This window comes from Bacillus sp. RCC_6_1 (assembly GCF_041360755.1).
In the GTDB taxonomy this organism is placed as follows: Bacteria; Bacillota; Bacilli; order Bacillales; family Bacillaceae_G; genus Bacillus_A; species Bacillus_A cereus.
Genome location: NZ_JBFUPV010000006.1, coordinates 1 through 57671, shown reverse-complemented (window position 1 = coordinate 57671; position 57671 = coordinate 1). Strand labels below are relative to the sequence as shown.

Sequence of the window (57671 nt, the reverse complement as noted above, 5' to 3'; positions counted from 1 at the left end):
AGTAGGCGTAAGGTTAAATGAAATTCAAAATGATCGTTTTGAAATTGAGGATATTACTTGTCCACACCCGAAAGACGGCAATTGTCTAGAGTATGAATTGACATTAGTTTTCAATGACAGTGAGATAAAATATAGAAATGATCCATATGTAATAGATGATTTGAGAAAGGTAGTCACTATTCTTAAAGAAGAACTATATAATAAGGAATTTAACATATATTTAAGGAACAAGGATGGAACAAGTTATTCACTCTGGCTATCATCCGAAAAAATTAAGGAAAGTAATAACATAGAAGAGTTAGTAAAATAATGATATAAAGAAGAAATTTAAAGTACTTTTTATGTTTGTTATTTCTGTATTCAAAAGGAAAACCGCTTATGCTTCATTTTTGAAGCATAAGCGGTTTTGTTTAAAATACTTAAAAAGAAAAATTTTTTGGTAAAGTACCACTTTTTATTACTGTTCTTAGTCCATGTTTTATAATCCAAGGATTAATAGGATGCTGTTTATCACGTAATTGCTGTAACCACTGAAAAACGAGTTCTTTATCTTCTTTCGTAATATCGTTCATATGATTGGCTACAGATTTTTGAACATATTTAGAAGGGTCATTCATTAATGGTTCAAGAAGCTGTAAATTGTACTTAAAATCATCTTTTAGAGCTTCTATTTTTTTAGCCCAAGGAAGCCTTGGTCTTGTACCTTCAGAAACTAATCTTCTAATGTGGTTGTTTTCGTCATAAATCCACTGTTGTAATATATTTAGTGTGTCTTCATGGTATGTTTCAAGAAAAGGCCGAATGGCATATTCAGCAGTATTTCTTTTCGTTATTTCATACATGGCGTTGAATGAGGTTTCAAAGTCGTTAAGTCCATATTTTTCAACGTATTTTGCAAGAGGCATGTACATATATCCGTTTGTAAATGTGCCTACTTCTGTTGTATTTTCTGGGCCTAATGTTTTTAGTAATATATGTATTGCTTCATTAAAATCTTTTTGTAATGCATTATGTAATTCATCTGCTATTACTTCAATACGCTGCTTTAACTCTAAATTTTCAACTTTACATGTTACGGAAGATACAAAGTTTCTTTTAGAGAAAGTAGGATCGTGTTTACAAATAGAATCAGCCATTTTTTCTGCTAATTCTTCGTTAAATAAAAATTTTAACGGAACATATTTACCCATTTTTTCACCTCAGTGGTCAAATGAAAACAATTTTTATTTTTTAATCGACAATCCATAAACTAAAGTCTCACTCGGAGTCGTAATACTAAAACCTGTCGTCTTATAATCAAGTTTCACCGTATCACCAGTGTAGTCTTTCGTGAATGAATCCATTTGTACGATAAGATCTGCATCTTCATATACAACATCATCTGCGTTATATGTATCCCAAATTAAATCGACATCAACGAAAATACTACAAGAGTTTGTCATTGTCCCTCTAATGCGAATGATCTTTTTGTCTTTACGTTCTAATCTATGTATAGCTGCTTTTGCTTCATCAGTAATGCGAATGTTCATTGTATCCCAACCTTTAATTATATTTCTTCTATTATGGCAAAAACAGGAGTAATAGGGAAGCAAAGAGGTTTGCAATAAAAAACGAGCAAACAAATTTGTTTGCTCGTTTCACTTTATTTTAGTTCACATTTATCAAGTGGAATCACTTTTGTTTTTTTCGTAAATTTATATCCTAACCATAGTACTAAGAAGAGTGGTAAACCGATGTAAGAAACGAGTACGCCGTTCCAATCGATTGATTCACCCATAAATGCGCCGTAGTTTTGTCCTAAAATTACGATGATACAAAGTGTAAATGCGAAGATTGGACCGAATGGGAACCATTTTGCTCTATATGGTAAGTCTTTTAAATCTTTGCCTTGTACGGTATATGCTTTACGGAAACGGTAATGACTAATTGCTATTCCAACCCATGCGATAAAGCCAGACATTCCAGATGCGTTTAATAACCAAATGTATACAACACCGTCACCGAATAAAGAAGCAATGAAAGCGATACTACCGACAATTGACGTTACGATTAATGCGTTTACAGGTACACCGCGGCTATCTAATTTGCCTAAGAATTTTGGTGCTTTTCCTTGGCGAGCTAAATCCCAAAGCATACGAGTTGATGCGTACATACCAGAGTTACCAGCAGATAGTACTGCCGTTAAAATAACAGCGTTCATAACAGAGGCAGCAAAGGCAACGCCCGCTTTTTCAAAAATAAGTGTAAATGGACTTACTGTTACATCACTTGCAGCAAGGCTTTCAGTCGTATAAGGAATTAATAAACCGATAACGAGAATCGCAAGGATATAGAATAAAAGAATACGCCAAAAGATAGAACGAATTGCTTTCGGAATATTACGCTCTGGATCAGATGTTTCACCAGCAGCAACTCCTAACAATTCAGTACCTTGGAAGGAGAAACCAGCTGCCATAAACACACCGATAATTGCCATGATGCCGCCGTTAAATGGAGCATCTGCAACAGTGAAGTTTTTGAAGCCAACAGTTTCGCCGCCCATAATTCCGAAAATCATCATGAAGCCGACAATTAAAAAGATAATAATAGTAACTACTTTAATAAGTGCGAACCAATATTCAGATTCACCAAACCCTTTAACAGATAAGTAGTTTAAAAGGAAAATAATAGCTAAACATAATCCACTCCAAATAAGAGAAGGGGTATCTGGGAACCAAAATTTCATAATTAATGTTACGGCTGCAAGTTCAGCAGCGATTGTAATGGCCCAGTTATACCAATAGTTCCATCCAAGTGCAAAGCCAAGTGATGGATCAACAAATTTTGTTGCATACGTACTAAAAGATCCAGTAACAGGCATGTAAGCTGCGAGTTCAGCTAAGCTTGTCATTAAGAAGTAAACCATAATTCCAATTGCGGCGTATGCAATTAATGCGCCGCCAGGACCAGCTGAATGGATGACACCACCGCTGGCAAGAAATAGTCCGGTACCAATTGTACCGCCGAGAGAAATCATCGTAAGGTGACGCGATTTTAATCCGCGTTTTAATTCACCTTGTCCTTGTGTAGTTTGCGTTTTAGAGGTAGATTGATTTGTTGCGCTATTCATGTTCAACACTCCTTTTCTTGTAGGTTAGGAAGGAGCGGGGGAGAAAAATACAAAAAACCGCCAAAGGAATTTGGCGGAACGTTTCACAAATAACCACCCCATCATACCCTTCCGTTAAGATAGCACCCCACGTTTACACGGTAATTTTGTAAACGTGACAGTTCTGTTCCTTTCGGAGACAGCCCCAGCTCATATTTCCAGAGAAGAAATATAAACTTCGGCAACTTTTCCTTTCAAACGGAGTCGGTGACATTCTCTGTGTCTCGTCCGTTTTACTATTAAAAGTCGCAACCTCTACCTCATCGGATTGATGAGGATTTATATATTGCTAAGATTTTTAATATATGGCAATTGTAATGACTTTCTGAATATATTGCAAGATATTTTGTTAGGAAAAGTCAAAAAATATCGGTTATTGTATAGGAAACGCTTGCAAAACTCCACCCGAACCTACTATTATGTAGCAATAAGCAAAGAAAAAATTGTTATACAAATGTTTCGCAAAAAATATTGAAAAACCCTCTAAATAAAAAGAAAATTCAGAAAAATATAATTCGACATTCATAATAAAGTCATATTATTTGTTATAATTAGAGTAACGTTTAAGCAAAAAGGGGAAATCAAAATGAAATTAGAAACAAAAAGGCTCTATATAGTGCCGTGTACAGAAGAGAGGATTCAAGTCGCTAACGAGCAAGGATATAATAGCGGTCCGCATATTGTAGGGCATGTAGAGAATGTAAAACAAGATGCGGCTTTATTACCATGGGGAGCGTGGTATGTTTTTCGGAAAGAAGATGATAGCGTTTTAGGTGATATTGGGTTTAAAGGGAAACCAAACGAGAATCAAACAGTAGAAATAGGCTATGGATTTATTGAGAAATATTGGAATCAGGGCTATGCAACAGAAGCTGTAAGAGAACTAATCGATTGGGCTTTCAAAACAGGAGAGGTAGAAACAATAATTGCGGAGACACTCCTAGATAACTATAGTTCGATGCGTGTTTTAGAAAAGTTACATATGAAAAGAGTAAATGCTACAGAAACGATGATTAATTGGAAAATAGAAAAATAAAAAATACCGCTCTAAATTGAGCGGTATTTTTTATAGTTATGGTAGCATTTGCTTCTGATCATTCGGATACTCAGCCGTTGATGCGTGAGGGCGATTGGAATGATTTCGAACAGCAATGAAAATAGAAATAATAACGACAAGACCAACTGCAACGTAAGAAAGTGAAATAACAGTTGGATCCACTTTAAATGTAGTAAGCAGTGTACGTATATTTGTAAATATAATAAGACCACCAACTAATACGCCAAGTAAATGGGGTGGAACGATGCGGACTAACCATGCAGCAATTGGAGCTGCGACAATACCGCCGAGCATTAAGGCAAATACCCAAACCCAGCTTACTTGTTCCCAGCCAAGTGAGATGAAGAAGCCAATTGTTGCAGCGAGTGAAACAGGAAATTCACTCGTATCTACAGATCCAATAACTTTTCTAGCTTCATTTCCTCTTGCTAGAAGAACGGGTGTCGTAATCGGCCCCCAACCACCGCCACCAGTTGAATCAACGAATCCAGCGAATAAACCAAGCGGCACAAGTTGTTTGGCAGACATACGCTTATTTGAAGTGACAATTTGTTTTTGAATGATGAATCGTAATAAAATATAAACTCCTAAAGTAAATAAAAATACGGAAATGTACGGTTTGATTACATCTCCAGGCAAATTACTTAAAAAACATGCTCCAATAAATGCGCCGATTGCCCCAGGTAATGTAAGCCTGGAAACTGTATATTTATCAACGTTTCCAAATTTGATATGAGATGCGCCAGAAGCTGCAGTTGTAACGACTTCAGCTAAATGAACCGATGCGGAAGCTACAGCCGGTGCAATACCAAACATTAATAATAGTGAAGTAGACGTTACCCCATACGCCATTCCGAGTGCCCCATCGATCAATTGAGCGAAAAATCCAATAATAGCAAAGACAATTAATTTCTGCATAAATAATCCCCCTGTAATAATAAATGAAAAAGACACTTTTCCCGTATGAGAAAAGTGCCTTTGGTTTTTCCAATCAGCAATAATTAAATTTGTTTCATTATAATACATATTAATCGTATAAATCAACTAGGTTTTAAAGTTTTTGAATTGAATGAAAGAAAAATAAAATATACAATAAAAGGATGGAGAGAAAGGGGAGAAAGACATGTTACGATTTGATCATCTCGTTCACACAGTTCATGGTACACCGGAGGAAGCGGCAAAACAAATGCAGGAACTGGGATTTCATACTGTATTAGGCGGAGAGCATACGAATTGGGGTACTTGGAATAGTTTAAGTTATTTTGATTTATCATATATAGAATTTTTAGCAGTTCAACATGAAGAAAAAGCGAAAGAAGCAGAAAATCCATTAGTACAAGAAACAGTGGTGAAACTACAAAATGGAGAAGGAATGCTACAAATCGCGATCCGAACAGATGCAATTGAGGAGCTAGCAGTTAACTTTAATAAGTACGGCTTACATACGATAGGGCCATTTGAAGGGAAACGTATGAGAAAAGATGGCCGACTTTTAGAATGGAAAATGTTATTCGTTAAGCAAGAAGAGAACGGACCGAAATTACCTTTCTTTATACAGTGGAATGAAACGGACGAAGAAAGAAGAAACGATTTACGTAACAGTGGGACGATTACTGAACATAAAAACAAAGTGCAACAAATTGAAACGATTCATTACGCAGTAAAAAATGTTCGAGAAACAGTACGGAAATGGAAAGAAGTAATGGAGCTATCTACAAGCTCAGTTGTGAAAAATGAAAAATGGAATGCCGAGTGTCAAAGTGTAGTATTTGGAGATATTCATGTGCAGTTTTGTGAACCGATTGGAGAAGGGCTAGTACTAGAACATTTGAATAAGAATGGTGAATATCCATTTGCAGTAGAGTTTAAAGGTGGAAATAAACGAGAGCATGAAGTGTTAGGGAGTTTGTACATATATTGATAGAGGTGAACGTTGTGGAAGAAATACTTAGAGAGATAGAGAGAATACTAGAATGGCCTCGTATTGCAACGTGTACAGCTATTTCAAAAGGTTTTTCACATGAAGAGAAGTATAAAATTGAATTAAAGAATCAAGAAACCTATTTTGTAAAAGTATGTGATGCTGTTCATTTTGAACGTAAACAAGAAGAATATACGTATATGAAACAATTAGAGTCATTACATATTCCAACACCCAAGTTAATTCATTTCATAATAATTGAGAAATTAAATAAATGTGTTCAAGTATTTGAATGGACCCGAGGTATAAATGGTGAAGAAGGTTTAACGAAGTTATCGGTGGAAGAACAGTATAAGGCAGGAAGAAAAGCGGGGGAAGTATTAAAGAGGATTCACTCAATTGAAAGAGAAAGTGCAAGTAATAAATGGGAAACATCTAGATGGAATAAATACGAAAGATACATAGAGGCACTAACAGATTACGAGGTGAATTTTCTGGATTTGAAGCCAGTATTAACCTTTGTAGAAAATCATAAAGATTTATTGGGAAATCGTCCAATAAGATTTTTACATGATGACTTCCATCCAGCAAATAGCATGATTCATAATAAGGAATTTATCGTTATCGATTTTGGTGGATATGATTTTGGTGATCCAATACACGATTTTTATAACGTAGCGATTTTTACTATAAGAATAAGCAAACCATTTGCGATTGGACAAGTTCACGGTTATTGCGGAGGAGAACCTGATCTACATTTTTGGAAACTGTACTCATTATATGCAGCAATGATATTCCCGGCTGATATCGTATGGACAAACCGAAGCACACCATATTTATTAGATGATATGAAGGAAAGATTAAATGGAATTTTAGAAGATCATAATCATTTTTCATCTTATATTCCAAAATGGTATCAATCAAGCGAATTTAATAAATAAAGGAGTAATTTATATGGATAAAATAGCAGTAATTTCAGATATTCACGGTAATATTCAAGCATTAGAATCCGTGTTGAATGATATTAAATTAAGAGGAATCGAGCGCATTATTTGCCTTGGAGATTTAGTAGGAAAAGGACCTCATTCCAGTGAAGCAATTGAAATCATTCGTAAAGAATGTGAAGTAGTCGTAATGGGAAACTGGGATGATTTTATTACAAAGCCGACTGAATTTGAAGCATTGAAATGGCATCAAAAACAATTATCGGAAGAACAAAATGACTATTTAAGAAACTTACCATTTTCAATCGAGTTTTATATGAGTGGGAAATTCATTCGTATGTTTCACGCTTCACCGAGAAGTTTATATGAAAGAATTCAACCACACGCTTCAAGAGAAGAACGTATTAGTATGTTCGAAAATAGTGATCTGACGGAAAATATAGAAGGGGAAAGAAAACCAGATGTCGTTTGTTACGGTGACGTTCACCAAGCGTTCGTTCAAAATTTCAGAGGGAAAACGTTATGTAATGCCGGTAGCGTAGGAAACCCGCTTGAAATAACGCAAGCTTCCTATTTAATATTTGAAGGGACTTACAATGAAAAAGAAGCAGCGAGCTTTTCTATTCAACTTGTACGAGTACCGTATGATATTGAATTAGCTATCAGACTAGCAGAAGAACTCGAAATGCCAGAAATTGAAGAATACAAACAAGAATTACGGACTGCTTTATATCGAGGGTTTAAGGGAAAGTAAGCTAATAATATATCAACGATTTTTCAAATATATCTATCATAACTTAAAATATATCAATGATTTTTTCGAGATATCAGCGATTCGAGAAAGGATATCAATTTACTGACAAATAGTGACATGAATTATTATCTATAATTATATTATGTCAACTAATTATAAAGGGAGATATCATGAACCGAAAACAACGAATCAAAGAAATTGCAGATCATATTGTAAAGCTAAACTTAACCCATCCAATAAGAGTTGGAGTAAGCGGTATTACAGCCTCAGGAAAAACAACATTTGCAAACGAACTAGCGGAAGAAATAAAAAAACGAGGATTACCAGTAACACGCGCCAGCATTGATGATTTTCATAATCCAAGAGTGATTCGCTATGCAAAAGGAAAAGAATCTGCAAGAGGGTATTATGAAGATGCACACGATTATACAGCTTTCAAAGAAAGATTATTAATGCCTTTAGGACCTAACGGAAATTTACAGTATGAAACGATTTCTCATAACTTAATAACGGATATGCCTGTACATAATGAGCCGCTATTGGCCACGCAAAATATGATATTAATAGTAGATGGAACGTTTCTATTGAAAAAAGACGTTGCGCATTTATTTGATTACAAAATCTTTGTAGATACAAATTTTGAGATTGCGAGAAAACGTGGTGCTAAGCGGGAAACTGAAGCTTTTGGAAGTTATGAAGAAGCAGAGAAGATGTTTTTAAACAGGTATCACGCGGCTTGTAAAATGTATATAGATGAGCATAATCCGAAAGAACTTGCAGATGTTTTATTTGAAAATAGTAAATTTGATGATCCAGTAGTTCTATTTAAAAGACATTAATACAGTTTATATAGGGGGAATGAACATTTGTTTAGATGGTTTCAAAAAAATAATAAAGTGAATGAAGAGAAGGATGGACAATATTTAGAAATCAAAAATGAACAGATAAATGAACAGTTAAAACAAAAAATAATGGAACTAGAGAGTATAAGTGAAGACATTTGCAGTAAGTATCAAAAAATATATGAAGAACGTTTTGCGCAAAATGGTAAATTAAATTTGAAGCTGTCAATTAAAAGAGATATAGACGGTGATGAATTAGAAGAACTAACATCTAAGAATTGTTTAGAGTATGAATATAGATTAGAAATTAATTTTGAATATGATGCTTCAAAATCATGGGAAGTCTGTACTATTTCGCTTTGGTATTATTACCAAGGATATCGAAAAAGTAGTAGCATAGGAACACTTTATAGCGGAACGATTAATGAATTAGAAGAAGAAGTTAAAGCAACATTGGAAGAACTGTTACATAGTGAAGATAATTAATGATTCCATTTTATATTGCGTTAAGAATGGGTTTAATTTTATGATACTAATAGGGAATAATTTAGGAAGAGAAATTTAAAGGGGATAAAAAAATGACAGAAGTACTAGAACTAAAAGAAGAACTACTACAAATTAAAAATAATAATTATGCTGTACCAGAAGACGTAGATGCATATCCATATGCGCAGTGGATGCTAGATTATATCGGATCACCTGATGCTGAATTACGTGATGATTTAATTTATAGTACGCTTCACACATGGATTACAAATGATGTATTTAGACAAAAAGAGTTAAGAGGATTAATGTTACAAGCAATTAGTCCTGATTATTTATTTTATAAAATTGGTGAAAAGGGAACAGACTCTGTATTTAAACGTGCATTCTCCGTATTAATTCCACCACTTATTTTATCTGTTCATGAAAGAGAACCGTTGTTATCCGAAGAACAACTGTACAGTGTAGCAGAACAAGTGCTGGAATATGTATATTTAGAAGAAGATGTAAGAGGTTACGTAGAAGGAAAAGGCTGGGCACACTCTACTGCACATGCAGCAGATGCGCTTGATGCGTTAGCACGTACAATACAAAATCGTGAATTTTCGTATGCGATTCTTGCAGCTGTTCGTCAAAAGGTTCGATTAAGTGATTACGTATATGTACACTTTGAAGATGAGAGATTAGTAAAGCCAATTATGTCTTTACGTAACCAAAATCTTTTAACTGAAGAAGAGTGGAGCAACTGGTTACATAGTATAGCAACTGTTGAAGACATCCGACATCCGCAGCATGCTATTTTAGTACAAAATATTAGAACTTTCCTAAGAAGTTTTTATTTCAGAGCTTTAGAGACAGAAGGTAGTACAGCCTTTACAGATGATATATTGGAGACTTTGAAGGGGTTGCGTAGGTATTAAAAATTCGTTTTTCTAACAGAAAATTACATAAAACCAACACCTCCCAACCATACTAATAAAATGTTTTGGAGGTGAGTTTAATGGACAAAAAAGACTTTGAAAAAGTATATAATGATTATTTACATCAAGGGGAAGAGCAAGCTCAATTTGAAATAGCTCAGGAAGTTACTTCAGGAGCAGAACAAATTGTTGCTGTTCGTAAAAATGATGAAGGTGATTTGATTGCTTTTAAAACAAGTAGCGGGAGAGAGTTAGATTATATGACTGCTCTTAGTGAAGCAAAATCAGGGAAGTTAGCTCATGTGGACGTATTTCATAAGTATGGCAGAGATATTATACGTAGTGAACCTGATGGAATAAAAGAAAATAACTTAGATAATTTACCTTCATTTTAAAGGGGAAACCTCAAGAAGAGAATGTTCATTACGATATTCTCTTCTTTGTTTTGCGAAGTTTTCCTTGCAAATAGACGATTCATTTTTAAAGTGCGATCATACTTTTAAAGAGCTCTCTAAATTTCTCTTTATCTTCTGCTGTAAATGGTTTCGGTCCCTTTGTACGTTTACCACTTTTTCGAACCATTGCACTTAAATATCGTGTTTGTAACAATTGTTCAATGTTATCATTCGTATACTTATAGCCTTTATGGTGTAGAACGATACAGCCTTTTGCTAAAGCGAGCGAAGCAAGACCGTAATCTTGTGTTACGATTAAATCTTCTTTTTTTGCTAACTGCATAATTCGGTAATCTGCAGCATCTGCTCCGGAATCAACATATATTGTTTCCACACCTTTTGGTTGTTGAGCATTAGAGTAATGAGAAAAGCTAGTAACGAGGGTTACAGGGATTTCTGCATTCGTAGCTTCAAAAATAATTACATCTTTTACAGGACAAGCATCTGCATCAACGTAAATTTTCATTTTTATCACTCCTATAACTAGGTTCGTGTTGATGATAATGGTAGATTTAGGTTTTGTCAAACAAGTAATATCTTCCACAATTTAATACATATGTATTTGTATAAAATGAACGAATATTTCGAACTAAATAACGAATATACTATAGATTTTAATAAGTGGTTATATGTAGTGATTTGAAAATTTCTTAATACGAAAGTATTAGGAAGTTTTATTTGAATTTCATTCTGCGGATTGATTTTTAATAGTGTTTATTTGGATAAAATAGCAATAGAATATATATAAATAAAATGTATTTTAAATTAGAGAATCATTTCATGTTACTGCTCTATGCAATGGTTTCAAAAGATAAGTAAGTCTGAAATTAATCAGGAGGGCCGAATGAGGAGTTTCGATTTATCACAAACAACTATTAATATATCAAAAAATGATCTTATTCATAAAACGAATGATGATAAGTATTGGGTGTATGAAGTGATTTTTCAATCGCATAAAGGCATACCACCTCATAGCCATCCATTTGGAGAAGATTGTGCGGTTGTGTTGTCAGGTCATTTGGATTATTATATTTCAAATAAAATAATGATTCGTGCATCAAAAGGAGAGATAGTGTTTGGGTGGAAGAACCATATACATGGCTATAAAAATAATGAAACAGAACCATTGCATCTATTAATTTTTGTTGCGCCGAATAAAATTGGGCTAGAATATTTATCTGATGATGATCCGAAAATTGTGCACGTACCGGAAGAAAAGCGAATAATGAAGCTTTTCGAATATCAAGTAGTACATTCTCCTTTTTCTTCTTTTGAAAGAATAAAAATAGATGGTGAATATTCAGAAGCATATAATGAGAATGGACTTATGGCGTTTATTGATATCGAAAATAAACAAATGTATATATTTGAGGGTGAGAATGTGGAGATAAAAACTTCAAATCCCATAATATTTATTAAGTATACAGCTAGATTGTGAGAATGGAGAGTTGCTTTTCTCTATTTATAATAAATATGTAGTTAAGAATATTAAAGAGGAATATTTTACAGAAAATAGGGGATGAGTTTTATTATTTAACTTGTAGATAACGAAATAGAAATGACCATTTATTGAGGAGAGCGATATTTATATGCAGTTATATTTTTATAATGAAAACTTCAGAAATATAATAAATCAATATACATTGTCAGAAGAGCAGCTTTGTTATACAGGTTTACCTAAAAAGCTTGTAAAACTATCGAGTGAGGATTCAAATCGGCATTAAATTTTAGCTATGAAAGATAATGAGCTTGTAACGTTTTTTGTTTTACATAAAAATGACGGGGTTAAACCATATACAAATAATGAAAAATCTATTTTAATAAGAGCATTTTCAACAGATTTTCACCATCAAGGGAAAGGATATGCAAAACAAGCTTTAAAGATATTACCTGACTTTGTCCGAAATAACTTCTTAGGTATAAATAAAATTATTTTAGCAGTAAACGTTAAAAATGTAGCTGCACAATCTTTATATAAAAAATGTGGTTTTTGTGATAATGGGGTTAGAAGGATGGGGCGGAAAGGTGAATTAATCATAATGAGTTACAATTTATAAGAATCATTCTTAGAAGTCGGGAAGAAAGATAAAGAAAAACGAAAAATTTCGAAAAGAAAGCCCCTGTATCAATCATCAGGAGCTTTCTTATAATTTAATTTTGGAATTAAGCTTCTTTTCATTATTTTTTGCTTATTTATTATCTGGAGTTAATGAATAAAGAAGTTTTAAATGTATTAAAAAGTTATTTTATTTCCCACAAACCAAAATAGCCTCCCGCAAACGAGAAATACCTTCCTCAATTTGATCAATATCCACTTTTCCATAAGATAAACGAATATAACCATCTTTCGCACCGAAAATACTACCGGGCATAAAGGCGATTTCTTGTTTTAAACTTTGCATAATAAGTTGCTTTTCATTTATTGGTTCTTTTAATTTTCCCCATATGTATATACCACCAGTCGGGTTTGAAAAAGAGATTTTATCATGAAGTTGCTCGTTTAGGGCGCGAACGATAACGTCTCTTTTTTCTGCTAATTGTTTTCGTAACGGTACGATATGAGAATGAAATGGTACAGTTTCGAAAAATTGTTGCATAAGCCACTGCGGGAATATGCTCATACCTAATTCCATTTGGTGCCTTGCGTCGGATAACCTTTCTACTACGGATTGCGGAGCGACGAGCCAGCCGACTCGTAATCCTGGGGCAATCATTTTTGATAAAGAATGTACATAAATGACTGTTCCATTTTCATCAATCGATTTTAAAGTAGGGCAAGGTTGTTTCTTTTCTAGCGTAAGTAAACTGGACGGATCATCTTCAACGATCGCAATTCGTAAGTCTGCACAAAGTGATAATAGTTTTTTTCTACGGTTTGGATGAAGCATCGTTCCCGTAGGATTTTGGAAGTTTGGATTTAAAAAGATCATTTTAATACGGTGTTTTCTATATAACTCCTGTACATCATCTGGGTTAATCCCATGTTCATCGACAGGTAATGGGAAAATACGAATACCTGCTGATTGGAATAGAGGCAGGGAATAACAGTGTGAAGGACTTTCGAAAGCAACAGCATCACCTGGATTTAATAAACATTGCACGATAAGGTGAAGTGCTTGCTGGGCGCCGGATGTAATCATAATGGATTGTTCAGTCGCCTCAACTTTTAAATATTCTTTCATATATTTTACGACCGCTTGTCTTAGCGGGAGATAGCCTTGCGGATGATCATAACTTAATGAATGCGTTAACGGTTGTTCTCGTAAAATTGTTTGTAGTTGATCGTGTGGGTAGAGATTACAACCGAGTTCTCCGTTTGCGAAATCAATAATATTTTCATTTTGTTGTACTTCTGCCCGAATATGGCGAAGTAACGGTAAGTTTGGTAAGAACGTACCGCCTTCTACGAAATTTCTCCAGTTAGGCGTTAATGTTGGAGAAACACCCCACATATGTGTACTTACACGTGTACCTTTACCAGTCGTACTTTCTACAATTCCCATAGCACGTAGTTCGTTATAAGCAGTCGTTACTGTACTTCGGTTTACATTTAACTGTGTAGCTAATTTTCGTTCGGAAGGCAGGAAGCTTCCTGGAGGAAGTTCTCCGTATGTAATACGTTTTTCAATAAAGTCAACAACTTGCTGATAAATAGGGATTTTACTGTCACTATCTAGCTTCCATTCCATACAAACGCCTCCGCATCTCTTATATACATTCAGTATAACAAATTGGCTGGGTAAAAAAACAGCCAATTGGACGGTGTTATATCCAGCCAATTTTACTATGCTAAATATGGAAGGGGAGATTCGGATGAAACGATGGCAAATGGAATGGCTCCTAGTATCTGTTGCATTAGTATGGGGAGCAAATTATACAATAGGAAAGTATGGCGTGGCATATATGTCATCCATTCAATTTAATAGTTTACGATTTTTAGTAGCATCACCGGTATTATTACTTATTACTTTTATGATGGAACGCTCATTACGTATTGAAAGAAAAGATTGGTTACGATTAGTAGCAGTCGGCATCGTTGGAACGACAATGTATCAAACGATGTTTATGCTATCTGTGAAATATACTTCAGCAACGAACGCTTCATTATTAATTGCAATGTCACCTATTTTTACAGGGATATTAGCAGTATTGCACAAACAAGAACGTTTTTCGATGAAAGTACAAATTGGTTCAATAGTGGCCTTTGTTGGTGCAGCATTCGTTTTATTAACAGGACATACAGGAGGAGCTACTTACGAGTATGCGTGGCTCGGAAATATAATTGGATTAGTCGCAGCAATTGCGTGGGGATGGTATCCAATATTAGCGCAACCTCTTATTACAAAATACTCCGCAATGAGAGTTACATCATGGTCTACTTTAATTGGAATTGTACCTCTCGTTATATACTGTTTACTCAATGTAAACACACTAACGTGGCCAGTAGATATGCCAAGCTGGGGATCACTAGCATATTCAATCGTCTTTGCGACCATATTCGGACTTGCAATGTGGTATGTCGGTATTAGTAAAATAGGCTCAACGAAAGTAATGGTTTATATGTATCTTGTGCCATTGTTTGCAGTGATCTTTGCGGCAGTAACCATTGGAGAGCAAATTAATTTGATGCAACTAGTTGGCGGGCTTATTATCTTCATCGGTTTATATGTTGTAAAAAAAGGTGGAATCAAAAAGCCAGCTCTCAATTTGAAAAAAGTAAGTTAACAGTAAAAATGATCTCTTTCATATAGAAGGAGATCATTTTTGTATCTGTAATAAAAGCGCTTGTTCAACGGCCCATTTTTGATGATCGTGTATGAGAAGCTTTATAGCATGCAATGGAGACATCCACCTTAGAACATGATCCTCCTCACAGTTTTCAGTTTGTTTCTGCACCATGTTCGCAATATAAAAAAATCCATTGTTTAAATAATATGTATCTTCCTTTTCAGCATAAAAATATCGCATTGCATTACCGATATACTGCTCAATTTCAATTGCCCATCCTAATTCTTCTAGTAGTTCACGGTGCAAACATTCTTCTTTTGTTTCATTACCTTCCATACCGCCACCAGGTAAAAAGTAACGGTCTCCTTTTTGGATAACAGCAATCTTTGAAGAAGATGATTGAAAAATAATCGCATAACAACTAGGCCTTAATGTATAATGAACGTTAATTTTTTTAGAGCCAAATGTGAGTTTTGAAATCATAAAACACGACCTTTCTCTATAAAATACATAAAAGGAATATTAAGGTAAACGTAGAATTGTATAAGTATAATCTTAACAGATTGGAGTGATAACAACATGATAAATCGAAAATGTTCAAGATGTAAAGAAATAACAGGTACGATGCACGGTGGTAAAAAAATTAAGGAAGAATTTCTATGTGAAGACTGTTTGCAAAAAGGAATTGAGAGCGGGGAAATCGAATTATCACAAGTGGAACAAGAAAAAACCTCGTATCTTTCTATAAAGATATTAAAAATAACGAGTGTTATTTATTTAATAGTATCAATTATAACTGCTTTTTCTGCTGGAGCATTTATACAAGATCCAGGGCTTGGTGGAATATCTTTTTCAATAACAGGTACAGTTGGTGTTATGATAATTGGATCCATATTCCAGTCTGTTCTTGTATTTTGCGGGATATGGGTATTCATCCTATTAGTAGAAACAGTCATTAAAATTTATGAAAAAATGAAGTGAGTGAGAGGGAGAAACATATGCGAGTAAGAAATATCCAAGGGGAAGATTATGTAAAGATTCATTCAGTTTTAAATGAATGGTGGGGCGGGAGAGACATGGTTGCCATGTTGCCAAAACTGTTTTTTGTTCACTTTCAAGAAACGAGTTTTATCATTGAAGAAGAGGGCGAAACGTTAGGTTTCTTATGCGGATTTTTTTCACAAACATATAAAGATGAAGCATACGTTCATTTTATCGGTGTAAATCCGAAGTATAGAAGAAGAGGAATCGCATCGACATTGTATTCTTATTTCTTTGATGTCGCTCGTGCAAATAATCGTAAAGTTGTAAAAGCAATTACGTCACCAACTAATAAAAAGTCGATACAGTTTCATCAAGAAATCGGTTTTCGAATTGAGGCTGGGGATGATGAGGTAGAGGGTGTATCGGTACATACAAATTATGATGGGAATGGCGGGAGTAGAGTTTTATTTTTGAAAAATGTGTAGATAAAAGGGGAATGATTGCATGGATATGCAGCAACGGAGAATGTTAGTAGCAGGAATCGTTTTAGCAGTAGTGTTAGGGGTAGGCTATTTTTCGACAAACGTATTACAAACTTTCTCAATCGTATGTTTAGCAGTAGCGATTGTATTTGGGGTTATAGGGAGCATACAAAAGAAACGTCAAAACAAGAATTAAAAATTTGAAAATTTTATGATCCCTTAAAATTTCTCGTTTTAGGGTATTTGTTTTTCGTAGCTTAATGGCGATTGGATTGTATCACAAATTCTATTAAATTAAGTTTATATCAAAACACCATTCTTGCCCTGTTGTTGCAGACATAATGATATCTTTTTTTATTTTGTTAATTTGATAGAAGTGAGTGGGATGTCAAAAGCAATTTCTGTAAAATAATTTCATCAAAAGAAGGGGATTTATATGCATTTTGAAAGAGATAGATATTTTTTGGAGATGGCATTGGAAGAAGCAGAAAAGGCATTAAAAGAAAACACATATCCAGTAGGAGCAGTTATTGTTGATGGAAATAATAATGTCATTGTAAGAGGAAGAAATAGAGTGCATCCACAAAAAGACATAACAGCTCACGCAGAGATAGACGCTATTCGCAATGCAGGGGAAGCAATGTTTGATGCAAAAATAAAAAATGAGAAGTTTACTATTTATAGCACGTTGGAACCGTGTCCAATGTGTACAGGTGGTATTTTATTCGCAAAAATACAGAGAGTAGTCTGGTTACTAAATGATGACTTAGGTTTTGGTGGATATAAAAAGATAAAAAATGCTTTAGTTTTCGAAGGGAAATTTAATAAAATCGACATAGTGGAAGAACCATTTGAAGACTTAAAAACAAGACAAAAAGAACTTATGAGACAATGGGAGCTAAATCCCAATAATATTATTAATTTGCGTAGGGCTATAAAAAAATAGTTGTTTCTTTCAATTAAATCGGGATACTGCCACATTACCATCAATTTAAAAAATATAGTGAAATTATATCGATTTAACAATAGAATATGGAAGAATCTATTACGAATAGAAAGCCGTCCTAAAAGTATTCTAGGATGGTTCTTTTTGTTGTGAGGAGATAAAGAGTATGGAGAATAAACAGAGTAGAAATGAGTATGTAAGACGCATACATAAGGTTCAAGATTATATAGAATCAAACATAGACAGTTCATTATCCATTGAAGAGCTAGCTGATATAGCAGGATTTTCGAAGTATCATTTTCATCGGATTTTTAAAGGAATAGTTGATGAGCCATTATCTCGGTATGTGAATCGTTTGAAACTAGAAAGGGCAACACATCTACTTACATATCGCGCAGACATGACGATTACAGATATTGCGTATCACTTCGGATTCACAGATTCAGCAGTTTTTTCCCGAACATTTAAAAGTCATTACGGTGTAAGTCCGTCTCAATATCGAAACGATAATAGCAAGAATTGCAAAGACGTAAGGGGAATTCCTCAATACAATGAATGTAAGAAGGTTCGAGGAAATGTTGAAATTGTAACAGCGGACGATATAAACGTCGCATACATAAGACATACAGGTACATATGAAGAGTTAGCTATAGCTTTTCCAGAAATGATAGAAAAATTATTTCGTTACGCGGCGAAGAAAAACTATCATGTATTTGAGGATACGAAAGTATTAACCATTTACCACGATCATCATGAATTTACTGAGGACCATCATTTAAGAACAAGTCTATGTGTAACAATTTCAGATGAATCCACAGTAGAAACGAACGACGTTGGAATAATGGTAATACCTTCTGGAAAATATGCAGTAGGACATTTTGAAATATTCCAAGATGAATATAAAGGAGCATGGGATTTCTTATACGGTGAATGGCTGCCAAATAGCGGATATAAACCGAGAGACTCGTATCCTTTTGAAGTATATAGAAATAATCCAAAGCAGCATCCAAAGCATAAACATATAGTTGATATATATGTACCTATCGAACCTTTTTAATCATAGGTTAAAGGGGAAAGAATAATGAAAACTGCTGAAAAGTTAGATCAGATTATAAAAGAAGAATATGAAAATATGAATGGTATGTTAGTAGTGCGGAAAGGTAATGTTATTTTTGAAAAATATTATAACGATTACGGACAAAATGATACATTTCATGTAGCGTCAGTTACAAAAACGATAATCTCTGCGCTAATTGGAATATGTATAGATAAGGGCTATATAAAAAGTGTTGATCAAAAAGTAATAGAGTTTTTCCCTGAATATAAAGTAAAGTCATCTGAAGTAACAGTGCGACACCTACTTACAATGACAGCTCCATACCCTTTTGTAGACTGGCAGGAACCGTTAGAAGAATTATGTACACAACCAGACTGGGTACAGTATACACTTCATAGAATGGGGAACGGTGGAGAGATTGGAGCTTTTAAATATTCATCTGCAGGAGCGCATGTAGTATCAGCAATGATTACGAATGCAACAGGGAAAAGTGCACGTGAATTTGCGAATGAGTACTTATTTCAACCACTCGGCATGAGCGAAATTCCAAACTACAATATGAAAGCATTTGGATTCGATGACTTATTCGGAAAAGATGTGAAAGGATGGGTTCACGATCCAAACGGCATTTCGACGGGCGGCTGGGGACTAACGTTAACGGTTAGGGATATAGCTAAGTTTGGACAGCTGTATTTGAATGAAGGTATTCATAATGGAAAACAAATACTATCAAAATCATGGATAAAAGAATCAACAGAAATGAACCAAAATCAATATGGTTACTTATGGTGGTTACGAGAAGAAAATGGAATCTTTTCATACTGTGCTATGGGTGATGGTGGGAATATGATTTGTTGTATTCCAGAGAAGGAATTGGTGGTGGTGATGGCTTCTGAAGTTGTGCCAGAAACAAAGGATAGATGGAGATTAATCAAAGAGTATATACTTTTAAAAGAGTAATGGTGAACTTGTAGAAAAATTTAAACGCTCCCCGTAACTTTCCTCAATAAAAAATCGTTAAACATTAGGAAGGGTTATTAATCACGAATGGGGGAGAACCATGAAAATTCTAATTCTAGGCGGTACACGATTTTTAGGAAGAGCATTTGTAGATGAGGCTTTACAGAGAGGGCATGAAATTACGTTATTTAACCGAGGAACAAACAAAGAAATTTTTTCTAATGTGGAGCAGTTAACCGGTGACAGAAATAACGATGTATCAAGTTTAAAAAATCGAACGTGGGATGTTGTCATAGACACATGTGGATTTTCTCCACATCATATTAGGAATGTTGGAGAAGTGCTTAAAGATAATATTGAACACTATATATTCATCTCAAGCCTTTCCGTATATAAAGATTGGATTCCGCATGACATAAAAGAAGACTATATATTACAACCTGAACCGACGGAAGAGCAAATAAAGGCTGTAGAGAATGGTGAAATATCTCCTTATGAGCATTATGGTGCGCTGAAAGTATTATGCGAAAAAGAAGCAGAGAAGTATTGGCCGGGGCGTGTTTTACACGTAAGAGCAGGACTTCTTTCAGGAATGTTCGATTATACAGATCGACTTCCATACTGGATTCAGCGTGTAGCAAAAGGAGGTAACGTGTTAGTTCCAGGAAGAAAAAATCGTCCAGTGCAGATAGTTGATATAAAAGATGTCGCGAGATTTGGACTCAACATGGCAGAAAATAATAAAGCAGGTACATTCAATATAACAGGTCCGAATGATGAATTGACGATGGAAGAGCTATTAAATACGTGTAAAAAAGTTACGAATAGCGATGCTGAATTTGTTTGGGTAGACGAATCGTTTATGAGTGAACACAATGTGCAGCCTTGGACAGAAATGCCTTTGTGGATTCCAGAAACTTTCCCATTAGATGGTGGGACGAAGCCGTGGAGAGGCGGGTTTTCTATTTGTATCGAAAGTGCGGTTAATGAAGGGCTTACTTTTAGAAGAATAGACGAGACAGTTACAGATGTGTATGAGTGGATGGAGAGTACGGAAGAATGGGAATTAAAAGCAGGTATTTCAGGCGAGAGGGAGAAGGAATTGTTAGAAAGATGGTATCAATAAATTTAGCGGAGTTCTTTGAATATGCTTGATTGCACATAAGGAGGAAAAGGTGATGTGGAAAGACACCATTCACAGTATCTCATCAAATTTAAGCTTGAAAAACCCAGCTACGAAGGATGAACTTACTGATATACAAAAATGTTTACATGTGGAGTTACCGAATGATTTATATCAATTATTACAGGAAACAAACGGTATAGAAGGTGAATACGGTGACTTTATATGGTCTGCTTCAAAAATTAAAACTGAAAATATGAGTATGAGAAATATAGTTGATTTTAAGGATTTATACATGCCTTTTGACTGTTTATTATTTTTTGCTGATGGGGGAAATGGTGATTTGTTTGGCTATTCCATTTTGAATGGAAAAGTACAAAGAGATGATATATATGTATGGAACCATGAAAATGATAGTAGAACGTGGGTTGCTCCTTCTTTAAAGACTTTTATGGAGTGGTGGGAGAGTGGAAAGATGATAATTTAAATATAGTATCAAAAAAAGTGCCTTGTTACTAAAGAAACAAGGCACTTTTTCACGAATAATTAATCTACCACTCAATCGGTTCTTCTCCGTACATCTCCCATAGCTTAGGAAACATCTTTTTTAAACCTTCTTCATCGTCTTCATTCCAGTCAAATTCAAAATCTACATCGTCGAATTCTTCATTAGATAAGACATGGTAAAGTGTAAAGTAAGTATCATCTTCGTCACCAGTTTTTTCTGCATATACAGTGAAACCGAAATATAAAGAAAGTTCTTCTATTTCTGGGACGTCATACTCACTCAAATTTTCTAATACAGGAATTAATCGTTCTGGATCTTCAATACAAGCTTCGTATGTCTCTTTTCCTTGATATAATAACCATCCGCGGAAGTAATCGAAAGTATCATCTGAACAACCACCCATAATAATATAGGCTGCTGCCCATAAACGGGAGGTATAGGAATCTTTCAAAAGACGATGCATATGCGTATCAAAAGCTACAATTTCATGTACTGTACGTTTAGCAAGGTGGGAAGTAAGCCATTCTATTTGTTCTTCTTGGTCTTCACCTTTCGTTTTTGCACGATTAAGTAGTTCCCAAAATTCTTCTTCTGTTATCGTTTTTTCTTTTATGTAATCTTCCCCAGGCAACGGGTCTGTATATCCCTTTTTACGTTTGGAAGCAATTAGTTTGTTAGCTTCTTTCATACATTCTTCTTCTGTTTCAAACTCTTTCGCTTTCACACTGCCAGCTGTGCCGATTTTTCCGTAAAACACAACATAGTCTTTTTCTTTCACAACGATTTTCCAAAACTTATTTGATTTCTCAGTTTGCTGGATTAATAACGTTTCCATCCGTACCCCCATAATGTTTTCTAGTGTGCAATATGATTGTAACATATGTATATACACTTGTAACGATGAAAAGTAATGGTTCAGAAAATTAGGAAATGATTGAATGAAATGAATAAATTTAGTAACCTTATTTGTACAGCAATTACATAATTGTTTTGTAATAATTCAATATTTGTATAAGGGGGGCGTTAAGGTTGGATCTTACGTTTAAAGTAGAGGAAACATGTTTTAATTACCGCGTCGGAGCAATTTGTAAATTGGATAATAAAATACTTATTCTTCAAAACAAAGGGGAACATTATTGGTATGTACCAGGCGGAAGAGTGAAAATGCTAGAAAATAGTGAGGATGCGTTACAACGAGAACTTGCAGAAGAACTAGGTGTTCCTATTAAAGGGAAGAGATTAATATGGTCAGTAGAAAATTTCTTTACACTTTCTGAGCGAAAGTTTCATGAAATTAGTTTTTATTATGAAGTAGAGCTACATGAGTTACCTGCGAGTGGAGCGGATCAATATATTTTGGAAGAAGAGGGTAGAACGTATTTGTTTAGATGGGTGCCAGTAGAAGAACTGCATACATATAACTTACAGCCTGCATTTATAAAAGAGAAAGTAAAGGATGTATCAGTTCACACAGAACATATCGTATTACAAAAGTAAACGTATTCGGAGGAGAAAACGGTGAAGGGGACTAAAAAAGAGGTACATATAAATGACAAAGTAATTCGTTACACACATATCGAAAAAGGTTCTAGTACGGTTTGTTTTATGTTTTCAGGTTCAGGATACAATTATGATAAGCCATTATTTTATTACGCAACGATGTTAATGCTTGAACATAAAATAGATGTTGTACATATTCATTATTCTTATGATGGACAATTAATGAATAAACCAATGGAAGAAGTAACGAAAGTAATGATGGATGATATTAATCCTGTAATAAATGAAGTATTAAAAGATGAGCAATACAACGAGACTATGTTTTTAGGGAAGTCACTCGGAACAATTCCGATTGCAAATGATTTAATGAAGAGAGAAGAATTCGCGCAGTCAAAAATGATACTACTTACACCTTTACTGACGTTTGATACAATTTTTGATTCTATCTTACATAGTCGACACGAAGGGTTTTTAGTTATTGGGGATAAAGATCACCAATACAATGCAGATCAAATTGATCAGTTATATAAAACGAATTTACAGATTGAAGTTGTCAAAAATGCAAATCATTCTGTAAATGTTGGGGGATATGAAACGGAAAATTCAATTGAGGCTATAGCGAAAATAATAGGAAAACTTAAAGAAGTTGTTAGGACAAACTAACCTATTAATACATGCAAAAGAGGTGCGAATTGCACCTCTTTTACTTTAATAAGCCTTCAAAACATGAAGTAAATAATCCTTACGATTCAGCGGATTATAATCAACACGTTTTCGAGTAGGGAAGGGAGCCATAAGTTTTGTGAAACCAGCTGGCTTCGTTGTAAATATGCCTTCTCCTTCTGTAAATGAATGTAGTATTCGTTTGAAACTCTCTGTTTTCGCAACAGGTAATGATCCTGTTAACTGATAAGAATTGTTATTGAATATAGGCTCTGCAAAAGTTGCTGGAACGGCAGCGAGCTTATACATTGCGGTACTAATTGCTTGCTCCGGTACAGTTAATTCAAACGCATTAACTGGTTCATATACATATGTTGCAGCTTGTTTTAAAGCATCCATTAAAACGAGCGGTGTTAAGTTTCTAAAGTCACTCGCTGTTGTAACAGGACTAGCATAACCAGTATGTGTTAACGTGACGATAATATCTGTAACTTCCCACCCATATAATCCTTGTTTTAACGTTTGAAATACCGTATCTTCAATCGCTTTATGAAATGCTAAAGGTAGTGAGCCGAGCTCAACACCTAATTTATATGTTATACCGCAATTAAGTTCACCACGTTCAACTTTGAATCCGATTGTTGCGTAAAATGGATTCTCTTTTTCACCCATTACTTCAACAGAATTGCCTACGCCAATTGGTTTCTCGATACATACAACTCGCGTATTTGAAAAATTAACCTGCAAATTATATTTCTCATAAAGTGTTGTTGCAATTACTTCTTTTTGTACCTCACCGAAAAGGCGAATATATAGTTCATTATGAACATCGTCTTTCCAAACTTTAATGAGCGGATCTTCTTCACATAGTTCCATAAGAACAGCGTATAAATTATGAATTTGCTCTTTAGGTACCGCATCAATGGCAGCTTCCATTTGTGGTTCGGCAAAGTGAATATCTTTTATATAATCCGTACGTTCACCGATAATATCACCAATTTTAATATCATTCAGCCCCCACACTTTACAAAACTCACCGCTAGGAACGGTAGAAGTTTGAACGGTATCTCCATTATGAAATAGGCACATTTTTTTTATCTTTTCTTTATGGAATAGAGACTTACTGCGCTGTATATTAACATATTTTCTAACATGTAAGCTACCTGAAAAAACTCTTATATAAGCAACCTTTTCTCCAGAAGGTTCACGTTCAATTTTAAAAACAACACCGGATAATGGTTCCTCTTGTGCCGATGTAAGAGCTGGAATGAGAGCCGGAAGTTTTTCAAGAAGTTCTGTTACGCCCATACCAGTCATTGCTGAACCGAAAAAGATTGGATACACATTCGCTTGCTGTATTTGCTGTTCTAGTTTTTCTCTTAATAGTGCGTCCGGTATTATTTCGTTATTTACATATGATTCAAGTAACGATTCATTAAATGGTGCTAACAGTTCCATACAATCGTCATATGATTTGTATTCAATGATCCGGGCTTCTTTCGTTCCTTCGTTTAGAACAGAGTAGAAGGGGAATGCTTCATTTGAAAGAACCTCTTTTATTTGTTTCATAACTTTTTCAGTGTTTGCGCCACTACGATCAATTTTATTAACGAATAAAATAGTCGGTATGTTTAGTTTCTGTAATGTTCGCATTAAAATTTTTGTTTGTGCTTGCACACCTTCAACGGCAGAGATAACTAAAATCGCACCGTCTAGAACGCGGAATGATCGCTCCACTTCAGCGATAAAATCAGCGTGTCCAGGTGTATCAATGACATTTACTTTTACAGCATCAATAAAGAAAGAAACGACAGATGCTTTAATCGTAATTCCGCGTTGTCTTTCTAATTCCATTGAGTCAGTTTGTGTATTACCACTATCTACTCGGCCAATTTCTTTAATCACATTCGTTTCATAAAGAATACGCTCAGTCAAACTCGTCTTGCCAGCGTCTACGTGCGCGACAATCCCTATATTTATTGTTGTCATTTGTGAATATCCTCATTTCATTTTCCATTTTCAATTCCTCATTTCTATTTGTATATTGCCGCATTATCAATCACTCTCCAGTTCTTTAAATTAGTATTATTATAGTGCAATTAACATTATTTGTAACGCTACAAAGCGCCTTAATTTGGAAAAAATAAAATGAAAACAAAATGCTTGCATTCTAAATCGATATAGATTATATTAATTGACATATCAACTATTGATACATCAAATGTTTTTATTTTGATTGTAAAGGAGGGTTAATTTGACAAGTTCATGCTCAAAAGAAGCGATTATTTTATATAAATTACACTTTCTAAATAAAGAAGTAAGTTCGAAATTTGAAGGGTGTACGGGTATGAGCCAGTCTCGATTAGAGCTTATACTTCAGTTATATGAAGTAGGTGAAATTAGTCAAAAAGCACTTCAACAAGAAGTGAATATTGATAATGCTGCGATAACAAGGCATTTAAAGCAGCTTGAGGCCAATGAAATGATTGTAAGACGTAAAAATCCAGATGATAACAGAATTACGTTAGTTTCTCTTACTGAAGAGGGACGAAATAAAATTCAAGCATTTCAAGAGGAAAAAGAACGTTTTGCAGCATCTGCATTTAAAGGATTAAGTGAGGAAGAACGCGATAATCTTTTAAATATGTTAAATCACATTCAAGAAAATATAAAAGAATTATAAAAAAGGGAGAATACAACTATGACTAACTCAGTAAAAACAAATGATTTTAACGAAATTTTAACAGGACGTCGTTCAATTCGTAAGTACGACCCTTCAGTGAAAATTAGCAAAGAAGAAATGACAGAAATTCTTACACAAGCAACACTTGCACCATCTTCAGTAAACATGCAACCATGGAGATTCGTAGTGATTGAAAGTGACGAAGCGAAAGCAACACTTGCGCCACTTGCAAAATTCAATCAATCTCAAGTAGAAACATCTTCAGCAATGATCGCTTTATTTGGTGACTTAAACAACTTTGATAACGCAGAAGAAATTTATGGTACAGCAGTAGAGCGTGGACTTATGCCAGCAGAAGTAAAAGAAGATCAAATGAAAAAACTTTCAGCTTACTTCTCTATGGTTACACCAGAAGTAATGAAAGATACAGTATTAATTGACGGTGGTCTTGTAGCGATGCAATTTATGCTAGCAGCTCGTGCGCACGGTTATGACACTTGTCCAATTGGTGGATTTGAAAAAGACCAAATCGCAGAAGCGTTTGGACTAGATAAAGAACGCTACGTACCAGTAATGCTAATTTCAATCGGGAAAGCTGCTGACAGTGGTTACCAATCAGTACGTCTTCCAATTGACAAAGTTGCTGAGTGGAAGTAATCTAATTAGGTCATAGAAATATATGGAATATGAAAGGGGAAACACCATGATTATTATTCACGCAATATTTCAAGTAGACCCAGCAAAACAACAAGCATTTTTAGAAGAAATTCAGCCACTCATTCATGGTTCAAGAGAAGAAAGTGGAAATGTATCTTATGACTTATATAAAGATACAGAAAAAGAAAGTGTTTATACGATGGTAGAAGTATGGAAAGATGAAGCAGCAGTTGCGAGCCATAATACGAGTGAACACTTCACATCTTTCGTTAGTAAAGCAGCACAGTATTTAACTGCTCCATTAGATATAAAAGCTTATAATGGAGAGTTAGTGAAATAATAAGGTAGAAAAGATGACTTTAGCGTATAGCTGAGGTCATCTTTTTTGTATAAGTAGAACCTACTTTCGACACAGTTGTGTTGAAAGATAAGTATTGCTTTCATATTCAGTAATAGCAGTGAATTACGTGTTAAATTTGAACATTCGGTTTATTAGAATATTTTTCCATGTCATAATTTTCTTGAAAATACAAGGTAGAGGGGAGTAAGTAATGGGAGAATTTCAAAGTAATTTGCATACGGCAACGCAACTTGCAACGAAAATGAGAAATGCTTCAGATAGAATGCAAAGTGCTACTAGTCGCTCTATAAATAAGGCAACGCGTACGACACTATCTGTGAACTTCCAAGCACAAGAGGCAAATCAACAAAATTTACAGATCACGAAACAATTTTGTACTGCTTTTCAACAAACAATTGATAATATCCATTCCGTAGCAAATGAATTTGAGAAAATGGATACAGGACTTCAAAAGACTTTTCAATAATGTAACAACCTACGTAAAGGGGAAAAGGTAGGGAGAAAAGATGAGTCAAGAAATTGAAACGAGAATCAGTCAATGTAATCAAAAATTACGAATTATATTTGAAGAACAAAATGAAAACCGAATTGCGCTGCAAAATCAAGAACGAGCTGAGGTTAGTTTTCATGAATGGAAAAATAGAAGTAATCGTTTATTTAACCGAATACTAGAAACTTGGCACGGCGACAAAGAAGTGTTTCACCTTTTTACGAATATGCGGCAAGAAATCGGACAGTATGAAAGAAAACTTACATTCGAATTAGAAAATGAAAAAGAGACGTTGCTTAAAGAAAAACGGCATCTCAGTGAGAAAGAAAACGACCTTTCCTATGAACAGCAGCAACTACAAAGGGAGGCCAATACATGAGTTTAAACATGTATTTGGGAGAAGTACAAAGTCAAACTCAAAGTATGAACGCTATATGTAATGCTACGATTCAAAGTATGGAACAAGCCATTCAATCTATTGATGCATTTGCGATAGACACAGTATTACAAGGACAAACATACAGTAGTGCAAAAGCCTACCTTGTCCAAACATTTCGGCCATTAGCGCAAGGAATCATATGCTTATGTGAAGAATTAATTCGCCAAAATGAAGCATTTCCAAATGAGTTCCAAGCGAAAGTTGCTTCGACAGATGTGATTGAACAAGAAATAAGAGAACAAATAAGGGGAATTAATCAATCGATTACAAGTATAGAAGCAATAGAAGTACTTACACCAATGCCCGGAGTAGGTGCAATTGTAACGGTATTAGGTGCAATGAGAAAAAAACTGGAAGAAAAACTAGAGCATTTATATGAATTCAATCATTCATCCAGCAACAACTACAGCACCGCTCTCCAATTAGCAGCTAGCATCACAGCCGGACTCGCTGAAGTGCAAAGTGGGAAAGGATTTAGTCCTGTGAGTGGTACGTTTAGTACACAAGGGTTGAATATGGATTGGGTGAGTTCGATTCAGGGGATTATAGAAGAAACAGCTCGAAAAAATGATCAGTCAATTAAAGATATAGAAACAAATAACATAATTGAGAAGAAATCTCCGGTTAGAAATGCTTGGGACGATGCGACAGACAGTATAGTTGGCACGTTTGAAACAGCGAAAAAGATGTGGGAAGCTATTCAAAGAGGATCGGGGAAAGCTATTGGTGATGAAATCGAGTCCGCAATAGCTTTAAGTAATATGGACATAGGAACTTTTATTAATGTAACCTATGCACTTTTCCATTTGGATGAAACTGCAAAAAATATGTGGCATGCATTTTCAAATAAAATAAAACGAGATATGATAGAGGGAGATGCAGAGAGTCGTACAGAATTGACTACCTATGGATTAACACAAATAGCTACCACAATATTAGGCGATAGGGCACTAAATAAAGTAGGCCATATCACAAAAGGAGCAAAAGCATCAAGTGGAGTAAGTACATTTGCTAACGCAGTAAAACTAGCAAAAGAATTGCAGCCTACGCTTGAAATGTTACAATCATTTAAGAGAGAGGCTTCCTATGCATTCTCTAGTGTTGGTGGAACTATCATAACCAAAATACCACAAGGTGAATTGATAGAAGCTTATTATAAGTTTGCGAAGTCTAAAGATGGTGGTAAGGGTAAACCTAGCAGTAACAAAAACACAACTGTAGATAATTTTGATGCAAAAACAGCTACCAATAAGCAAAAAGGGAATTATGGTGAAATAAAATCTAGTGACAATTTATTGAATAATCAAAGTTTAAAAGAAGCTGGATTTGATTTAAAGCCAGTCGGAAAAAGTACACCATCAGGCATAAATGATAAAATAGTAAAAGGGATTGATGGATTATACGAAAATGCAAATGCAGAATCAAAGATCAAATATGTTATTGATGAAGCTAAATTTGGCAGTTCACAATTAGGAAAAACTAAAGATGGACGACAAATGTCTAATGATTGGTTGAATGGTGCGAAGACCAAAAAAAGTAGAATATTTAAAGCTGTTGATGGAGATAAGAAATTGGCAGATAAGATTAAAAGAGCGCTGGAAAGAAATCAAGTAGAAAGAGTACTATCACAAGTCGATAGTACCGGAAAAGTAAAAACATATAGATTAGATGCAAAGGGAAATATTATTGGAGAATGGCCATAATTTAGAAGCTAGGAGGAATCAAATAGAATGAGAGATTATTTAATTATAGAAGAAAAATGTAGAGAAGGAATTGAATATAATAAAGAGTTTATTCAAGAAAATAAAGAGGATATTAAAAGTTTAGAAGAAGATGAGAAAAAGGGAATTCAAAGATATTCTAAGGATAATAATAGTATTATAGAAGGAACCTACTTATCAAGCTTTAATTATGAGTTAGAGGATATTATTGCAAAATATTCCCTAGGAGAAGCTATCCATACAATAGAAGGAGATTTTGACAACGCTCTTATTGATTTGGGGCATATAGGGGAAAGAGAAGTTGGATATTTAAATCTAATTTGGATGATATCTCTAGGAATTTTATTAGAGACGGAGAAAAAGAATCTTGTAAGTTTAGCTAAGCTAGTTGAGAAAGAAAATATGAACGATGCAGTAATTGATTTCCTCTTATGCGCTAGTGATATCGGATACACAAAAGTGACGAATAGATATTATAAAGAAAATCCATATGCAAAAACGGGAGAGATTATAGAACTTGCACAAATAGATAAAAAAGAAGCATCTAAAAGATTACAAACGTACATGGAGAAAGAATGGTTTAAAGGCCATTATGATTATGAATGGAAAAATGCGCATAAAGAACCTGGATATGTAGGATATTGGAGCTTTGAGACAGCTGCAATAGTAAAGATACTCGAACTTGATGATACAAGTTTAAAAGATAATAATCATTATCCATATGATTTGGCACATTATAAAAATGAAATGAAATTTAAGCATATAGACCTAAGTGAATATCACTATGAAGATGAGACAGAAGAAATCGAGGATATAGTAGAAGGAATTGAACATAATCCTGCATTGGAAAATATTATTCCGCCAAAATGGCATTCATTGGTCAATGAATTGATTCATGACTATGAGAATATGGAGGATAGTAGTTTTTATGAAAAATACAAAAAAACGATAGGAATAGGTCAAGTGTGGTTCTTATCACAAGAGTATGAAGAAGAAAATGAGCAAAAAAATCTATTAGGAAGTTTAATTGTGTTTGCCCTGACGGTAAGAGATTATATATTACAACTGGACTATAAAGAAGATTTAGAAGACTACATTGATAATCTTAAAAATTTCTGGAATGGATCAGAAACAAAGTTAATTCAATTTATTTTAGAGAATGATCAAAATTATTATGCATGGGTACCAAAAGAAGTAAATATCCCAAATATGTATGAAGTGAAGATAGAGAGTGTCGATGTAGAGGAAGTTCTATAATAAGCAAATTAAAACATTGTGTATCATGAGTAACGTTGAAAAACTAATTTATACGGAATTTAATGAATTAAGAGGTTAAAAATAGTGGTAGTTTGGAGAATCCAACTGCCACTATTTTTGTGTTTACGAATGGTTCTGTAAATTAAGTAGAGTATTTCAGAGTATATATATTATGTAGGAGAAGTAAATAAGTTAAAGGCGCTAAATAAAATCGGTCATATCGCAAAGACATCAAGTGGAATAAGTACAATTGCTAATGCAGTAAAACTAGCAAAAGAATTGAAGCCTACGCTTGAAATGTTACAATCATTTAAGAGAGAGGCTTCCTATGCATTCTCTAGTATTGGTGGAACTATCGTAACCAAAATACCTCAAGGCGAATTAATAGAAGCTTATTATAAGTTTGCGGAGTCTAAAGATGGTAAGACTTCAGAACCATACGATATAGTACCGTATAGGCCAAGCAATTCACCATTAGAAAATCATCATGGAGTTATGGATGTATGGGCTAAACATAATGTCCCTGATTATGTTAGTAGAGGGGCGAATACTCCAACTATAGCTTTAACTAAAGAGCAACACAATGCTACTAAAGCTGTTTATAGACAATGGCTCTTTGAAAAAACAGGGAAAAAGGTTGGAGGTAAAGTAGATTGGAAATCTGTTTCACCAAAAGAAATACAAGAATTGACGGAAAAAATGTTTGATGCTGCGAATGTACCACGTTTAGCTAGACAAGAGTATTATAGGGCCTTTAATCAATATAATTTTAGGGAGTAATTTAGATGGAAAATATTAATCAGTTGATTAAAAAAGTAAAATCATTACCTAATTGTCGAGTTCAGGAGCCTACAGAATTACCGATAATTGATAAGAATAAGCATATGCTACCAGGTGATTTAAAAGAATTTTATAGTCTTTGTGGTGGTCTAACTTTATTTGAAAATGAGGAATATCCTATTCATATTGTTACCCCAGAGGAGTTTATTTTGGCTAATCCCGTAATTGTAGGAGAGTTATGTGAAGAAGATATTTCATCAAATTGGTATATTATATGCAATGATGGTAAGGATGAATATTTAACAATAGATCTTAGTGAAGAAAGACTAGGTAGATGTTATGATAGTTTCTTTGATCGACATGGAATAGTTGGGGAGTCGCAAATTATCGCAACTTCATTCACTGACTTACTTGAAAAACTTATTAAGAATAATGGACAATATTGGTATTGGCTAAAGAGTGAATTTGAATCACTTGGAGATGCTTATGATGATCAAGAGTGAAAAAGAGAGCCTTTAAGTGGGATAAGAAAGTGAAAGAGTTTTTGAAAGTATGTACTCTATGATGGTTGTACCATCATGGAGTACTATGTGCAATGATAGAATAAGAAAACGAGGTACGAGCTTTGGCGAGATGACATTTTACTGGGTGCTGAATATAAACACATGGAATATATATTAAACTAACGAACTCGTACAAACTCGTAAGTTTTAACGTAGTAGTTGGCACGACATAGAAAAGGTAGTTGGAATGGAGAAAATCCAATTGAAGGTCGAGAATATTATGTCGAGTTAGAAATAGGAAATACAGTAGTGTGGGGAGAAGAGTTTTAATATTAGAAATATTATTGGTGTTTATAGCGAAAGTCTATATAAGGCAAGTTGAGGAATGTAGATTGAGTGAGCAAATTCAATAGAAGTGGAGAACATTTATTTGAAAACAATAATCAAAAATATAGGTAATAAAAATATAAAAGCTAAAGTAGAAGAACCTTTAATTTTTCATGTAGAAACACTATTTAATTTATTATCTAAAGTAGAAGATAAATTAATAGATGGATTTTCAATACAAATTGGATGGTCTGTTTATAGTTTATATAAGTATGAAGAGTATTATCAAATTATTACCCGGGATTATACTAAAAATCCTTTTAAAGATAAGACGGAAGACTTAACGATTGCATTATGGGTACAACTTGAGCAATCACATTGCTTACGCCGATTAAATATGGAGGGGGAATTAATAAAATTTAATGATAAGATTGTGATAGCGAAAGACGTGTTGCAACAAGAAGAGTTTTATTTACAAAGATCTAGTGGTTGTGATGAAGATGATTCGGGTTGGTATATAGGTCCTATCAATGAAGAAGTATCAGGAGAATTAGAGACCATATACGCCTACGAATTATTAAAAATGAAACCTGCAATTATTCAAGTACTAGCTTTACCTTATAATTATTTAGTAGTTTTTGAGAAAGACGAAATTAAATCGATTTTAAATGAAAGTGATATTGATATTTGGAGTGAAATAGAAAGATAGTGAATGTATATAAGGTGTTAAATACCCAATATGAAAATTACGTGAGTTAAGCACCTCATTGTCAATATACGACAATAGGTGCTTTTTGCGTACAATGAAGAAAAAATAAAAGATTCATTTTCACTATATTTCATCTTTGAAATAAATGTTATAATTTGGAAAAATATATTCTTGATTTTTAGAAAATTAAAAGGTGGTAGATTACTATATGAGTACATTAAAGAAAATTACTAACAATATTTCGAAAGTTATTATAGGAAAAGATGAATCGATTGAACTGGCAGCTATAGCTCTTATAGCAAAAGGGCACATTTTATTAGAAGATGTACCTGGGACAGGAAAAACAACATTAGCGAAAAGTTTGGCTAAAAGTGTGGACGCTAAATTTCAAAGAATACAATTTACAGCGGATACTTTGCCTGGAGATGTTATTGGTCTTGAATATTTTCATGTAAAGGAATCGGATTTTAAAACAAGGTTAGGACCCATTTTTGCAAATATCGTATTAGTGGATGAAATTAATCGAGCTGTACCGAGAACACAATCTTCGTTACTTGAGGTTATGGAAGAGCGTACTGTTACAATTGCGAAACAGACACATTCATTACCAGAACCTTTTTTAGTTATAGCAACGCAAAATCCACTCGAATCAGCGGGCACATTTCCGTTACCAGATGCTCAGTTAGACCGGTTTTTACTCACAATACGCCAAGGTTATCCTACGAGAGAAGCTGAAAAGGAAATGATGAATCGGTTTCAAATGAATGATCCATTAGAAACGTTACATTCTATTATTTCAAGTGAAGAAATTATTACGATGCAAAAGCGTGCAAGAGAAGTGTTAGTAGGGAATGATGTGCAAGATTATCTCCTTGAAATTATTGAAGCAACTCGTAACCATGAGTTAATTGAAATTGGTGTAAGCCCTCGGGGAACGTTGGCATTTATGAGAGCAATTCAAGCACGGGCAATATTAAATGAAAGAGATTACTGTACACCAGATGATATTAAGACGCTCGCTGCATCAGTTTGTGCTCATCGTTTAACGTTAACGATTGAGGGAGAGATGAAAACGACGAAAGAACAAATTATGAAAGAAATTCTTCATACGATTAGTGTGCCAGTGGAGAATGTACGATGAATCAACAGCTTGTGTATACACCTTTAGCGGAGCCTTTCGTAATGGGGGTTATGTCAGTTGTAGCCGTTATTTTAAGTGTATTTTCAAGTAATCTACTGTTTTTATCTCTCGTATTTTTATATGTAATTTTAATAGGTGCTATGCATGTATATATACGTAAAGTATCTCGTGTTGAATGGGAATACAGTCAAGGGAATTCGAATGTTTTTATAGGTGAAACGAATATGTGCAAAATGAAAATTTCAAACAAGTCGATATTTCCTATTCTTAATATCGTATTTCGATTTAAATGTGAAAATAAGCTAACTTGGAATCATGATGAAATAAACAAAAATCATAGTACAGGTTCAAATTATTATATGAATTTTAATTTAAAAGGAAGGGAGTCAGTTTCATTTGATTTGCAAGCTGTAGCGTTAAAAAGAGGCATCGCGAAATGGGAAGAAGTTGAAATTGTTATTACTGATCTCTTTGGATTTATAACGAACCATATAACATATAAACAAGTTGATACGCCCTCTTATTTAGTCTTACCAGCTGTTCCGAAAATACAAGTTCCTGAATTACAAGAATGGTCACGAGGATTTCGAAAAGCGATGTCTTCACCCTTATATGATGAAACGAAAGTAATGGGAGTAAAGTCTTATGAAAATGAAGATTTTCGTTCCATCCACTGGAGTGCAACAGCGAAAACAGGGACGCTAACTGCGAAAAAGTATGAGCGAACACAATGTGATAAATACGCGATTTATCTCAACTTGCAAAATAAAAGTGGTGTTTCTTTGCGAAATGATATAGAGGAACTAATTGAATTAACAGCAGGTATATGCAAACAACTTCTTATGCAAAACTGTTCGTTTGAAGTATGGATCAATAGTGTAAAAGATAACGGTTTGCTACATATAAAAAATGGGGATAATCGGAAACATTTGCAAAATGTATTAAAGGTACTTGCCTCGATATCAGACCAAGATACGCCTATATCTTCTTCTTACTTTTACACAGCAGGCTTTCGTCGAAAGGAACTGGATGCGGTTCCTTTAATTATTGGTACTTCACCAAAGAAATACAGTAGAACGAATAAATGGATTGTAATGAAAGAATAAGAAGGGGCTTATGTCATGGTGAATAAGAAGCGGCATATGAAAGTGAAGTTATGGAGTGTAAGAACTTTAATCATACTTTTCTTTGCGATTAGTGCGATAACGTTATCACAAGGTGTTGTGTATGTACAGGACATAGTAAAAGAGCGTTTTTTCAGTAAGACTAAGACAATATCGGAAAGAAATTATGACTTTACTAGTATAGGTGAAAATTTCGATGATTCCAAAATAGATGAAGATGAATATGAAGAAGTAGAAGATACAGGTATAAGAACGAAAACGGGTAAAAAATTTCAACCTTTCGAAAGAGAAAGTCTATGGAGTGACGTGCTTTCTGTTCTTTCAAATATATGGATTACTATAGCTTTTTATGTGATAATTGCAATATCAATTATATATGCCATCTACAAGTATATTAGGAAAAAATTGACGAAAACAGAAATAGTACAGGAGAAAGAATTGATTACAAAGCAAACTGCGGTAAGAAGCATAAAGAATGAAAAAGTCATTCATCAGTTAGAACAGCCGTTACCGACAGATAAGATAAGAAAAACGTTAGTTGAATGGGAAAGAACATTACCATTTCATGAACAGAGAAGGTCCTATGAAACGATGCAACAATGGTTAAAAAGAATTTGTAGAACAAGGGATATTATCTCGTTATATGAGTCTGTTCGTTATGGTGAAAAGACGTATACGGATTTAGATGTGGAAGAAATAATGAAGTGGGTAGAGGGAGATGGGAAGGTGGATACATAAATATTCACCTTTTCTTTTTTATATGGAAATTTGATTAACATGAATTATTTTCTTATATGAAACCGTATTCAAATAGGTAAACAAAATTAACTTTATTTACTTATACTTCATTACATGTTAACCTATACTTAATTTTTATAAATCATAATTAATTTTTGATTTTTTAAGGGTGTGAAAATGTAATGAAATCGGTATTAAAAAGCATACTTATTTCCTTTGTTTTTTCAGCAGTAGGTATGTGTTGGTTACTGTACGTATTATTCAAAGGGGACGGAGACTGGTTATTGTCTTGGATAGGTGTATTAATGGCATATTTATCTTTATATACTTTAATAGATTTATATTGTAAAAATACATACGATAAAAAAATAAATAAATGGCTTATAAAAACAGCGGTGACTAGTTTTAGTTTTTCTGTATTAGGAATCTCATTTTGTATCATACATGAGCTATTAACACCATGGAGTCTTAGTTTAATGGTGTGGTATTGGTTGCTAATGTTAGTATTATTTTTAACAACTATAATATCATTAATCAGTTTAGTATTTGTTAATCGTAAAAATCACAATTTCACCGTTGGATATAGAATGCTCATACTTCTAAATGTATTTCTTACATTGGGACCAGTATTATGGCCGCTATTACTTTCTATTATTGGAAATGGTATGAATGCTAGTGCGGGCTGGTAAAAAGGAATATAAATTAGTTATGTAAAGAATAGGATGAAAAGTTGATATAGAATTTTAAATGTTTAAGAGAACATGTTTACATAAAAAATGAAAACATGTTCTCTTTTTATTTGCATGTATAACTCTTCCTCAGTTTACCGTATTTAAATTTAAACGTAAGTATTTCGTAAGGAATGGATAAGAAAAAAGAGAGATTTATCATATAGGATGAAAGTATAGCTTGAATCAATCCGATATTAATGGAGGAGAGAACGCCTTATGAAAAAATGTAATTCAATTAAGTTAGCAAGTTTTGCAGTTTTATTAGCGGGTACTGCTCTATTCACACCTGGTTTTACTGTGACTGCAGAGTCAACTCAAAATATTTCTAGTTCGTCACAAGTACATGATCAAAAGAATCGTAATGGCTGGAAACAAGTAATGCAGGAAACAGTACAGCTTGGTGCTGTAGGAATATTAGCTAAGACGTCTAATAACGGAAAAACTAGTAGTTTTACTGCTGGCGTGGCGGACTTAAGTACAAAGAAACCGGTGAATTCGGATTATCGCTTTCGGATTGGTAGTGTGACGAAGTCGTTTACTGCCACGACTATTCTTCAATTAGTAGGAGAAAATCGCTTACAACTTGACGATCCAATTGAAAAGTGGCTACCGGGTCTCGTGCAAGGAAATGGGTATGATGGTAATCAAATTACGATACGACAACTTTTGAATCATACGAGTGGTATCGCTGAATACTTAAAGTCAAAAGACGCGGACATAATGAATTCGAAAAAAACGTATACAGCAGAAGAAATAGTGAAAATAGGCCTTTCGCTGCCTCCAGATTTCTCGCCGGGTAAAGACTGGTTGTATTCAAACACAGGATACGTAATACTAGGAATGCTTATTGAAAAAATAACCGGAAATAGTTATGCGGAAGAAATCGAAAAGCGAATTATTGAACCTTTGGACCTATCAAATACGTTTTTACCAGGAAATTCACCCGTCATCCCAGGAAAGAATCATGCTCGTGGATATGTGAAAATGGAAGGAACAGGCGAGTTGAAAGATATTACTTATTATAATCCGAGTTTAGCTAATGCAGCTGGAGATATGATTTCTAATGCGGATGATTTAAATAAGTTCTTTTCATCTTTACTCGGTGGTAAGTTACTGAAGGAGCGCGAGCTAAAAGAAATGCTTACTACAATTCCTATAGAAGGAAAAGGGGTTGGTGACGCATACGGTCTTGGAATCTATGAGACTAAACTTCCAAACGGTGTTTCAGTTTGGGGGCATGGAGGAGGAATTCCTGGATTTACAACTTTTGCTGGGGGAGTAATTGGAGGCAAACATACATTGGCTATCAGTCTCAACTCTATAGGTGGGGTCGATATTGTTCCGCAGTTTAATAAAATGATGCAAATTGAATTTAATAAATAGATGAAAAGAAAGTGAATGGAATTTTGTTATAGTTATATTTAAAAGAGGTGCTTTTTTAAGTTCGCAACTATGGACAGTAGTTGCATTTATGATATGGCATCAAGTGTATTTCAAAGTGAAAATCAATCTTAATGCTTACGATAAAAATAAAAAGGATGTCAGTTACATGACATTCTTTTTATTTTGGATAAAAAAGGTATGTAGTTCTGAAAATTGTTATTTTTAAAATTATTAAATATAATGAAGGATATAGGGGCGCCAATTGGGGAGTTATGAATGGAAAATACTTTAGTTAGTTAAGTATTTCTCGTTTTAATCAAAATAATTATGAGTTGATTTGGAGTTGAATACAATGGGGGAAAATCATTATAAATGGAGTAATAAACAATTACGAGAGCATGTTGAAGTAATAGATGGTAAAAGAAGTCCGCACATTTTATGTAAGAACGCAACTTATTTAAATTCCTATATGCGCGAGTGGATGCAAGCAAATATTTGGATCTATGATGACCGGATTGTTTATGTAGGGGAAAAGCTGCCAGCGCAACTGCATGAATGTGAAGTCATTGATTGTGATGGAAAGTATGTAGTTCCAAGTTACATAGAACCTCATGCACATCCATATCAATTATATAATCCTGAAACTTTAGCGAATCATGCGATGCAGTTTGGGACAACAACTTTTATTAATGATAATTTAACTTTATTTTTCACATTAAAGCGTGAAGAAGCATTTCGTTTATTAGATGAATTCAATAAGATTCCAGCGGGTATGTATTGGTGGTGCCGTTTTGATGGACAGACTGAATTGCAAAACGGGGAATCTTTGTTTAATAGTGAAGAAATAATAGAGTGGCTTAAGCATAAAGCAGTTCTTCAAGGCGGCGAACTAACAGCGTGGCCAAAACTATTACATGGCGATGATGAAATGTTAACTTGGATGCAGGAAACGAAGCGATTGCAGAAGAAAGTAGAAGGACATTTTCCAGGTGCATCTGAAACGACTTTAGCGAAGTTAAAACTGTTAGGTACAGATTGTGATCATGAAGCGATGACAGGGCAGGAAGCTTTCACTCGTCTTATGCAAGGTTACACTGTTTCCCTAAGAAATTCTTCAATCCGCCCAGATTTAGAAGTTTTACTGAAAGAATTGTTGGAACTAGGTGTAAAGCAGTTTGATAGATTCTTTTTTACAACAGACGGCTCACATCCTTCGTTTTATGAGAATGGAATGACAAACGTTATGATTTCTACCGCGATAAAACAAGGAGTGCCAGTAATAGATGCATACGATATGGCAAGTTATAATATTGCTCGTTATTATAATATGGAACATGTACATGGTTCGATTGCGACAGGTAGAATTGCTAATATCAATATTTTAGAAAGTAAAGAAAACCCAGTACCAATTAGTGTCCTTGCAAAGGGGAAATGGGTGAAGCGTGACGGTGTAAATACACATGAGGCATTACATATAGACTGGAGTAAACATAAAGTAACTCCATTATCATTAGATTGGTCAATAGAAAAAGAGGATATGATTTTCTCTAATAAAACGGGGATACACTTATTAAATAACGTTATTACAAAACCATACACTAGTGAAATCAATATAGACTGTGATGAATTGTCCACAGATCATGATGAATGTTTCCTTATGATGATTGCTCGTGATGGCAGTTGGCAAGTGAATATAGCTGTGAAAGGTTTTGCAAAAGAACTAGGTGGGCTTGCTAGCTCTTATTCTGGTACAGGTGACATCATTCTTATCGGAAAAAGAAAAGAAGATATGCTTACAGCTTTTCGTAGAGTAAAAGAGCTCGGTGGTGGAATGGTCATAGTAGAAAACAATGAAGTGTTACACGAAATAGCATTACCATTGCTCGGGATTATGTCTAATTTAAAAATGAGAGAATTAATACAGGAAGAGAAACAGATGGTGAAATTACTACAAGAGCGTGGCTACGCGTATGATGATCCAGCATTTACAATTTTATTCTTTTCTGCGACGCACTTGCCTTTTATACGAGTAACACCTATAGGATTATATGATGTGAAAAGTAGTAAGGTAGTTGCCCCGCCCGTGAATTTGATAAAGCAATATTAAAAGGAAAGATCCTATAAAAATTTTATTTTATAGGATCTTTCTTATTATTAGCATAAGAATATTGTAAGCCTCAAATGATATAGTATCTAAATCATTTGAGGTGATATGTAAATATGAAAAAAATATTTTACATTTTAAGCGTATTTATTCTGTGTGTATCGATACAACACGTTGTACATTCCCAATCAGATGCACCAGAGTTATCTTCGGATTGTCTCGAAGAAAGAAAAGTTAGAGATGAAAAGTATGTGAAGAATATAATACAGGACATTAAATCCACATTTAATTTAAATATTGATGAACATAGTTTTTGGGAAGTAAGTAAAAGAGATCTGGAGGCTGCTCATTTGATGTATGGTGGAAAGGAAAATGATTCTTATTATACTTCGCTAACTAAAATTTATGATAGTGGTGGATTTAGCGAACAGCCCAGCCTATTTGTGAGGGCGCAAGAAGCATTTTTACTTTATAAAGAAAAAGATAATATCAATGTAATGAAACGCCTAAAACTAGACGTTGAAAAAGGGGAATGGCTCGTTATAAAAACGAAAAAGAAGAAAGGGAAAAAAGTGAAATTTAAGCCGTTGCAATGTGAAAAAGATTATATGAAAAAGAGAAATGAATAACAAAATACTTATTCATGCTGTTTTTATTCAACGATATTTTGCTGTTGATTTGAAATAGAAAAAGGTAAACAAACATATTAGCTTTATGGAATATGTTTGTTTACCTTTTTTTGAGAGATTTAATAATTGGGGATTATTTACTGCCTAATGAATTTATAACATTCAATGAATTCGTTCTTCATAAACATTAGATTTTGTGTCAAATGATTTATACATTGCCGAAACACCTATGTATATTTTATTCTACAGTATTTATAAAAGAATGTTGGCTATTCATAAGAAATATGATTGGCACGGTTTTTGCTTGTATTACATGTAAGGAAGGGAGATTGTATGTAAGGAATCTGTACTCGTAATAGTATAAAACAAGCTACTATTGCATTATTAATCATAGTTGTATTTATAGGGGAACTGTAAATACATACAAATAAGTGGTTTTTTGATTTTAAAATTCTGAATTTTCATTTAAATCATTAGGGGGCAATGGTATGGTTAAATATTCGAAAATTTCTAAGTGGATTCTTGGTGTTGGACTAGTGACAATAACATGTAATGGTTTGCAAATTCAAGCAGAGACAAAAGAGAAAAATGTGAAGAACGTATTACAAATGGAGCCGGTAGGAATACAGAAATCTGTTGATGAATTGGCGCACCCTTCAAAAGTACAAGAAAATGAATCTTTTACAAAACGGTTAAAATTAGCGGATTTATCGCAGCGTCCACTAGCACCAACCGATAATATTAAGCCGTTAGCTGAAGAAAAAAAGTATTCGATGGCTGAGTTAAATCAATTAAATAATAAACAATTAACTGATCTTCTTGTGACAATTAAATGGTATCAAATTCCGGAATTATTTCAGTTTAATAGTGATAGTCTTAAATTCTATCAAGATGATAGCCGAATGCAAGCGATTATTAATAAACTAGCAGAACAAGGACAAGCTTATACGCAAGATGATTCAAAAGGGATTGAAACATTAGTAGAAGCTCTACGTGCAGCGTTTTATTTAGGTTTTTACCATGATGAATTAAGCAAACTAAATGAGCGTAGCTACCATGATAAATGTTTACCAGCTTTAAAAACAATTGCAAAAAATCCAAATTTCAAACTTGGTACATCAGAACAAAATAAAGTAATTGCATCATATGGAAAATTAATTGGAAATGCATCAGCAGATGTTGAAACGGTTTTATATGCAGGTGAAATTTTTAAACAATATAACGATAATCTTGCAACTTTCATTGAAGACCGAACAAAAGGAGACGCTATATATGAGTTGATGAAGGGAATTGACTTTGATATTCAGACGGATATGTACACGACTGGAAAAGAGCCAAAAGATACGATGTGGTTTCGAAATATTGATAACTTTATTAATGAAATAAATCGTTTTGCACTACTTGGTACAGTAACAAATAAAAACGGATGGTTAATTAATAATGGAATTTACTATGCTGGCCGATTGGGCAAGCTTCATAGCACGCCCACAAAAGGACAACAAGTTGTTACAGATGCAATGCGAATTTATCCATATTTAGGAGAGCAATACTTTGTTGCGGCAGAACAAATTACTACAAATTATGGAGGAATAGATGCGAACGGCAAAACTGTAAATTTAGATCAAATTCGAGAAGAGGGTAAAAAGAAATATTTACCGAAAACGTATACGTTTGATGATGGTGCAATTGTCTTTAAAGCTGGGGATAAAGTTAGCGAAGAGAAAATTAAACGTCTATACTGGGCGGCAAAAGAGGTGCGTTCTCAATTTTATCGTACAGTTGGTAGCGATAAACCACTTGAAAGTGGACATGCTGATGATGTGTTAACGATGGTTATTTATAATAGCCCAGATGAGTATCAATTTAATCGTCAACTGTACGGATATGAAACGAATAATGGTGGGATTTATATTGAAGGGACAGGGACTTTCTTTACATATGAACGTACACCAGAGCAAAGTATTTATAGTCTGGAAGAATTGTTCCGCCATGAATTTACGCACTACTTACAGGGAAGGTACGAAGTTCAGGGATTATGGGGCCAAGGGGAAATGTATCAAAATGAACGTTTAACATGGTTTGAAGAAGGGAATGCAGAGTTCTTTGCAGGTGCAACGCGATTAGATAGTGTAGTACCACGAAAAAGTATAATTGGTGGGTTATCTAATGATCCTGCAAAACGTTATACAGCATCACAAACATTAAATGCGAAATATGGAACGTGGGATTTTTATAATTATTCGTTTGCACTGCAATCATATATGTATAATAAGCGCCCAGAAATGTTCGATAAAGTACATGATTTAATTCGCGCAAATGATGTTTCAAGTTACGATGAATACCGTGCTACATTAAGCAAAGATAATAAGTTAAATGAAGAATATCAATCTTATATGCAAATGCTTATTGATAATCGTGATAAGTATACAATTCCACAAGTATCAGATGAGTATTTAACTCAGCATGATCCAAAATCGCTTTCGGACGTTACTTCAGATATTACGAATGAAGCGAAATTAAAAGATGTGAAAGTAACAAAGAATAAATCACAATTCTTTAATACATTTACACTACAGGGGACATATACAGGAAGTGCGGCTAAAGGAGAAGTTGAGGACTGGAAAGTGATGAATGAAACAACAAATGATATGTTGAAACGTCTTTCAGGAAAAGAGTGGACTGGATATAAAACATTGACTGCTTATTTTGTAAATTACCGTGTAAATAATGCTGGGCAATTTGAATATGATGTTGTGTTTAGCGGAGTGAACACGGAAGAAGGTACGGCTGTAGAAAAAGAACCAAATAATTCATTTGAAACAGCAAACCCACTATCTTTGAATATTTTGTTAAGAGGAACCTTGAGCGATCAAGATCAGGGGGATAAATTTGTTATTGATGTAAAGGATCAAAAAGATTTACAAATTTCTGTTACGAACGAACAAAATCTTGGATTGAACTGGGTATTATATTCTGAATCAGATTTAAATAATTATGTAGCTTATGCAACAAAACGTGATGGAAACAAATTGCTTGGAAATTATAATGCAAAGCCAGGGAAATATTACTTAAGTGTATATAAGTATGGTGGTGGAACAGGGAATTATACGGTACAAGTAAAATAGTTTACTATAGTTTGTTTTGAAAGGCTACTTATTACATTTTTTAGCAAAATAAAGTATTTAATGTTAAACATTAAACTAATTCAACATATCCCTGTTCTAATTATAGAACAGGGATATGTTGGCTTTATATTTTTAAATTAAATAACCTCATTGGATTTTGATAAGAAAATAATTAATATAGATTTGAATTCTCATTCGTAAAGCATGTTTTAATCTTCTTAATGCTCTTTCATTTTTGTCTCAATGCTTGTTTTCAAATCAGTTGATACTTGATTGAAATACCCCAAAACGATCTCCCTAATATCATCGGATATAACTTTCAAATCACTAGCTAAGTTTTCGGCGAGATGTTCTTTTTCTATTGGCTGTAACTTCGTATAAAATTCACCAGCTTGTGTAAAGTCATCCTGTTTCGTTATAGAAGCTCTTTCAAGTTTACCTTCAACGTACCTTCCTTCACCGGTTGTAATTTGATTAGCAGGTGTCCAATCTTGCTGCTGGTTAATCGTTAATTTGCGAAATTCTGGACCAATTCTTCTTCTTTGTGAATCACTGTAAATGTTAGCGCGCCCTTGCAGCATTTTATCATCTGATAGTTCTGCACCATCCAGTAAATTAGAAGGAGAGAATGCGACTTTTTCTACTTGTTCCATAAAATTTTCAGGATTTTTATTTAATACCATTTTCCCGACTGGTATGAGAGGATACGTCTGTTCATCCCATACTTTTGTGTCATCTAAAGGATCATAAGAAAGGTGCGCTTCATCTTTCGGATCCATGAGCTGGACGTATAAACCATACTCCACTGGTTTGCCATTTTCAATAGCATCATATAAATCTTTCCCGCTATAATCAGGATTTTCGGCAGCTAGTTTAATTGCTTCTTTACTAGTAATGTACTGTACACCTTCAAACGGGTACCAATGATACTTTACATACTTTCGATTACCTTCCGCATTTCTCCATACATATGTATTAACACTATGTCCTGGAATGTGGCGAAGACTTTTGGCCGTACCATTATTAGAGTATAAACGGACAACAAAATGAATAGATTCAGGTGCTTTAGCGACAAAACTCCAAAATCTATTAGGGTCTATTAAGTTATTTTTAGGTGAAGGCAATAATGCTTGAATCGTTTCAGGGAAACGCATCGGATCACGGACAGAAAAAACAGGAATGTGATTACATAAAAGGTCAAAAATGCCTTCTTTTGTATAAAATTTTGTAGAAAAACCGCGTACATTTCTAGCAGTATCCGGTGTTCCTTTCGTACTAACAGCTAACGAAAATCGCACCATAACAGGAACTTTCTCATTAGAATTTTGTAAAAAACTTAATTTAGTATGTTCAGACATCGAATATATCGTTTGAAAATAACCGAACGCACCAAATCCTTTTACATGAACAGGTCTTTCTAAAATTTTTTCATGAATAAATTCTTGTAACGTCTCGTGAAGTACACTATCTTGCTCTAGAACAGGTCCACGTGAACCAACTGTTTGTGAGTGAAGGGTAGCTTGTTCATTACGTTCGCCTTTTTCATTAAAGTGATTCCCTAGTAAAGATTGCCCCTGTTTATCATAGTTTTCATTCATCGATATAGCCTCCAAATTTATTTCGTCTATTGTTACTAAATATGATTTTATAATCTTGATTATGTATGATATGCAAAGTAGTAACAGACCGCTAGATGAAAAAAACGTGTATGTAGTGGACCTGTTGAAATAGAAGAAATTATGGAAAAATGAATATCGTGAAGAAAATTACTATTAAAATTTTAATCTGAAAAATGAATTTATACATGAGTTTATAGAGAATGAACAGAAATAAACAGGGAAAATAAATAGGAGGAATTTAACATGTCGGATTGGTTTCAATTAGATAAAGAATATATGATGTCTACGTATTGTCGTACGAAGGTTGCGATAGAAAGAGGAGAAGGATGTAAACTATATGATGTAGATGGTAAAGAGTATTTAGATTTATTTTCTGGCGTAGGAGTAAATGTATTAGGATACAATCATCCTAAAATTGTACAAACGACAATGGAGCAAGTTACAAAATCGTTGCATCTGCCGTTTCATTTTTTAAACCCAGTTGCGATTGAGTATGCAAAGAAATTAGTGGATTGCTCATTAAAAAACGGAAAGGTCTTTTTTACAAACTCTGGTACGGAAGCGACAGAAACAACTTTGAAATTAATTGATAAATATAGAGCTAATACGAATGAAGAACGTGAAGGAATTGTAGTGCTGAAGAATAGTTTCCATGGGCGTACGTTAGGGGCACTTCATTTTACGAGACAAGAAAGTGTATATCAAAATTTCCCTAAAACATCGATTCCTGTATATGAAGTAGAGCGCGAAAATATAGACCAATTAGAGGAGACTATTATTAAAGAAAAACCAATTGCGATTATGCTAGAGCCTGTTTTAGGAAGTGGAGGAATTTATCCTTTATCAAGTGAATATTTACATGGTGTTCAATATTTATGTGAAAAATATAATGTACTTCTTGTCGTTGATGAAGTTCAAAGTGGTATGGGTAGAACGGGAAAACTATTTGCTTATCAAAATTTTAATATTACACCAGATATTATTCAAATTGGTAAAGGAGCAGGAGGCGGGATACCGCTAGGAGGAATTATTGTAGGCAAAAAGTTATGTGATGTATTTTCACCAGGAGATCACGGGACAACGTTTGCTCATTCATCAATGGGAACGGCTTTAGGGTTAACGGTATTAAACACATTGATTGAAGATGGTTTAATGCACGAAGCGTATGAAACGTCACTATATTTAAATGATAAATTACAAGAAATTCAGAAAGAAAACTCTTATTATATTCAGGAAGTACGTCATGCTGGTATGATGTTTGGAATTAGTTTAAATGATACAAATGAAAATGTGAAGAAATTACAGGTAGAGCTAATGGAAAAAGGGATATTAGTTGACGTAACACAAGGGAATATTATCCGTTTACTTCCTCCATATATAATTACAAAAGAAGAAATTGATACATTTATTACTCAATTTATTACTTGTATGGATAAGGTTGCTACTGTAGTAAGTGCTTAAAAATTAAAAGCTATATTTTATATAAAGTGCACTCTAATTGTTGGGTATATTTTACAATTGGAGTGCATTTTTTATAGTTGAATTTTGTAAAATACAGTCGTTTGTATATGATAACGGAAAAATAGAAGGAATTTCGTTATATTTGAGTGGTGAAGAAAAGGGAAAGTATAAAGATAGTAGATAAAGCGGGTGGTTTAAATAACTAATGATAGAACGTTTTGAAAATAATAGCATACGAATATATAAATAATAAGAATGAGGTGATATATTGGAAAATAATGATATTCAATTTACTTCTTTACAAATGAGAACGGATAAATATGGTTGGGCTAGTATTCAATATACAAATAAAAAGCAGGCTATCTTATATACTCGAAACGGAGGAGTAGAATGGGATGTTGTCAATCCTCTTAATTCAATTGTATTATTTGGGTATCCAATAAACGCTCGAAGCTCTTGGGCATATGGTTTAACAAAAAAGAATGACGATTTATTGCCAGCTATATTTTATACAGTTAATAGAGGAGAAAGGTGGAGTGAGTTTATTTTACCGGTTGAAGAAGATTGGGAGAAATCGACTGATGTTCAAGTACAATTGCATGCTACGAATATGGATAGTATATGGATTGTATTATCTAGAAAGCTTGCATCAAATAAATTTGAACATAATTTATACTATTTGAAAACGAAAGGGAAAGTTTGGAAAGTAATAAAAAATATAAGTATTAGTGATAGTATTTCAGGGATAACATTTATAAACGATCTAATTGGGTTTATTTCACTACAAAAACATTATGAAACATCAACGGTATTTAAAACAATAAATGGTGGGGAAAGTTGGCATCCTATAAAAGATATTCCAAGTCTTGAAGGAATTAATAATGGGACTGCTATGGCTTATAAAGCAATCTATAAAAATAAATTATTAGTAATACCAACTAAAAAGAATGATGATGTATTTTTAATGAATTACTCATTTGATAAGGGGAATTCGTGGCATATTTCAAATAAAACAATAAATACTAGTAAAGTGGCTGTTTCGTTTTTTAGTTCCTATTATGGCTGGGTTATAAATAGTGAAAATGGAAGTGTATATCAAATAATAAAAAAAGGATCAAAATGGATCAAAGTATCAAGTAATCCATTATTAAAAAATGTATTTTGTTTGCATTTTTTTAATCGGCGTAAAGGTTGGGCGTGTAATAAAAAAGAAATATTTACTACAAAAGATCGCGGTATAACATGGAAAAAGGTAGTATATAAAATTAATAATATTGATAAGTTTATTTAAAAGAGTCCTAAAGAAATTAGGACTTTTTTTATTTTTAAATGGTGAGAGTTGTAACAAACAATGATAAGAGAAAAGAGGTAAGTGCAGAACTTATATTTTCAAAAATAGACGGTTGTTTTTACACAGTATAATTCACTTTTGAATATGTTAATAAAGTAGCGAATTCACAGGAAATGGTAATACTTAATATTTTATGTCACATGATGTGTAAAGGGGGCGTGTAATGAAATCGTTAACGGTTATTATTTTGTATAGTGAAAGAGAGCAAATATTAGAAGAGTCAATTCAATCTATATGGAAGCTAAATCCTCTTGAAATTATAATTTTCGTTCCTAACGATAGAAGTAATTTGTATGAAATAGCAAAGAAACATAAATGCCATATTGTTTTGATGGATAAATATAGTACGTATTATGATGGGTATGAAGCTTCTGTAAAGGCAGCAAAAGGAGATGTATTGTTATTTGTAGATAGTAATTTTTTATTATCTTCAAATGAAATGAAGAATTTTATTGAGCCAGTCGTTACAAATCAGGCTGATGTAGTATTAAACAAAATAGATAAATTTATAGAAGTTGATAAATGTCCAAATATGGATATTGTATGGAGAAAAATGTTAAATGAAATTTTAAGTCGACCAGATTTAAAAAGCAATTCAATACTTTCGTTACCATATGCGCTTACGAAGGAAGTAGTGGGAAACATCGGCTTTAATTATATGGAAGATATCGTTCTATCTTATATGAAGATTGTGAATCAGGGGTGGCGGATTAACGATCAATGTGCAATAAGAACGTTATCTAAAGATGAAATGTTCGAAGAAGAAGGGTATTTATTTAAAAAAGAATTATTAGAAAATGAAAAAGAGAAAGTGGAAAAATATTTAATTGGTATATCCAAATGGATAGAGAAAAAGGGAAGAAGAGTAGGTTTTACTGATGCAGGAAAAAGAAGAGATATTATTCAAAGATTAGGTGAAAGCAAGCAGTATCCTTCGTATCATCGAGGCTGGGGAATACATTCTTCAATTTATAACGGGAAACAACTTTCTGTCATTATACCAGTACAAAATGAAGAAGAGACTATAGAACAAGTAATACTTGAGGCGAGAAAAATAGAACCACTAGAAATAATTGTCGTTGTAAATGGTTCGACAGATCAAACGGCTAATATTGCTAAAAGACTTGGTGTTACTATTATTGAATATAACGAACGACTTGGTCATAATGTTGGACGTGCTATTGGAGCGCTTGAAGCTACAGGAGATATTCTTTTATTTATTGATGGTGATTTTAGTGTTTCAGGAAGTAATTTGCATCATTTTACAAAAGCAGTTTCAGCTGGTGTAGACATAGCATTAAATGATTTGAATCCGATGTTACATCCTCCGTTTTATGTTGTAGACGTCGTAAAATATATGCTTAATTTAGCATATAATCGTCCAGAATTAAGCAATGGCTCATTAGTAGCAATTCCACATGCTATGAGTAGATCATGTTTAGATGCAATAGGCTGGGAAAGCTTACTATGCCCTAGTCTTGCACAAGTAAAAGCTATATTACAAGGGTATAGAGTAGAATGTGTACATTACGTTGATGTTGTAAAACCGAATAGAATTCGTTTAATGGAGAATGTAAGTCACAATGGACATCCTCCAGCAGTATTAAGAATAATTGGTGATCACGTTGAAGCTCTCTCTTACTTAATAGAACATCTTGAAATAGATGGAAAGGGTGATTAAACTGTTAGACCAGTACAAAAAAATTAACATTTCATATGAACAATTATGGCAAATGGATTTTCAAATTACAGAACCATTTATACTCAAGGTTGATTGGGATAAAGTAACGTATGAATTTTTAATTCGTATTAAGCCCGATGCTTCTAACACTATTGTTTTTGGATCCGGAGCAGGTGGGTTTCAAGAACAGCCAATTGGTCCACCTATTTTTCATCGACATTCTTGGATGGATGAATTTGAAGATACTGTTATATATTATAATGACCCTACGTTATATCTTGGAAAATTATCTTTAGGCTGGGGACAGGGAGAGTTAAATAGATTTTATTTACAAGATATAGCAAATATTTTAGAAATAGTATTTGTAAAGTTAAAAGTTGATTCGAAAAATGTGTTGTTTTATGGCAGTTCCGGGGGAGGATTTATGTCTTTAATTTTAGCTGGATTCGTTAAGGGCTCCACAGCTTTAATTAATAATCCTCAAACAAATTTATTAAAATGGATACCTGTACCAATAAATCTAGTTTTCGATTTGTCTTATCCAAATTTATCAAGAGAAGAAATTGAGGAGAAATTTGGCGAAAGAATTAATGTTGTGAAATTTTTTAATCACATTAAATATGTACCGAATATTTATTTTTTACAAAATTTCGCGTGTGAATTTGATGTGCAAAATCATTTACTACCATTTATTTCTGAATTAGAGCAACTTGATAAAGACACGGAAGTAAATCAAATTATAATTGACTTATATTTTGATAAAAAAGCAGGGCATGCAGCTGTAGGGAAGAGTGAAACAATTGAATATATAAAAAAAGTAAAACCTAATCAGACTGTAAAAGAAGAACAAAAAGAAGTGGACCTATCAGTCGTTATAGTTTTAGGAGAAGAAAAATCAAAATTGAATCAAATTTTAAATAAAGTGCAGCATATAAAACCAATAGAAATTATTATTGTAGCTGATGATAGAATGAGTGCGATACAATCTATACCAACATTTGTTGAAAGTAACGTTGTTGTGATTGAGGAGAAAAGTAAACGGAAAGCACCAGTTCATGGGGCAAAAATCGCCAATGGTGATGTAGTCTTATTTTTAGATGGGGAAGATGTTATTTTTTCGGTAGAATTAGAGCGATTTATAGAACCGATACTGAAAAAGGAACAGGATGTAATCTTAAATAACATAGACTCCGTATGTTTTGAAAAGATGAGAGTAGAATGGCCAAGTATTGCTATGGTGTATAGAAAAATAGTAAACGATGTATTGGGGCGTATGGATTTAAAATATGATTCGATGTTATCTATGCCATATGCTATTACTAAAAAAGCAATTGAAGACATTGGATATGATATCTTGCAGAACCCTATTCTGTCCCAAGTCACTCTTATTGAGAAAGGGTGGCGACTACAATCCTCGTCAGCCATCACTAACACCTCCTTGAATAATATGCCCGCAAACGAAACCTCTTTCTATAAAAATGAATTAACTAAATTAGAAGTATATGAGATTAAAGAAAATATAAAAGCTTTGGAGAGTTGGTTACAACGAAAAGATGATAGAGGTAACTATACAGATGGAGGAAGAAAAAGAGAAATTATAGAGCAGTTAAAAAAACAAAAGAATTATTCACGTTTCCATAAAGGATGGGGAATGAATTCATCAATTTATAATGGAAAACAGTTATCAATTATTATACCAGCACAAAATGAAGAATCAACGATTAAAGAAGTTATTCTTGAGGCAAGAAAAATTGAACCGAAAGAAATAATTGTTGTCATTAATGGGTCAACAGATCAGACAGAAGTAATCGCTAAGCAATCAGGGGCAACAGTAATTGTTTATGAAGAAAGATTAGGGCATGATGTAGGACGGGCAATTGGTGCACAAGAAGCCACAGGGGATATACTTCTCTTTATTGATGCTGATTTTGCTATTCCAGCAAAAGATCTTCATCCGTTAACGCAAGCTGTTGCGGATGGTGTTGATATGGTTTTAAATGATTTAAATTTAAATCTTAGATTTCCTCTATATATTGTAAGTTTATATAAATATATGTTGAATATTGCTTGTAACCGTAAAGATTTAGGGGTAGGATCTACAATTGCTGTTCCCCATGCTATTAGTAGAAAATGTTTAGAGGGAATTGGCTGGGACACTCTTCACACAGCGTGTGTTGCACAAGTAAAGGCAATATTAGAAGGGTATAAAGTCGGATGTGTCCATTTTGTAGATGTAATGAAACCAAATCGTATTCGGCCACAAGAGCATTTTGCGACGATAGGACATCCACCAGCTGTATTGAGAATTACTGGGGATCATTTAGAAGGACTTTCATATTTATTGAAGAATAAGGATTTTAAAGATTTATTTTAAAAGGTAAATTTGTCTATTGAATGAGTAACTTAAACATTTCATTTATGCAACTTGACGATATTTAGTATTGCAATGAAACTAAAATCAAAAATTTTTATTATTTTTAGCTCAGGTACAAGTGAAGAGCATGTTTCACTGACTGATAGTAAATGAACAAGTAACTAAAAGGTAAAGGCTTCTTTATATATGAAGAAGCTTTTATCTTTTTTATTTTAAGTATGGAAGGTAAAGGGTAAATAAAGTTGTATTTTTATTTTTGGATAAATAGATATTAGATATAAGAAAGAAGGGAATATTTTGTCTTGCATCAATAAAAGTTGTTTTAATATTTCTTTAGAAACTAAAGTCAATCCAAATGGTGGGGCAGAAATATTCGTAAGGTGCAATGATGAATGTTTATCTAATTTTAATGTAATACCGTTTATTATATGTGTTTCTATTTCAGTAAAGGATGATTTGAGTTTTTTAGTTGATTTAGATAGTTTAATAAAACGTTAATTTTCTATGCAGTTAATAATAAAATAACATCTAATTTATAAGACTTAGTAAGAGAGTCGTGTCCGAATTTAATTTACTGCATATATTGTTAAAAGAAAGGAGGGAGAGTTATGGCATGTACTACGAATAATGTTTGTTTAGATGTGTGTCTTAAAATTACAATTACCCCTGGTAGTGGAATTGATGCAGTAGTCGATTGTGGAGGCACATGTGGGACAAGTCCTACTATTGTAATTAGTCCTAGTGGATCAATTGTTATTACTTTACCATTAGTTGCATGTTTCTCAATTGCACTAAAAGATGATTTAAGTGTTGACTCTTCATTAACAAGCCTCTATTTTCAAACTTCTTAAGAAAGATACAGAAATGAAAAGCCTGCCTGCTACTTTTCTTTTGATCTAATGTGAAAATAAAAAAGATGGTTACAACCATCTTTTTTATTTTGCTATATATTTAAAATAAATTCATATATTATTTGGTGGTAAGAATATACAATTAAAAGCATTCAGTGTTTCTTTTTTGTTCGATGAGGTAAGAAATTGCTTCTATATGATCACCAATGATTTGTTGCGTTGCTAATGAAAGGTAGCCTTCCTGCGAGAAGTGTTTTTCTGGTCGAACTCGATTTATCTTGTCAACGTCGATAGAATGAACATTTTGTACATGCAATCCTGCTAAAATTGTTTTAACTTGACTTAAGGTTGGTGAAAGAAGAGAATCAAACCCAATTGTATCAATGCATTTTCGACTAAAAGCATGAGGGACAGCAGTTGTGGAGCCCATACCTAAATCTTTTCGATTACATGCTAAATTAACAACATGCTTACATGCAGTTACGATAGTATAAGGAACACGATACATGTAGTAGTGCTCTAATTTATTTAAAGCTAAATCGGTTCCATTTTGAACAGATTGTACAAATGGTAATAAATCAGAACTAGGAATTAAGAAATCACCATCAATAAATAATAATATATCACCTTTTGCAAAATATGCACCAACGGCACGTCCGGTATCAATGCCGAGTGCTTCTTTGTAAGTAATAACTGTTGCACCGCAATTCTTCGCCAATTCCTCTGTTTTATCTGTTGATCCATTAACAATAATGATGATTTCTAAAGGTTTTAATTTCTGCACCTCAAAAATGATAGATTCTATCGTTTTTTCTTCATTTTGAACAGGGATAATGATGGATAATTGTTTATTTCCATAAGTATTTGAATAAAACTCTTTACCTGTAATTATTTTGGATATAGCTCTTTGTTCGCCGTTTTGAAGTTCTAAAATAATATCCCGCCTTCGATTATTATCAGTATAGTTTCCTCTTGAATCTTGTAATATATTTACCCAATTTTCAATTGCTTCTAGGTGATAACGAATGAGTTGTTTTGAGGGGAAGGAGGGAATTTGCGGTATAGAAATTTTAAAATGATTGCTAATGCGAAAATTATTTTTAATAATTTTCATTTGTGCTAATATCGGATTTAATAAACTTTCTGGAGTAATTGCTTCAAGAATTTCCTTTGTTACCGCGTAGGGAGGAAATAATAGTGAGTTAACATGTAAATCTGGACGATGAAAGAAATGATTCGTAACTTGCTGCCAAATCATTTCTATAGTTGGCTTTTGCTTTTGATAAAAAAAATCATCTAAATTGTTTAATACTAAGTCAGCTGATTTATCTAGTAATGGTTGAAGAAATTGTTTAAGTAAGGAAGGGGGGATATTGTAATTTGCATCTAAAAATAAGAGGTACTTACCTTTTGCTTTTTTGGCACCAATTACATAACAATTAGTTGATTCTGTCGGTTCTTCTAATGTGATAATTTTACAATTGTAAGATTGTGCAATATCAATGGAATCATCGATACATCCGTTAATAGTAAGGATAATTTCTAAAGGCTGTAGTTGTTCACAGGCTTTCAAAATTTCAGGTAAAACTTTTATGTTATGCTGTATACGAATAATAATAGAAATCGGATTTTTACACATAAGTAGTCTCCTTTTTAATCAGAGGTAGTTATTAATAAGGTTAGATAAAATAGGATATATATATTTTATTATATACGTAACGACTATTTAGTTTTATCAGACTTAGAATTTTCATTACTTGAATTGGAACCTTTATTTATTCCAGACGCGAGTAAATTATTGAGAACGCTAAGGTCTAATTGCATAGGGATTGAGTTTTCGGATGTAGTTTTCTCATTTTCTTTTTTTGTAGTTAATATAGTCTTTATATTTTTTATTTCTTTATATTGTTTTAAGGTAATGAAAAATCCAGAAATAATGAAGAGAAAAGAAACAGTAGTAAGTAAAAGTATTATTTCCAACATAAAAGAGCCTCCTTTAAAACTATAATAATATTATAGTTAAATGTAATAAAACAGAATTTGAGTTAATGAGTTCACTTTTTAAATATATGCAAATCTTAAGTAAAAGTTACTGATTTCTAAGTTAGAGGAAGCAATTATAGAAACGTTATAAATATAAATAAATGAAAGTTTCATTTGTAGTGTAAAGGTATATATTATATAAGCTAAACGTCATTTTATAACAAGTTAAACAGGGTTTAATTTTATATAAAAAGAGCATTTAATTGGACAAATAATTAATTATGTGAAATAATAATAACAGATAAGGAGACGTTGTTTTTCCTTAAGTGCTTCGAATTAATTTTATTCAATAAGAGAAGGTGTGCTTAAAGAAGTTAAATTAAATAAGGAGCTGTTTTATTATATGCAACAAAATAATGATTTAAATTTTGAACCTCAAGACGTTAATATTGTCAATCCTAAACAAGCCAGGAAAGCAGTAATTGCTACTGGTATAGGGAACGCAATGGAGTGGTTTGACTTCGGATTATACGCGTATTTAGCGGTAATTTTAAGTCAATTATTCTTCTCAGGTGTTGATAATAGTGGATTGCAACTTGTACTTACATTCGGTACATTTGCAGCAGCCTTTCTCGTTCGACCAATCGGAGGTGTATTCTTTGGTAGAATAGGAGATAAGTACGGCCGAAAAATCGTGTTAAGTACTACTATTATTTTAATGGCACTTTCTACATTATTCATCGCATTACTACCAACCTATGAACAAATTGGTGTATGGGCACCAATACTACTTTTAGTTGCCCGAATGATTCAAGGCTTCTCTACAGGCGGCGAATATTCAGGAGCAATGGTTTATATCGCAGAATCTTCTCCAGATAAAAAGCGTGGTATACTCGGTAGTGGTCTTGAAATTGGAACACTCTCAGGTTACATTGCTGCATCGGTAATTGTTACCATTTTGACGTTATTGTTAACAGATGAGCAAATGCTCAGCTGGGGATGGCGTATTCCGTTCTTAATAGCTGCACCAATTGGTTTGGTCGGTTTATACTTACGCCGTCATCTAGATGAATCTCCAATCTTTGAAGAGATGGAAAAAGCACAAGAGGAATCTGAAGACAATGAACAATTTTCATTTATGGATATTATTAAATATCACAAAAAAGACTTCTTATTAAGCACAGTAATTGTCGCCTTCTTTAATATTACAAATTATATGATTCTTTCGTATATTCCTTCTTATCTAACTCAAGTACTTAAAGTCGAAGAAACAACAGGCTTATTAATTATTTCTATTACGATGGCACTTATGATTCCACTAGCACTATATTTCGGTAAATTAAGTGATAAAATTGGTAATAAACGCGTTGTGCAAATTGGTTTACTTGGTTTAACTGTATTTGCAATTCCAGCATTTTTACTAATAGGTAACGGACATATTGCAGCTATATTTGCAGGTATTTTCGTACTAGGTTTCTTCTTAAGTGTATATGAAGGAACATTACCTTCATTATTACCATCACTCTTTTTCACTGATGTACGTTATCGAGCACTTTCGATCTCATTTAATATTTCTGTATCGATATTCGGTGGAACAACACCGCTCGTATGTTCATACTTAGTTCATGCAACTGGTAACCCGCTCGCACCGGCATTTTATTTAGCAGGTGTAAGTATTATTGGATTAGTTGTATTTAGTGTACTATTCGTTACGACTTCAGGGCGTGCGCTAAAAGGTTCATATCCTACAGTAGAAACGAAAAAAGAAGCACACCAAATCGCTAAAGAAGATCCTGAAGAAACACTTTGGTGGCATGAAGAGTCATTAGAAATTGAAGCAGGGAAAAATGCTTCAATTTAAAAAGCAACGTAGAAGTATAAAAAGACTCCTATGAATATGAACTGAACCCAAAAAATTAGACAAATATATTAAGCAGCTACTAAGGATTGAACTCTGTATTGCACAGGGGACAA

General features: G+C 33.6%; 57 protein-coding genes, 2 pseudogenes and 1 riboswitch (1 of these 60 running past the window's edge). Of the genes and pseudogenes, 47 read left to right on the top strand and 12 right to left on the bottom strand.

Annotated elements, in window-relative coordinates; genetic code table 11:
- Positions 1-310, top strand: the 3' end of a protein-coding gene (locus AB6801_RS18345; protein WP_000827153.1) for a hypothetical protein. Its footprint begins 671 nt before the window's first position; only the last 310 of its 981 coding nucleotides appear in the window; its start codon lies off the left edge, out of view; it ends in the stop codon at positions 308-310.
- Positions 311-419: 109 nt separating this feature from the next.
- Here the strand turns inward: AB6801_RS18345 and AB6801_RS18340 are convergent, their stop codons facing one another.
- The 3 genes from AB6801_RS18340 to AB6801_RS18330 form a co-directional block, all read right to left on the bottom strand.
- Positions 420-1190: a DNA alkylation repair protein gene (locus AB6801_RS18340; protein WP_098559394.1), complete on the bottom strand. Its 771-nt coding sequence runs from the start codon at positions 1188-1190 to the stop codon at positions 420-422.
- A 33-nt stretch (positions 1191-1223) separates the two neighbouring features.
- Positions 1224-1529, bottom strand: a complete 306-nt coding sequence (locus tag AB6801_RS18335; protein WP_001026196.1) for an iron-sulfur cluster biosynthesis family protein — start codon at positions 1527-1529, stop codon at positions 1224-1226.
- 113 nt (positions 1530-1642) lie between these two features.
- Positions 1643-3109, bottom strand: coding sequence for an amino acid permease (locus tag AB6801_RS18330; RefSeq protein WP_001083389.1), 1467 nt, complete (start codon positions 3107-3109; stop codon positions 1643-1645).
- A gap of 112 nt (positions 3110-3221) precedes the next feature.
- A riboswitch (Lysine riboswitch) is annotated at positions 3222-3414 on the bottom strand.
- 320 nt (positions 3415-3734) lie between these two features.
- Here AB6801_RS18330 and AB6801_RS18325 point away from each other — a divergent pair.
- Complete coding sequence (locus AB6801_RS18325) at positions 3735-4184, top strand: GNAT family N-acetyltransferase (protein WP_016110242.1); 450 nt, start codon at positions 3735-3737, stop codon at positions 4182-4184.
- A gap of 36 nt (positions 4185-4220) precedes the next feature.
- On the opposite strand, the gene AB6801_RS18320 is transcribed toward AB6801_RS18325, so the two are convergent.
- Complete coding sequence (locus AB6801_RS18320) at positions 4221-5123, bottom strand: sulfite exporter TauE/SafE family protein (RefSeq protein WP_042890741.1); 903 nt, start codon at positions 5121-5123, stop codon at positions 4221-4223.
- 205 nt (positions 5124-5328) lie between these two features.
- Between AB6801_RS18320 and AB6801_RS18315 the strand changes: the two genes are divergently transcribed.
- The 7 genes from AB6801_RS18315 to AB6801_RS18285 all read left to right on the top strand — a co-directional run bounded on the left by AB6801_RS18315 (position 5329) and on the right by AB6801_RS18285 (position 10464).
- Positions 5329-6126 (top strand): VOC family protein, encoded by a 798-nt coding sequence (locus AB6801_RS18315; protein ID WP_000943369.1) that lies wholly within the window; start codon positions 5329-5331, stop codon positions 6124-6126.
- A 14-nt stretch (positions 6127-6140) separates the two neighbouring features.
- Positions 6141-7067, top strand: a complete 927-nt coding sequence (locus AB6801_RS18310) for an aminoglycoside phosphotransferase family protein (protein WP_097999648.1) — start codon at positions 6141-6143, stop codon at positions 7065-7067.
- Between the two features lie 13 nt (positions 7068-7080).
- A complete protein-coding gene (locus AB6801_RS18305; RefSeq protein WP_000357653.1) occupies positions 7081-7824 on the top strand; it encodes a metallophosphoesterase family protein in 744 nt (247 codons plus the stop codon).
- 170 nt (positions 7825-7994) lie between these two features.
- Positions 7995-8663: a nucleoside/nucleotide kinase family protein gene (locus AB6801_RS18300; protein ID WP_097999639.1), complete on the top strand. Its 669-nt coding sequence runs from the start codon at positions 7995-7997 to the stop codon at positions 8661-8663.
- A 27-nt stretch (positions 8664-8690) separates the two neighbouring features.
- Positions 8691-9152 (top strand): hypothetical protein, encoded by a 462-nt coding sequence (locus AB6801_RS18295; RefSeq protein ID WP_071739210.1) that lies wholly within the window; start codon positions 8691-8693, stop codon positions 9150-9152.
- Positions 9153-9244: 92 nt separating this feature from the next.
- Positions 9245-10069 carry a DUF2785 domain-containing protein gene (locus AB6801_RS18290; protein ID WP_088068853.1) on the top strand — a complete coding sequence of 275 codons (825 nt, stop codon included), beginning with the start codon at positions 9245-9247 and terminating at the stop codon, positions 10067-10069.
- An 80-nt stretch (positions 10070-10149) separates the two neighbouring features.
- Complete coding sequence (locus AB6801_RS18285) at positions 10150-10464, top strand: DUF3892 domain-containing protein (protein ID WP_000358163.1); 315 nt, start codon at positions 10150-10152, stop codon at positions 10462-10464.
- An 85-nt stretch (positions 10465-10549) separates the two neighbouring features.
- Here AB6801_RS18285 and AB6801_RS18280 read toward each other — a convergent pair whose 3' ends face one another.
- Positions 10550-10990, bottom strand: a complete 441-nt coding sequence (locus tag AB6801_RS18280; RefSeq protein WP_000708769.1) for a YaiI/YqxD family protein — start codon at positions 10988-10990, stop codon at positions 10550-10552.
- Positions 10991-11368: 378 nt separating this feature from the next.
- On the opposite strand from AB6801_RS18280, the gene AB6801_RS18275 reads away from it, so the two are divergent.
- Positions 11369-11962, top strand: coding sequence for a cupin domain-containing protein (locus AB6801_RS18275; protein WP_001255980.1), 594 nt, complete (start codon positions 11369-11371; stop codon positions 11960-11962).
- A gap of 151 nt (positions 11963-12113) precedes the next feature.
- A pseudogene (locus AB6801_RS18270) lies at positions 12114-12581 on the top strand (GNAT family N-acetyltransferase).
- A gap of 189 nt (positions 12582-12770) precedes the next feature.
- Here the strand turns inward: AB6801_RS18270 and pdxR are convergent.
- Positions 12771-14213 (bottom strand): MocR-like pyridoxine biosynthesis transcription factor PdxR, encoded by a 1443-nt coding sequence (gene pdxR, locus AB6801_RS18265; RefSeq protein ID WP_097999640.1) that lies wholly within the window; start codon positions 14211-14213, stop codon positions 12771-12773.
- A 124-nt stretch (positions 14214-14337) separates the two neighbouring features.
- On the opposite strand from pdxR, the gene AB6801_RS18260 reads away from it, so the two are divergent.
- Positions 14338-15249 carry a DMT family transporter gene (locus AB6801_RS18260; RefSeq protein ID WP_088068860.1) on the top strand — a complete coding sequence of 304 codons (912 nt, stop codon included), beginning with the start codon at positions 14338-14340 and terminating at the stop codon, positions 15247-15249.
- Positions 15250-15282: 33 nt separating this feature from the next.
- Here the strand turns inward: AB6801_RS18260 and AB6801_RS18255 are convergent, their stop codons facing one another.
- Positions 15283-15735: an NUDIX hydrolase gene (locus AB6801_RS18255; RefSeq protein WP_097999641.1), complete on the bottom strand. Its 453-nt coding sequence runs from the start codon at positions 15733-15735 to the stop codon at positions 15283-15285.
- A gap of 96 nt (positions 15736-15831) precedes the next feature.
- Here AB6801_RS18255 and AB6801_RS18250 point away from each other — a divergent pair, with 96 nt between their 5' ends.
- The 8 genes from AB6801_RS18250 (at position 15832) to AB6801_RS18215 (ending at position 21291) form a co-directional block, all read left to right on the top strand.
- On the top strand, positions 15832-16233 hold the full coding sequence (locus AB6801_RS18250) for a DUF3980 domain-containing protein (RefSeq protein ID WP_000610500.1): 402 nt from the start codon (positions 15832-15834) through the stop codon (positions 16231-16233).
- A gap of 17 nt (positions 16234-16250) precedes the next feature.
- Positions 16251-16721, top strand: a complete 471-nt coding sequence (locus AB6801_RS18245) for a GNAT family N-acetyltransferase (RefSeq protein ID WP_001266069.1) — start codon at positions 16251-16253, stop codon at positions 16719-16721.
- A gap of 19 nt (positions 16722-16740) precedes the next feature.
- A complete protein-coding gene (locus AB6801_RS18240; protein WP_000367555.1) occupies positions 16741-16914 on the top strand; it encodes a hypothetical protein in 174 nt (57 codons plus the stop codon).
- Between the two features lie 240 nt (positions 16915-17154).
- Positions 17155-17664 (top strand): nucleoside deaminase, encoded by a 510-nt coding sequence (locus AB6801_RS18235; protein WP_370941118.1) that lies wholly within the window; start codon positions 17155-17157, stop codon positions 17662-17664.
- Between the two features lie 166 nt (positions 17665-17830).
- Entirely contained in the window at positions 17831-18721 is an 891-nt protein-coding gene (locus AB6801_RS18230; protein WP_000428666.1) for an AraC family transcriptional regulator, read from the top strand.
- Between the two features lie 24 nt (positions 18722-18745).
- Positions 18746-19681: a serine hydrolase domain-containing protein gene (locus AB6801_RS18225; RefSeq protein WP_000844660.1), complete on the top strand. Its 936-nt coding sequence runs from the start codon at positions 18746-18748 to the stop codon at positions 19679-19681.
- 100 nt (positions 19682-19781) lie between these two features.
- A complete protein-coding gene (locus AB6801_RS18220; RefSeq protein WP_097999642.1) occupies positions 19782-20807 on the top strand; it encodes an SDR family oxidoreductase in 1026 nt (341 codons plus the stop codon).
- 52 nt (positions 20808-20859) lie between these two features.
- Positions 20860-21291 carry an SMI1/KNR4 family protein gene (locus AB6801_RS18215; RefSeq protein ID WP_000265342.1) on the top strand — a complete coding sequence of 144 codons (432 nt, stop codon included), beginning with the start codon at positions 20860-20862 and terminating at the stop codon, positions 21289-21291.
- A gap of 64 nt (positions 21292-21355) precedes the next feature.
- Here AB6801_RS18215 and AB6801_RS18210 read toward each other — a convergent pair whose 3' ends face one another.
- Complete coding sequence (locus tag AB6801_RS18210) at positions 21356-22147, bottom strand: DUF4240 domain-containing protein (protein ID WP_000449110.1); 792 nt, start codon at positions 22145-22147, stop codon at positions 21356-21358.
- A 194-nt stretch (positions 22148-22341) separates the two neighbouring features.
- On the opposite strand from AB6801_RS18210, the gene AB6801_RS18205 reads away from it, so the two are divergent.
- Positions 22342-22809: an NUDIX hydrolase gene (locus AB6801_RS18205; RefSeq protein ID WP_000366240.1), complete on the top strand. Its 468-nt coding sequence runs from the start codon at positions 22342-22344 to the stop codon at positions 22807-22809.
- A gap of 21 nt (positions 22810-22830) precedes the next feature.
- Positions 22831-23475: a hypothetical protein gene (locus tag AB6801_RS18200; protein ID WP_000679153.1), complete on the top strand. Its 645-nt coding sequence runs from the start codon at positions 22831-22833 to the stop codon at positions 23473-23475.
- A gap of 45 nt (positions 23476-23520) precedes the next feature.
- On the opposite strand, the gene AB6801_RS18195 is transcribed toward AB6801_RS18200, so the two are convergent.
- Complete coding sequence (locus tag AB6801_RS18195) at positions 23521-25464, bottom strand: elongation factor G (RefSeq protein ID WP_097999643.1); 1944 nt, start codon at positions 25462-25464, stop codon at positions 23521-23523.
- 265 nt (positions 25465-25729) lie between these two features.
- Between AB6801_RS18195 and AB6801_RS18190 the strand changes: the two genes are divergently transcribed.
- The 18 genes and pseudogenes from AB6801_RS18190 to colA all read left to right on the top strand — a co-directional run bounded on the left by AB6801_RS18190 (position 25730) and on the right by colA (position 44377).
- Complete coding sequence (locus AB6801_RS18190) at positions 25730-26158, top strand: MarR family winged helix-turn-helix transcriptional regulator (RefSeq protein ID WP_000204172.1); 429 nt, start codon at positions 25730-25732, stop codon at positions 26156-26158.
- 18 nt (positions 26159-26176) lie between these two features.
- Positions 26177-26815, top strand: coding sequence for a nitroreductase family protein (locus tag AB6801_RS18185; RefSeq protein WP_030026226.1), 639 nt, complete (start codon positions 26177-26179; stop codon positions 26813-26815).
- 46 nt (positions 26816-26861) lie between these two features.
- A complete protein-coding gene (locus tag AB6801_RS18180; protein WP_058839139.1) occupies positions 26862-27155 on the top strand; it encodes a putative quinol monooxygenase in 294 nt (97 codons plus the stop codon).
- A gap of 211 nt (positions 27156-27366) precedes the next feature.
- Complete coding sequence (locus tag AB6801_RS18175) at positions 27367-27642, top strand: TIGR04197 family type VII secretion effector (protein ID WP_000503641.1); 276 nt, start codon at positions 27367-27369, stop codon at positions 27640-27642.
- Positions 27643-27682: 40 nt separating this feature from the next.
- Positions 27683-28045 carry a DUF3958 family protein gene (locus tag AB6801_RS18170; RefSeq protein WP_000076595.1) on the top strand — a complete coding sequence of 121 codons (363 nt, stop codon included), beginning with the start codon at positions 27683-27685 and terminating at the stop codon, positions 28043-28045.
- Positions 28042-29808, top strand: coding sequence for a T7SS effector LXG polymorphic toxin (locus AB6801_RS18165; RefSeq protein WP_097999644.1), 1767 nt, complete (start codon positions 28042-28044; stop codon positions 29806-29808). The genes AB6801_RS18170 and AB6801_RS18165 overlap by 4 nt, the downstream gene beginning before the upstream one ends.
- A 27-nt stretch (positions 29809-29835) precedes the next feature.
- Complete coding sequence (locus AB6801_RS18160; RefSeq protein WP_097999645.1) at positions 29836-31083, top strand: PoNi-like cognate immunity protein; 1248 nt, start codon at positions 29836-29838, stop codon at positions 31081-31083.
- Between the two features lie 420 nt (positions 31084-31503).
- Positions 31504-31863 (top strand): annotated as a pseudogene (locus tag AB6801_RS18155) (sugar-binding protein); the annotation flags it as partial.
- 5 nt (positions 31864-31868) lie between these two features.
- Positions 31869-32366: an SMI1/KNR4 family protein gene (locus tag AB6801_RS18150; RefSeq protein WP_000427919.1), complete on the top strand. Its 498-nt coding sequence runs from the start codon at positions 31869-31871 to the stop codon at positions 32364-32366.
- Between the two features lie 430 nt (positions 32367-32796).
- Positions 32797-33402 (top strand): immunity protein Imm33 domain-containing protein, encoded by a 606-nt coding sequence (locus tag AB6801_RS18145; protein ID WP_000848821.1) that lies wholly within the window; start codon positions 32797-32799, stop codon positions 33400-33402.
- Between the two features lie 208 nt (positions 33403-33610).
- Complete coding sequence (locus AB6801_RS18140) at positions 33611-34543, top strand: AAA family ATPase (RefSeq protein WP_087947759.1); 933 nt, start codon at positions 33611-33613, stop codon at positions 34541-34543.
- On the top strand, positions 34540-35649 hold the full coding sequence (locus tag AB6801_RS18135) for a DUF58 domain-containing protein (protein ID WP_001075946.1): 1110 nt from the start codon (positions 34540-34542) through the stop codon (positions 35647-35649). Before AB6801_RS18140 ends, AB6801_RS18135 begins: the two co-directional genes overlap by 4 nt.
- Before the next feature lie 15 nt (positions 35650-35664).
- The gene (locus AB6801_RS18130) at positions 35665-36405 is read left to right on the top strand and encodes a hypothetical protein (protein ID WP_000247507.1); all 741 of its coding nucleotides are present in this window, start codon (positions 35665-35667) and stop codon (positions 36403-36405) included.
- 182 nt (positions 36406-36587) lie between these two features.
- Positions 36588-37094, top strand: a complete 507-nt coding sequence (locus AB6801_RS18125; protein WP_000843833.1) for a DUF3902 family protein — start codon at positions 36588-36590, stop codon at positions 37092-37094.
- Positions 37095-37352: 258 nt separating this feature from the next.
- The gene (locus tag AB6801_RS18120) at positions 37353-38519 is read left to right on the top strand and encodes a serine hydrolase domain-containing protein (protein ID WP_000710637.1); all 1167 of its coding nucleotides are present in this window, start codon (positions 37353-37355) and stop codon (positions 38517-38519) included.
- Positions 38520-38871: 352 nt separating this feature from the next.
- Positions 38872-40626, top strand: coding sequence for an adenine deaminase (locus tag AB6801_RS18115; protein ID WP_000504388.1), 1755 nt, complete (start codon positions 38872-38874; stop codon positions 40624-40626).
- A gap of 113 nt (positions 40627-40739) precedes the next feature.
- A complete protein-coding gene (locus AB6801_RS18110; protein WP_000719378.1) occupies positions 40740-41252 on the top strand; it encodes a hypothetical protein in 513 nt (170 codons plus the stop codon).
- Between the two features lie 488 nt (positions 41253-41740).
- Positions 41741-44377, top strand: coding sequence for a collagenase ColA (gene colA / locus AB6801_RS18105; RefSeq protein ID WP_097999127.1), 2637 nt, complete (start codon positions 41741-41743; stop codon positions 44375-44377).
- A gap of 218 nt (positions 44378-44595) precedes the next feature.
- Here colA and AB6801_RS18100 read toward each other — a convergent pair whose 3' ends face one another.
- A complete protein-coding gene (locus AB6801_RS18100) occupies positions 44596-45975 on the bottom strand; it encodes a catalase (protein WP_044584581.1) in 1380 nt (459 codons plus the stop codon).
- 264 nt (positions 45976-46239) lie between these two features.
- Here AB6801_RS18100 and AB6801_RS18095 point away from each other — a divergent pair, with 264 nt between their 5' ends.
- The 6 genes from AB6801_RS18095 to AB6801_RS18070 all read left to right on the top strand — a co-directional run bounded on the left by AB6801_RS18095 (position 46240) and on the right by AB6801_RS18070 (position 53714).
- Positions 46240-47457, top strand: coding sequence for an aspartate aminotransferase family protein (locus tag AB6801_RS18095; protein WP_097999126.1), 1218 nt, complete (start codon positions 46240-46242; stop codon positions 47455-47457).
- A 268-nt stretch (positions 47458-47725) separates the two neighbouring features.
- Positions 47726-48748 (top strand): hypothetical protein, encoded by a 1023-nt coding sequence (locus AB6801_RS18090; protein WP_000429620.1) that lies wholly within the window; start codon positions 47726-47728, stop codon positions 48746-48748.
- A 223-nt stretch (positions 48749-48971) separates the two neighbouring features.
- Positions 48972-50489, top strand: a complete 1518-nt coding sequence (locus tag AB6801_RS18085; protein WP_097999125.1) for a glycosyltransferase family 2 protein — start codon at positions 48972-48974, stop codon at positions 50487-50489.
- A 52-nt stretch (positions 50490-50541) separates the two neighbouring features.
- Positions 50542-52863: a glycosyltransferase family 2 protein gene (locus tag AB6801_RS18080; RefSeq protein WP_135238842.1), complete on the top strand. Its 2322-nt coding sequence runs from the start codon at positions 50542-50544 to the stop codon at positions 52861-52863.
- 297 nt (positions 52864-53160) lie between these two features.
- A complete protein-coding gene (locus tag AB6801_RS18075) occupies positions 53161-53361 on the top strand; it encodes a hypothetical protein (protein ID WP_002103272.1) in 201 nt (66 codons plus the stop codon).
- A gap of 110 nt (positions 53362-53471) precedes the next feature.
- Positions 53472-53714 carry a hypothetical protein gene (locus AB6801_RS18070; protein ID WP_000752474.1) on the top strand — a complete coding sequence of 81 codons (243 nt, stop codon included), beginning with the start codon at positions 53472-53474 and terminating at the stop codon, positions 53712-53714.
- Positions 53715-53856: 142 nt separating this feature from the next.
- Here the strand turns inward: AB6801_RS18070 and AB6801_RS18065 are convergent, their stop codons facing one another.
- Together AB6801_RS18065 and AB6801_RS18060 are read right to left on the bottom strand one after the other, a co-directional pair.
- Positions 53857-55353 (bottom strand): glycosyltransferase family 2 protein, encoded by a 1497-nt coding sequence (locus tag AB6801_RS18065; RefSeq protein WP_070756592.1) that lies wholly within the window; start codon positions 55351-55353, stop codon positions 53857-53859.
- 83 nt (positions 55354-55436) lie between these two features.
- Positions 55437-55697: a hypothetical protein gene (locus AB6801_RS18060; protein ID WP_000889747.1), complete on the bottom strand. Its 261-nt coding sequence runs from the start codon at positions 55695-55697 to the stop codon at positions 55437-55439.
- Positions 55698-56100: 403 nt separating this feature from the next.
- On the opposite strand from AB6801_RS18060, the gene AB6801_RS18055 reads away from it, so the two are divergent.
- The gene (locus AB6801_RS18055) at positions 56101-57558 is read left to right on the top strand and encodes an MFS transporter (RefSeq protein ID WP_001186926.1); all 1458 of its coding nucleotides are present in this window, start codon (positions 56101-56103) and stop codon (positions 57556-57558) included.
- The last annotated feature ends 113 nt before the right edge of the window (positions 57559-57671 follow it).

Coding starts and splice junctions, on each gene's coding strand:
- AB6801_RS18340 (WP_098559394.1), bottom strand. CDS start 1,190: ATGGGTAAATATGTTCCGTTAAAATTTTTATTTAACGAAGAATTAGCA.
- AB6801_RS18335 (WP_001026196.1), bottom strand. CDS start 1,529: ATGAACATTCGCATTACTGATGAAGCAAAAGCAGCTATACATAGATTA.
- AB6801_RS18330 (WP_001083389.1), bottom strand. CDS start 3,109: ATGAATAGCGCAACAAATCAATCTACCTCTAAAACGCAAACTACACAA.
- AB6801_RS18325 (WP_016110242.1), top strand. CDS start 3,735: ATGAAATTAGAAACAAAAAGGCTCTATATAGTGCCGTGTACAGAAGAG.
- AB6801_RS18320 (WP_042890741.1), bottom strand. CDS start 5,123: ATGCAGAAATTAATTGTCTTTGCTATTATTGGATTTTTCGCTCAATTG.
- AB6801_RS18315 (WP_000943369.1), top strand. CDS start 5,329: ATGTTACGATTTGATCATCTCGTTCACACAGTTCATGGTACACCGGAG.
- AB6801_RS18305 (WP_000357653.1), top strand. CDS start 7,081: ATGGATAAAATAGCAGTAATTTCAGATATTCACGGTAATATTCAAGCA.
- AB6801_RS18300 (WP_097999639.1), top strand. CDS start 7,995: ATGAACCGAAAACAACGAATCAAAGAAATTGCAGATCATATTGTAAAG.
- AB6801_RS18290 (WP_088068853.1), top strand. CDS start 9,245: ATGACAGAAGTACTAGAACTAAAAGAAGAACTACTACAAATTAAAAAT.
- AB6801_RS18285 (WP_000358163.1), top strand. CDS start 10,150: ATGGACAAAAAAGACTTTGAAAAAGTATATAATGATTATTTACATCAA.
- AB6801_RS18280 (WP_000708769.1), bottom strand. CDS start 10,990: ATGAAAATTTACGTTGATGCAGATGCTTGTCCTGTAAAAGATGTAATT.
- AB6801_RS18275 (WP_001255980.1), top strand. CDS start 11,369: ATGAGGAGTTTCGATTTATCACAAACAACTATTAATATATCAAAAAAT.
- pdxR (WP_097999640.1), bottom strand. CDS start 14,213: ATGGAATGGAAGCTAGATAGTGACAGTAAAATCCCTATTTATCAGCAA.
- AB6801_RS18260 (WP_088068860.1), top strand. CDS start 14,338: ATGAAACGATGGCAAATGGAATGGCTCCTAGTATCTGTTGCATTAGTA.
- AB6801_RS18255 (WP_097999641.1), bottom strand. CDS start 15,735: ATGATTTCAAAACTCACATTTGGCTCTAAAAAAATTAACGTTCATTAT.
- AB6801_RS18250 (WP_000610500.1), top strand. CDS start 15,832: ATGATAAATCGAAAATGTTCAAGATGTAAAGAAATAACAGGTACGATG.
- AB6801_RS18245 (WP_001266069.1), top strand. CDS start 16,251: ATGCGAGTAAGAAATATCCAAGGGGAAGATTATGTAAAGATTCATTCA.
- AB6801_RS18240 (WP_000367555.1), top strand. CDS start 16,741: ATGGATATGCAGCAACGGAGAATGTTAGTAGCAGGAATCGTTTTAGCA.
- AB6801_RS18235 (WP_370941118.1), top strand. CDS start 17,155: ATGCATTTTGAAAGAGATAGATATTTTTTGGAGATGGCATTGGAAGAA.
- AB6801_RS18230 (WP_000428666.1), top strand. CDS start 17,831: ATGGAGAATAAACAGAGTAGAAATGAGTATGTAAGACGCATACATAAG.
- AB6801_RS18225 (WP_000844660.1), top strand. CDS start 18,746: ATGAAAACTGCTGAAAAGTTAGATCAGATTATAAAAGAAGAATATGAA.
- AB6801_RS18220 (WP_097999642.1), top strand. CDS start 19,782: ATGAAAATTCTAATTCTAGGCGGTACACGATTTTTAGGAAGAGCATTT.
- AB6801_RS18215 (WP_000265342.1), top strand. CDS start 20,860: ATGTGGAAAGACACCATTCACAGTATCTCATCAAATTTAAGCTTGAAA.
- AB6801_RS18210 (WP_000449110.1), bottom strand. CDS start 22,147: ATGGAAACGTTATTAATCCAGCAAACTGAGAAATCAAATAAGTTTTGG.
- AB6801_RS18195 (WP_097999643.1), bottom strand. CDS start 25,464: ATGACAACAATAAATATAGGGATTGTCGCGCACGTAGACGCTGGCAAG.
- AB6801_RS18185 (WP_030026226.1), top strand. CDS start 26,177: ATGACTAACTCAGTAAAAACAAATGATTTTAACGAAATTTTAACAGGA.
- AB6801_RS18180 (WP_058839139.1), top strand. CDS start 26,862: ATGATTATTATTCACGCAATATTTCAAGTAGACCCAGCAAAACAACAA.
- AB6801_RS18175 (WP_000503641.1), top strand. CDS start 27,367: ATGGGAGAATTTCAAAGTAATTTGCATACGGCAACGCAACTTGCAACG.
- AB6801_RS18170 (WP_000076595.1), top strand. CDS start 27,683: ATGAGTCAAGAAATTGAAACGAGAATCAGTCAATGTAATCAAAAATTA.
- AB6801_RS18165 (WP_097999644.1), top strand. CDS start 28,042: ATGAGTTTAAACATGTATTTGGGAGAAGTACAAAGTCAAACTCAAAGT.
- AB6801_RS18160 (WP_097999645.1), top strand. CDS start 29,836: ATGAGAGATTATTTAATTATAGAAGAAAAATGTAGAGAAGGAATTGAA.
- AB6801_RS18150 (WP_000427919.1), top strand. CDS start 31,869: ATGGAAAATATTAATCAGTTGATTAAAAAAGTAAAATCATTACCTAAT.
- AB6801_RS18140 (WP_087947759.1), top strand. CDS start 33,611: ATGAGTACATTAAAGAAAATTACTAACAATATTTCGAAAGTTATTATA.
- AB6801_RS18135 (WP_001075946.1), top strand. CDS start 34,540: ATGAATCAACAGCTTGTGTATACACCTTTAGCGGAGCCTTTCGTAATG.
- AB6801_RS18130 (WP_000247507.1), top strand. CDS start 35,665: ATGGTGAATAAGAAGCGGCATATGAAAGTGAAGTTATGGAGTGTAAGA.
- AB6801_RS18125 (WP_000843833.1), top strand. CDS start 36,588: ATGAAATCGGTATTAAAAAGCATACTTATTTCCTTTGTTTTTTCAGCA.
- AB6801_RS18120 (WP_000710637.1), top strand. CDS start 37,353: ATGAAAAAATGTAATTCAATTAAGTTAGCAAGTTTTGCAGTTTTATTA.
- AB6801_RS18115 (WP_000504388.1), top strand. CDS start 38,872: ATGGGGGAAAATCATTATAAATGGAGTAATAAACAATTACGAGAGCAT.
- AB6801_RS18110 (WP_000719378.1), top strand. CDS start 40,740: ATGAAAAAAATATTTTACATTTTAAGCGTATTTATTCTGTGTGTATCG.
- colA (WP_097999127.1), top strand. CDS start 41,741: ATGGTTAAATATTCGAAAATTTCTAAGTGGATTCTTGGTGTTGGACTA.
- AB6801_RS18100 (WP_044584581.1), bottom strand. CDS start 45,975: ATGAATGAAAACTATGATAAACAGGGGCAATCTTTACTAGGGAATCAC.
- AB6801_RS18095 (WP_097999126.1), top strand. CDS start 46,240: ATGTCGGATTGGTTTCAATTAGATAAAGAATATATGATGTCTACGTAT.
- AB6801_RS18085 (WP_097999125.1), top strand. CDS start 48,972: ATGAAATCGTTAACGGTTATTATTTTGTATAGTGAAAGAGAGCAAATA.
- AB6801_RS18080 (WP_135238842.1), top strand. CDS start 50,542: ATGGATTTTCAAATTACAGAACCATTTATACTCAAGGTTGATTGGGAT.
- AB6801_RS18070 (WP_000752474.1), top strand. CDS start 53,472: ATGGCATGTACTACGAATAATGTTTGTTTAGATGTGTGTCTTAAAATT.
- AB6801_RS18065 (WP_070756592.1), bottom strand. CDS start 55,353: ATGTGTAAAAATCCGATTTCTATTATTATTCGTATACAGCATAACATA.
- AB6801_RS18060 (WP_000889747.1), bottom strand. CDS start 55,697: ATGTTGGAAATAATACTTTTACTTACTACTGTTTCTTTTCTCTTCATT.
- AB6801_RS18055 (WP_001186926.1), top strand. CDS start 56,101: ATGCAACAAAATAATGATTTAAATTTTGAACCTCAAGACGTTAATATT.